47 protein-coding genes, 4 pseudogenes and 1 riboswitch (1 of these 52 running past the window's edge) are annotated in these 57,671 nt (G+C 38.2%); of the genes and pseudogenes, 41 read left to right on the top strand and 10 right to left on the bottom strand.

What is annotated here, in order from left to right:
• On the top strand, positions 1-276 hold the 3' portion of the coding sequence (locus tag AC1TO8_RS21045; protein ID WP_482057583.1) for a DUF2225 domain-containing protein. 435 nt of this gene lie to the left of the window's left edge; 276 of the gene's 711 nt are visible here — the last part of the coding sequence; the start codon falls outside the window, past its left edge; its stop codon occupies positions 274-276.
• 84 nt (positions 277-360) lie between these two features.
• Here AC1TO8_RS21045 and AC1TO8_RS21040 read toward each other — a convergent pair whose 3' ends face one another.
• Positions 361-591 carry a hypothetical protein gene (locus AC1TO8_RS21040; RefSeq protein ID WP_482057582.1) on the bottom strand — a complete coding sequence of 77 codons (231 nt, stop codon included), beginning with the start codon at positions 589-591 and terminating at the stop codon, positions 361-363.
• The gene (locus AC1TO8_RS21035) at positions 588-755 is read right to left on the bottom strand and encodes a YycC family protein (protein ID WP_482057581.1); all 168 of its coding nucleotides are present in this window, start codon (positions 753-755) and stop codon (positions 588-590) included. Before AC1TO8_RS21035 ends, AC1TO8_RS21040 begins: the two co-directional genes overlap by 4 nt.
• A 120-nt stretch (positions 756-875) precedes the next feature.
• On the opposite strand from AC1TO8_RS21035, the gene AC1TO8_RS21030 reads away from it, so the two are divergent.
• From AC1TO8_RS21030 to AC1TO8_RS21020, 3 genes are all read left to right on the top strand, one after another.
• Entirely contained in the window at positions 876-2,675 is a 1,800-nt protein-coding gene (locus AC1TO8_RS21030) for a M3 family oligoendopeptidase (protein ID WP_482057580.1), read from the top strand.
• 7 nt (positions 2,676-2,682) lie between these two features.
• Positions 2,683-2,820 carry a hypothetical protein gene (locus tag AC1TO8_RS21025; protein ID WP_482057579.1) on the top strand — a complete coding sequence of 46 codons (138 nt, stop codon included), beginning with the start codon at positions 2,683-2,685 and terminating at the stop codon, positions 2,818-2,820.
• 115 nt (positions 2,821-2,935) lie between these two features.
• Positions 2,936-3,343 carry an O-methyltransferase gene (locus tag AC1TO8_RS21020; RefSeq protein WP_482057578.1) on the top strand — a complete coding sequence of 136 codons (408 nt, stop codon included), beginning with the start codon at positions 2,936-2,938 and terminating at the stop codon, positions 3,341-3,343.
• Between the two features lie 101 nt (positions 3,344-3,444).
• On the opposite strand, the gene acnA is transcribed toward AC1TO8_RS21020, so the two are convergent.
• Positions 3,445-6,159 (bottom strand): aconitate hydratase AcnA, encoded by a 2,715-nt coding sequence (acnA, locus tag AC1TO8_RS21015; RefSeq protein ID WP_482057577.1) that lies wholly within the window; start codon positions 6,157-6,159, stop codon positions 3,445-3,447.
• A 259-nt stretch (positions 6,160-6,418) separates the two neighbouring features.
• Here acnA and AC1TO8_RS21010 point away from each other — a divergent pair, with 259 nt between their 5' ends.
• The 14 genes from AC1TO8_RS21010 (at position 6,419) to AC1TO8_RS20945 (ending at position 22,219) form a co-directional block, all read left to right on the top strand.
• Complete coding sequence (locus AC1TO8_RS21010; protein WP_482057576.1) at positions 6,419-7,432, top strand: amidase domain-containing protein; 1,014 nt, start codon at positions 6,419-6,421, stop codon at positions 7,430-7,432.
• Positions 7,433-7,483: 51 nt separating this feature from the next.
• Complete coding sequence (locus AC1TO8_RS21005) at positions 7,484-8,578, top strand: D-alanine--D-alanine ligase (protein ID WP_482057575.1); 1,095 nt, start codon at positions 7,484-7,486, stop codon at positions 8,576-8,578.
• A gap of 39 nt (positions 8,579-8,617) precedes the next feature.
• On the top strand, positions 8,618-8,938 hold the full coding sequence (locus tag AC1TO8_RS21000) for a hypothetical protein (protein WP_438349173.1): 321 nt from the start codon (positions 8,618-8,620) through the stop codon (positions 8,936-8,938).
• Complete coding sequence (uvsE, locus tag AC1TO8_RS20995) at positions 8,935-9,936, top strand: UV DNA damage repair endonuclease UvsE (protein WP_482057574.1); 1,002 nt, start codon at positions 8,935-8,937, stop codon at positions 9,934-9,936. The genes AC1TO8_RS21000 and uvsE overlap by 4 nt, the downstream gene beginning before the upstream one ends.
• Before the next feature lie 159 nt (positions 9,937-10,095).
• Positions 10,096-10,974 carry an inositol monophosphatase family protein gene (locus AC1TO8_RS20990; RefSeq protein WP_482057573.1) on the top strand — a complete coding sequence of 293 codons (879 nt, stop codon included), beginning with the start codon at positions 10,096-10,098 and terminating at the stop codon, positions 10,972-10,974.
• Positions 10,975-11,140: 166 nt separating this feature from the next.
• A complete protein-coding gene (locus tag AC1TO8_RS20985) occupies positions 11,141-12,403 on the top strand; it encodes a stalk domain-containing protein (RefSeq protein ID WP_482057572.1) in 1,263 nt (420 codons plus the stop codon).
• Positions 12,404-12,878: 475 nt separating this feature from the next.
• Positions 12,879-14,636 (top strand): sensor histidine kinase, encoded by a 1,758-nt coding sequence (locus AC1TO8_RS20980; protein ID WP_482057571.1) that lies wholly within the window; start codon positions 12,879-12,881, stop codon positions 14,634-14,636.
• Positions 14,637-16,196: a response regulator transcription factor gene (locus AC1TO8_RS20975; RefSeq protein WP_482057570.1), complete on the top strand. Its 1,560-nt coding sequence runs from the start codon at positions 14,637-14,639 to the stop codon at positions 16,194-16,196.
• Between the two features lie 184 nt (positions 16,197-16,380).
• Positions 16,381-17,685: an ABC transporter substrate-binding protein gene (locus AC1TO8_RS20970; protein ID WP_482057608.1), complete on the top strand. Its 1,305-nt coding sequence runs from the start codon at positions 16,381-16,383 to the stop codon at positions 17,683-17,685.
• A 156-nt stretch (positions 17,686-17,841) separates the two neighbouring features.
• Entirely contained in the window at positions 17,842-18,729 is an 888-nt protein-coding gene (locus AC1TO8_RS20965) for a carbohydrate ABC transporter permease (RefSeq protein ID WP_482057607.1), read from the top strand.
• Positions 18,730-18,734: 5 nt separating this feature from the next.
• Positions 18,735-19,571, top strand: a complete 837-nt coding sequence (locus AC1TO8_RS20960) for a carbohydrate ABC transporter permease (protein ID WP_482057569.1) — start codon at positions 18,735-18,737, stop codon at positions 19,569-19,571.
• Positions 19,572-19,592: 21 nt separating this feature from the next.
• Positions 19,593-20,729: a rhamnogalacturonan acetylesterase gene (locus AC1TO8_RS20955; protein ID WP_482057568.1), complete on the top strand. Its 1,137-nt coding sequence runs from the start codon at positions 19,593-19,595 to the stop codon at positions 20,727-20,729.
• A gap of 44 nt (positions 20,730-20,773) precedes the next feature.
• Positions 20,774-21,808 carry a glycoside hydrolase family 88/105 protein gene (locus AC1TO8_RS20950; protein ID WP_482057567.1) on the top strand — a complete coding sequence of 345 codons (1,035 nt, stop codon included), beginning with the start codon at positions 20,774-20,776 and terminating at the stop codon, positions 21,806-21,808.
• A gap of 15 nt (positions 21,809-21,823) precedes the next feature.
• Complete coding sequence (locus AC1TO8_RS20945) at positions 21,824-22,219, top strand: sensory rhodopsin transducer (protein ID WP_482057566.1); 396 nt, start codon at positions 21,824-21,826, stop codon at positions 22,217-22,219.
• Positions 22,220-22,620: 401 nt separating this feature from the next.
• Here the strand turns inward: AC1TO8_RS20945 and AC1TO8_RS20940 are convergent, their stop codons facing one another.
• Complete coding sequence (locus tag AC1TO8_RS20940; RefSeq protein WP_482057606.1) at positions 22,621-23,925, bottom strand: glutamate-1-semialdehyde 2,1-aminomutase; 1,305 nt, start codon at positions 23,923-23,925, stop codon at positions 22,621-22,623.
• Between the two features lie 18 nt (positions 23,926-23,943).
• Positions 23,944-24,954 carry an LCP family protein gene (locus AC1TO8_RS20935; RefSeq protein WP_482057565.1) on the bottom strand — a complete coding sequence of 337 codons (1,011 nt, stop codon included), beginning with the start codon at positions 24,952-24,954 and terminating at the stop codon, positions 23,944-23,946.
• 148 nt (positions 24,955-25,102) lie between these two features.
• On the opposite strand from AC1TO8_RS20935, the gene bcp reads away from it, so the two are divergent.
• Positions 25,103-25,573, top strand: a complete 471-nt coding sequence (bcp, locus tag AC1TO8_RS20930; protein WP_482057564.1) for a thioredoxin-dependent thiol peroxidase — start codon at positions 25,103-25,105, stop codon at positions 25,571-25,573.
• Between the two features lie 123 nt (positions 25,574-25,696).
• Here the strand turns inward: bcp and clpP are convergent, their stop codons facing one another.
• The 3 genes from clpP to AC1TO8_RS20915 form a co-directional block, all read right to left on the bottom strand.
• Positions 25,697-26,281: an ATP-dependent Clp endopeptidase proteolytic subunit ClpP gene (gene clpP, locus AC1TO8_RS20925; protein ID WP_482057563.1), complete on the bottom strand. Its 585-nt coding sequence runs from the start codon at positions 26,279-26,281 to the stop codon at positions 25,697-25,699.
• A 156-nt stretch (positions 26,282-26,437) separates the two neighbouring features.
• Positions 26,438-27,127, bottom strand: coding sequence for a sigma-70 family RNA polymerase sigma factor (locus AC1TO8_RS20920; RefSeq protein WP_482057562.1), 690 nt, complete (start codon positions 27,125-27,127; stop codon positions 26,438-26,440).
• Between the two features lie 141 nt (positions 27,128-27,268).
• Positions 27,269-27,916, bottom strand: a complete 648-nt coding sequence (locus tag AC1TO8_RS20915) for a DedA family protein (protein WP_482057561.1) — start codon at positions 27,914-27,916, stop codon at positions 27,269-27,271.
• 117 nt (positions 27,917-28,033) lie between these two features.
• On the opposite strand from AC1TO8_RS20915, the gene AC1TO8_RS20910 reads away from it, so the two are divergent.
• The 14 genes and pseudogenes from AC1TO8_RS20910 to AC1TO8_RS20845 all read left to right on the top strand — a co-directional run bounded on the left by AC1TO8_RS20910 (position 28,034) and on the right by AC1TO8_RS20845 (position 46,595).
• Positions 28,034-29,407 (top strand): polysaccharide deacetylase, encoded by a 1,374-nt coding sequence (locus tag AC1TO8_RS20910; RefSeq protein WP_482057560.1) that lies wholly within the window; start codon positions 28,034-28,036, stop codon positions 29,405-29,407.
• A gap of 150 nt (positions 29,408-29,557) precedes the next feature.
• Entirely contained in the window at positions 29,558-30,490 is a 933-nt protein-coding gene (locus tag AC1TO8_RS20905; RefSeq protein ID WP_482057605.1) for an AAA family ATPase, read from the top strand.
• Entirely contained in the window at positions 30,487-31,785 is a 1,299-nt protein-coding gene (locus tag AC1TO8_RS20900) for a DUF58 domain-containing protein (protein ID WP_482057559.1), read from the top strand. The genes AC1TO8_RS20905 and AC1TO8_RS20900 overlap by 4 nt, the downstream gene beginning before the upstream one ends.
• The gene (locus AC1TO8_RS20895) at positions 31,745-34,045 is read left to right on the top strand and encodes a transglutaminase TgpA family protein (protein ID WP_482057558.1); all 2,301 of its coding nucleotides are present in this window, start codon (positions 31,745-31,747) and stop codon (positions 34,043-34,045) included. The genes AC1TO8_RS20900 and AC1TO8_RS20895 overlap by 41 nt, the downstream gene beginning before the upstream one ends.
• A gap of 73 nt (positions 34,046-34,118) precedes the next feature.
• Complete coding sequence (guaA, locus tag AC1TO8_RS20890) at positions 34,119-35,657, top strand: glutamine-hydrolyzing GMP synthase (RefSeq protein ID WP_482057557.1); 1,539 nt, start codon at positions 34,119-34,121, stop codon at positions 35,655-35,657.
• A 159-nt stretch (positions 35,658-35,816) separates the two neighbouring features.
• Positions 35,817-36,770: a tyrosine-type recombinase/integrase gene (locus AC1TO8_RS20885; protein WP_482057556.1), complete on the top strand. Its 954-nt coding sequence runs from the start codon at positions 35,817-35,819 to the stop codon at positions 36,768-36,770.
• 435 nt (positions 36,771-37,205) lie between these two features.
• Positions 37,206-37,301, top strand: a pseudogene (locus tag AC1TO8_RS20880) (excalibur calcium-binding domain-containing protein); the annotation flags it as partial.
• 534 nt (positions 37,302-37,835) lie between these two features.
• A complete protein-coding gene (locus AC1TO8_RS20875) occupies positions 37,836-39,023 on the top strand; it encodes a GmrSD restriction endonuclease domain-containing protein (protein WP_482057555.1) in 1,188 nt (395 codons plus the stop codon).
• A gap of 181 nt (positions 39,024-39,204) precedes the next feature.
• Positions 39,205-39,360, top strand: a pseudogene (locus AC1TO8_RS20870) (TCP-1/cpn60 chaperonin family protein); the annotation flags it as partial.
• Between the two features lie 231 nt (positions 39,361-39,591).
• Complete coding sequence (locus AC1TO8_RS20865; protein ID WP_482057554.1) at positions 39,592-39,948, top strand: hypothetical protein; 357 nt, start codon at positions 39,592-39,594, stop codon at positions 39,946-39,948.
• A 621-nt stretch (positions 39,949-40,569) separates the two neighbouring features.
• Entirely contained in the window at positions 40,570-41,142 is a 573-nt protein-coding gene (locus tag AC1TO8_RS20860) for a hypothetical protein (protein ID WP_482057553.1), read from the top strand.
• 32 nt (positions 41,143-41,174) lie between these two features.
• A complete protein-coding gene (locus AC1TO8_RS20855) occupies positions 41,175-41,603 on the top strand; it encodes a hypothetical protein (protein ID WP_482057552.1) in 429 nt (142 codons plus the stop codon).
• Positions 41,604-42,036: 433 nt separating this feature from the next.
• Positions 42,037-45,075: a hypothetical protein gene (locus tag AC1TO8_RS20850; RefSeq protein WP_482057551.1), complete on the top strand. Its 3,039-nt coding sequence runs from the start codon at positions 42,037-42,039 to the stop codon at positions 45,073-45,075.
• Between the two features lie 767 nt (positions 45,076-45,842).
• Complete coding sequence (locus AC1TO8_RS20845; protein ID WP_482057550.1) at positions 45,843-46,595, top strand: hypothetical protein; 753 nt, start codon at positions 45,843-45,845, stop codon at positions 46,593-46,595.
• 414 nt (positions 46,596-47,009) lie between these two features.
• Here AC1TO8_RS20845 and AC1TO8_RS20840 read toward each other — a convergent pair whose 3' ends face one another.
• Positions 47,010-47,768, bottom strand: a complete 759-nt coding sequence (locus AC1TO8_RS20840) for a hypothetical protein (RefSeq protein WP_482057549.1) — start codon at positions 47,766-47,768, stop codon at positions 47,010-47,012.
• 615 nt (positions 47,769-48,383) lie between these two features.
• Between AC1TO8_RS20840 and AC1TO8_RS20835 the strand changes: the two genes are divergently transcribed.
• The 5 genes and pseudogenes from AC1TO8_RS20835 (at position 48,384) to AC1TO8_RS20815 (ending at position 52,501) form a co-directional block, all read left to right on the top strand.
• Complete coding sequence (locus tag AC1TO8_RS20835) at positions 48,384-49,001, top strand: recombinase family protein (protein WP_482057548.1); 618 nt, start codon at positions 48,384-48,386, stop codon at positions 48,999-49,001.
• A gap of 386 nt (positions 49,002-49,387) precedes the next feature.
• Positions 49,388-49,954 (top strand): hypothetical protein, encoded by a 567-nt coding sequence (locus tag AC1TO8_RS20830; protein WP_482057547.1) that lies wholly within the window; start codon positions 49,388-49,390, stop codon positions 49,952-49,954.
• 380 nt (positions 49,955-50,334) lie between these two features.
• The gene (locus AC1TO8_RS20825) at positions 50,335-52,056 is read left to right on the top strand and encodes an RNA-directed DNA polymerase (RefSeq protein WP_482057546.1); all 1,722 of its coding nucleotides are present in this window, start codon (positions 50,335-50,337) and stop codon (positions 52,054-52,056) included.
• Between the two features lie 18 nt (positions 52,057-52,074).
• Positions 52,075-52,191, top strand: a pseudogene (locus tag AC1TO8_RS20820) (sporulation initiation factor Spo0A C-terminal domain-containing protein); the annotation flags it as partial.
• A 58-nt stretch (positions 52,192-52,249) separates the two neighbouring features.
• Entirely contained in the window at positions 52,250-52,501 is a 252-nt protein-coding gene (locus AC1TO8_RS20815) for an excalibur calcium-binding domain-containing protein (protein WP_482057545.1), read from the top strand.
• Between the two features lie 414 nt (positions 52,502-52,915).
• Here AC1TO8_RS20815 and AC1TO8_RS20810 read toward each other — a convergent pair whose 3' ends face one another.
• Positions 52,916-53,287, bottom strand: coding sequence for a hypothetical protein (locus AC1TO8_RS20810; RefSeq protein ID WP_482057544.1), 372 nt, complete (start codon positions 53,285-53,287; stop codon positions 52,916-52,918).
• Positions 53,288-54,018: 731 nt separating this feature from the next.
• On the opposite strand from AC1TO8_RS20810, the gene AC1TO8_RS20805 reads away from it, so the two are divergent.
• The 3 genes and pseudogenes from AC1TO8_RS20805 to AC1TO8_RS20795 all read left to right on the top strand — a co-directional run bounded on the left by AC1TO8_RS20805 (position 54,019) and on the right by AC1TO8_RS20795 (position 57,169).
• Positions 54,019-54,744 (top strand): HNH endonuclease, encoded by a 726-nt coding sequence (locus AC1TO8_RS20805; RefSeq protein WP_482057543.1) that lies wholly within the window; start codon positions 54,019-54,021, stop codon positions 54,742-54,744.
• Between the two features lie 499 nt (positions 54,745-55,243).
• Positions 55,244-55,363 (top strand): annotated as a pseudogene (locus tag AC1TO8_RS20800) (GMP synthase (glutamine-hydrolyzing)); the annotation flags it as partial.
• A gap of 184 nt (positions 55,364-55,547) precedes the next feature.
• Positions 55,548-55,646: riboswitch (purine riboswitch) on the top strand.
• A gap of 152 nt (positions 55,647-55,798) precedes the next feature.
• Positions 55,799-57,169 (top strand): NCS2 family permease, encoded by a 1,371-nt coding sequence (locus AC1TO8_RS20795; protein ID WP_482057542.1) that lies wholly within the window; start codon positions 55,799-55,801, stop codon positions 57,167-57,169.
• Positions 57,170-57,671 lie beyond the last annotated feature (502 nt).

Raw genomic sequence — 57,671 nt, 5'->3', positions numbered from 1 at the left:
CGATTTTTGAATTTCTGCTTAGATTCGTACATTCATGTGTATGAGAATGAAGGCATAGGAACGAATAATGCTCGTTTATTATATTTGATTGGAGAAATCAATCGAAGAGTAGGCAACTTTAATGAAGCTGTGAAGTGGTTCTCACGCGTTATTAATGATAAAAGGATAATGGATGCTGCCATGATTCGTGCTTCAAGAGAACAATGGACCGTCTTACGAGAGCAAATGATGGCCAAACAAATGGATTTGCCTGACCAGATGAAGGATTCGAAATAATGATATGCGCTTAGAGAATAACAGATGTCGCATATCAGTATGCCTACCTGTTGAACTCTAAGCGTGCTTTCATTTAATGTTGGGTTAGCGAATAGGTTGATCAGATAATAAGTAATCGGTATCAGTGTCAATGATATTGATCTTATTATTGCAACAGGGAAAGACAAGAAGTTTTTTCTTTCCCTCATGGATGACTTGAAGTTCCTTCGGTTTCATAGGAATGAGAATATTGTTTTCTGCACAAAAGGGACAAGTTTGTACATAAATATCACCCATAATAATGTCATAAGGCCAAGTGTTTTGGAATGGAATCACGATGGATCCTTTTCAACAGAAGGCTTGGGAGCTTCCTCTGTGCTAAGCTCAGCAATTTTTTGCATTAGAATATGTTGTGGCATATGCATAAGGTGTTCAATGGGAACACCTAATTTTTTCGATAGAGTGATGGCCGTTTCGGCTGATATTTGTAATGGTCTCATGTTACTATCCCTCCAATATAAATATGTTTTAGTACGATCGCATATTATAGTTATACCGTTTCCTGTAGTTCAATTCAAATGAAATATGAATATAGTAGAGTTTGAAAGGGGATTTACATTATGAAATCCAAGTTATCATTAACATGGAATCTAGAATCTGTTTTTCCAGGTGGGTCATCATCTAAAGAATTTAGCGATTTTTTAGGCAAATTAGACGAAGATGTAAAGCAGATTCAGACAACTATTATGGAAGCGTCTGCTCCTTCTGATATTGAAGGGACCAAAGCGTTCGACGGATTTATTGCAGCATATGCAAGTTGTATAGAGCGGGCTTCTGAAGCTAGTTCTTTCGTCTCTTGTTTGGGAGCTCAAGATCAACAAGATAAGAGGGCGGTGCAATTATCTGGTAAAGTGACGAATTTACAAGCACAGATTCAGAGTGTTAGCGCTGAGTTTGAACATTTGCTACGTAGTACAGAAGATGGAATCTGGAAGCAATGGATGGAGCGGGAGGAGGTTCGTGAACTTTCATTTGTTCTAAGTGAGAGTCGTGAACAGGCCCGGGAGAAGTTAAGTCCAGAACTTGAAAGCCTTGCGCTTGATTTGGCTGTGGATGGATATCATGGGTGGGGTGAATTCTATGATACGATTGTCAGTCATGTGCAAATTCCATTCGATGATAATGGCACAACAGTAATGTTGTCTGCAGGGCAAGCAGCCAACAAACTTCATGATTCGAGTCGAGATACCAGAGAGGCTATGTTCGACAAATGGGAAGAAACGTGGACGAATGCAGAGGACTACTGTGCAGATACATTGAATCACTTGGCAGGCTTCCGTCTTAAATTGTACGATCGTCGTGGCTGGGATGAAATACTTAAGGAACCACTGGCGATTAACCGTATGTCTCAACAAACATTAGATGCGATGTGGAACGTCATTATTGATAACAAGCCTGTGTTTGTAAAGTATTTGGAGCGCAAAGCACAAATTCTTGGTGTGGAGAAATTAAGTTGGGCAGATGTGGAAGCACCGATTGGCACAGTGTCAGGCAAAATTACTTATCAGGAAGCAGCAGAAGAAATCGTCAATCAGTTCCGTACGTTCAGTCCGAAATTGGCTGAATTCACAGAGATGGCTTTTGATAATGAGTGGATTGAAGCGGAAGATCGTCCTGGTAAACGCCCAGGAGGGTTCTGCACCTCACTTTCTGTAAGTAAAGAAACACGGATATTCATGACTTATGCTGGTACAGCTTCTAACGTATCCACGCTTGCTCACGAGCTTGGCCATGGGTATCATCAGCATGTTATGAATGAATTGCATGTATTGAATCAAAACTATGCGATGAATGTCGCAGAGACGGCATCTACATTTGCTGAGATGATTGTAGCAGATGCATTAGTCAAGGCTGCGGTAGATCCACAGGAGAAGCTTGCTTTGCTGGAAGAGAAGATTCAGAATAGTATCGCCTTTTTTATGAATATTCATTCCCGATTCTTATTCGAAACTCGTTTCTATGATCTTCGCAAGAAAGGCCTTGTCAGTGCTACAGAATTAAGTAAGCTTATGGAAGAGGCGCAGCAAGAAGCTTTCTGTGGAGCATTATCGTCTTATCATCCACATTTCTGGGCGGCAAAGCTCCATTTCTATATCACGGATGTTCCATTCTATAATTTTCCCTATACATTTGGGTACATGTTTAGTACAGGACTTTATGTTCGCGCACAACAGGAAGGTGCATCATTTGCCGAGAAATATGATCTTTTGTTACAGGACACGGGTATGATGACTGTGGAAGAATTGGCACTTAAGCATCTAGGCGTAGATTTGACGGGACCTGAATTCTGGCAAAGTGCTATTGATCTATGTGTCGCCGATGTGAATGAGTTTATGGAGATGACAGAACATTTGGTGTGAGTAGATAGTGAATAAATATAACGCAGAAAAGGATGCCCTCTTTGAAAAAGGATGGCGTCCTTTTCTACTTGATAGTGCACCTAATATTGCTGTCGAATTAGAACGACTTTTAGCTAAAATTATCGTAAAAAAATATCATAATTAATATTTTATAGGGATAAGTACCTAATTATGTTTAATTATGTTGATGGTATTTTGGTGACCATCTATAATAAGTCGTAAGCCCTATATCAAGGGCGTGAAAAGGGGAGGGTGGTTTAGTGATCAAGATTGATCAATTATCGTTAGCGCGGCAAATGGACATCGTATTTAAAGAATTAGAACATGAATTAGATGGATTAACTGCTGGCACTTTGTTTATGCAAATACGCAATAATGTGGTTGGTAAATTTGGAATTCGTCATAATCCAATCGCGGGACGCAATGGTGGGTTCTCATTATCTAATGAGGGACTTAATGCAACACAACAACTATCTTTTAGGAACATGGCAATAGAAAGTCTTAAGTATAAGCATCATTGGACGCACGGGGAGATTAGTTACGACTTCATGTTACGACAGGGGATTCTTATGGTAGATGCTCTTCTTGAATCCAATTACAACATGGCGAATCTAATGATCCGGTATTCGCGTCATACATATCGAGAAGCTTCATCGGACTTATTATAATTATATAGAAATATTTTATTTGTTAATGAATACTGATTGGTCAAAAAAGAACAGAGTCCCCTTAGTTACAAATGTAACTAAGGGGACTCTGTCAATTTTCATTATTGATCTTTAATCATTTGGCGTAATACAGTTTGTAGAATACCACCGTTATGGTAGTAATCAACGTCTACCATACTATCTAATCTCGCAATTACTGTGAAATTGAACGATGTACCATCTTCACGAGTCGCAGTGACGGTAAGCTCTTGACTAGGCTTGATATCATTGCTAACACCAACGATATCGAAGGTTTCACGGCCATTTAATCCAAGAGTAGTCCAGCTAGAACCGTCTTGGAATTGTAGAGGTAGCACACCCATACCTACAAGATTACTACGGTGAATACGCTCATAACTTTCGGCAATAACGGCTTTGACGCCAAGCAGAGTAGTTCCCTTAGCTGCCCAGTCACGCGAACTGCCTGTTCCATATTCTTTTCCAGCAATGACAATAAGATTCTGATTGTGATCTTGGTAGTCCATGGAAGCATCGTAGATAGACATAACTTCATCCGTCAATAGATTCGTCGTTACACCGCCTTCTGTTCCGGGAGCGACTTGGTTACGTATACGGATATTAGCAAAAGTTCCTCTCATCATAACTTCATGGTTACCACGACGGGAACCATAGGAGTTAAAGTCTTTGCGTTCCACATTATGCTCCTTCAAGTAAAGACCAGCAGGGCTAGAAGGTGAAATATTACCTGCTGGAGAGATATGATCCGTTGTAACCGAATCACCTAGAAGAGCTAGAACACGAGCAGAGCGAATATCTTTAATGTCTGTAAGTTCAGGCTCTAGATTCTCGAAGAAAGGAGGGTTCTGAATGTAAGTGGACTTATCGTCCCATTCATACAATTCACCTTCCGGTACAGCAATAGCATTCCAGCGTTCATTGGCTGTAAATACATTCGCATATTTGCGACGGAACATCTCAGGAGTAAGAGACATCTCGATGGCTTCTTTAATCTCAGCTGATGTTGGCCAAATATCTTTTAGATATACAGGTTGATTGTTCTGATCATAACCCAGTGGATCATTGTTCAGATCGATATTGACTGTACCTGCAAGGGCGTAAGCAACAACCAATGGAGGAGATGCTAAATAGTTAGCTTTCACTTGTGCGTGAACACGACCTTCAAAGTTACGGTTACCTGAGAGAACCGCAGCCACAGTTAAATCGTTATCTGTAATAGCTTGGCTTACTTCATCTGGAAGTGGGCCTGAATTACCGATACATGTAGCACATCCGTATCCAGCGAGGTAGAAACCAAGTGCTTCTAGTGATTCCAGTAGTCCGGCTTTCATCAAATATTCGGTAACGACAAGCGAACCTGGTGTCAAGCTGCTCTTCACATAACCTGGTTTCTTGAGACCCCGTTCTACTGCCTTCTTCGCTAGTAGTCCAGCACCTAGCATGACACTTGGATTGGAAGTGTTCGTACAGCTTGTAATTGCAGCAATAACGACTGCTCCCGTTCCAAGTTGACTAACAGAACCGTCAGTGTGTTGAACGCTTATGGTTTGATCAATTTTCTCTTCACTAAGACCATAGCCACCTTTATCAACAGGGGTTCGTATAATTTCATTGAAAGCTTCTTTCATATTGGTCAATTCGATACGGTCCTGTGGACGTTTCGGTCCAGCTAAGCTTGGTACAACAGAAGCCAAATCTAATTCAATGACATCTGAAAACACTGGATCAACAGTATCTTCGGTACGGAACATATCTTGTGCTTTATAATAAGCTTCTACGAGCTCAACCTGTTCATCAGAACGACCTGTATTTCTCAGGTAAGACAGCGTTTCTTTATCAACAGGGAAGTAGCCAATCGTTGCCCCATATTCTGGAGCCATGTTAGCAATCGTTGCACGGTCAGCAAGACTAAGATTGAGTAATCCAGGTCCGAAGAATTCAACGAACTTACCGACAACGCCACTTTTTCGCAAAATTTGTGTCACAGTGAGAGCTAAATCAGTCGCTGTAGCTCCTTCATTCAGACTACCTGTGAGCTTGAATCCAATAACTTCAGGCATGATGAAGTATAGTGGTTGTCCAAGCATACCTGCTTCAGCTTCAATCCCACCTACACCCCATCCTACAATACCGAGACCGTTGATCATTGTTGTATGTGAATCCGTTCCTACTAGGGAATCAGGATAAACAACCGTTTGACCATCAATGACTTTGGTTGCTGCTACAGAGGCAAGGTACTCAAGATTGACTTGATGTACGATTCCTGTTGCTGGTGGAACAGCTCGGAAATTGTTGAATGCCGTTTGAGCCCAACGTAAGAAACGGTAGCGCTCCTCATTACGTTCAAATTCAACTTCCATATTATATTCCAACGCATCTGCTGTCCCGAATGCATCTACCATAACGGAGTGATCAATTACGAGGTCCACAGGTACAAGTGGATTGATCTGCTTAGGATCACCGCCAGCGTTCTTCACGGTGTCTCGCATTGCGGCAAGATCTACTACGACAGGCACACCTGTGAAATCTTGAAGTACAATTCTTGCTGGAATAAATGGGATTTCATTGTTCTCGTTACCACCCTTATTCCAATCTGCAAGTAATTTAATATGATCTTCTGTAATTGCTCGCCCATCGAATTGGCGGATAGCAGCTTCTAGTAGTACTTTAATGGAATAAGGAAGTGTAGAAATGCTTCCTATACCCTGCTCTTCAAGAGATTGTAGACTGTAGTAACGGTAGTTCTTGCCACCGACTTCTAAATTACGAGCAGTAGAGAAGTGATCCTTTCCTGGCATACGTATTCCTCCTTAGTTATATAAATCTCATTTAACCGTTTCATCAGGTGAAACATAATTTCAAAATTTCAATGTTTTCTTAATTATAACGTTTACAATGAAGAGAGTAAAGGGATATCTGGATCTAATTCCAGCTTTGAATGGTAAATATGACTTGATTAAGGTACTTCATAAGAATTAATGGATAGTGTGAGGTCCACGTTCATATATTGTTATCAATAGGGCGTATATCATTCGGAATAAGGGGAGAATTGATCTTATGGGACAGGTATGGAAGCAGGCATTATACACTTATGTTAATCAATATAATCAAAGTCAGATTGATTGCAGAGCGGAGACGAGACAACAAGTTGTAACGGATGTTACTTATTTAATGGACAAATCTGAGCGAATGAAGAGACTGACGGATTGGTATGAAAAGCGTGAATCTCAACCATTGCGAAGTGAGACACGAGCAAAATTACTACGAATGATACGGGAAACAGGGCAAGAGGTGATCGCTGATATGCAACTTCATACACAAATTCTGTACATGAAGGGAGGAATGAATCATCGTGAAGATACGATACAAAGAGAGCGTCTAACACTGATCCGTGATGGGGAGCAATGGGTAATTGTATCGGTAGAGCAACTGATTATTGAACGTCACCCTGCATCATCAAAGACCATATTGTCGAATGGTGAGGAGATAAAAGATAGTGGGGGAACAGAGTCAGGAATCTACTTGAATTCAAATGTATGGGGGAACGGGGTTGGGAGTCGCCGTCCTACGAAGTATATGCGTGAAGAAGCTGTGGCCTACGCAGATCGTTGGTGGGATTCTGAGAATCCTGAGTTCATAACGTTTGACGTGAATTGTACGAACTATATCTCACAATGTCTCTTTGCAGGGGGGGCTCCAATCCATTATACTGGTAACAGAGCTTCAGGATGGTGGTACAAAGGATATGCCAGTGGTAAAGAGTGGTGGAGTTATAGTTGGGCAGTAGCCAATAGCCTAGAGTATTTGTTAAGTAGCAGTACTTCGGGCTTGAGAGCTGAAGTTGTTGATCGAGCGGAACAATTAATGCTGGGTGATGTAATCATTTATGATTGGGATGGTGATGGAACCTACCAACATAGCACGATTGTAACGGCCTTTGATGCAGGTGGAATGCCGCTGGTTAATGCGCATACAGTAAGCAGCCAACACCGTTATTGGGATTATAAAAATTCTTATGCGTGGCAAGAGAATACTAAATATAGGTTTTTGCATATTCCAGACGTATTTTAAGGTGAAAGATAAATACGAAATTCATTATATTAGGATAGAAAGAGGTTAGGCATGAGTAAATATATAGTAGGTCTTGTATACGGCGGTAAATCCGGAGAACATGAGGTATCATTACAAACAGCTTTCGCGGTGATGAATGCCTTTGATTATAATAAATATGACATTATTCCTTTCTATATCACGAAGCAAGGTGAATGGCGTAAAGGGGAGATTCGACACACTCCTTTTACAGAGATTGAAGATCTTAAGCTTGCGGTAAATTCAGAAGGAACACAGGTTGCGTTAAATGTATTGTTCAGCCGATTAACTGGTGATGAGTCTGCCCACAAGGTCGATCTTATGTTCCCACTTCTTCATGGGACCTTTGGTGAAGACGGTACAATTCAAGGGTTATTCGAAATGGCTAACATGCCTTATGTTGGTGCTGGAGTATTGGCATCTGCAGCAGGGATGGATAAGGTGATTATGAAAAAGTTGTTTGCTGAAGCAGGTTTACCACAATGTGGTTACCGTTATTTCACACGTAATCAATGGAAGCACGAGAGCTATGAACTGATTGTAGGCGTAGAAGATGACTTGGGATATCCATGTTTTGTCAAGCCCGCCAATCTAGGTTCCAGTGTAGGGATATCTAAAGCTAAAGATCGGGAAGAGTTGAAACAGGCGATAGAATTTGCCTTTCGTTATGATATCAAAGTAATTGTTGAGGAATTTGTAGATGCTAGAGAGATTGAAGTGAGTGTGCTTGGGAATGATGAACCTATGGCATCAGTTCCTGGTGAGATTGTATCCTCAAGTGAGTATTATGACTATGCTGCGAAGTATACCGATGGTCAATCCCAAATGCTGATTCCAGCACCTTTGGATTCCGAATTAGCAGATCGAATTACTGAAGCGGCTATTGTCGCATTTCAGGCGATTGAAGGAAATGGTATCAGCCGTGCAGATTTCTTCGTACGTAGATCGGATCAGGCTATTCTTATTAATGAAGTGAACACCATGCCTGGCTTCACACCATACAGTATGTATCCTTTATTATGGCGGGAAACAGGATTAAGTTATGCTGCGCTACTCGATCGTATGATTGAATTGGCATTAGAACGGTACGCCAGTAAACAGGCACTAGATTATAATAACGATTTGTAATCATGTCGTCCTAACTTGAATAGAAGAGGGGAATCACTAATGGGATTTCAGACGGAATTCAATTCAGTATGTAAATTCAAGAATGAACAGGAACTTTACGAATTAATGGAGTATGGGCGTGGTAAAATGGTGAAGAAAGGCTTCCGTGTTTTTCCAACGGGGCAAAAGGTTATAGCGTATACGCCCGATAATCTAGCGATTGCCATCGTTAAAATTGTTGGGTACATCGCTGAGATTAACTTTCAAGGGGAAGAAGTCACGGAAGTGGAGATGGAATTTATTCGTAAGCTGAACGATGAAGAATCTCGTATTCAGACGGATCTAGCATACGAGATGTTCTTTCGGGAACAACAAGAATGATTGTTCGCCTAGGATATGTAGCAATGTCTAAGGTGTTGCATAATGCATCTCCTTCCAAGACGATGACGATGACGAATTTTAATAAGCTAGCAGATCGAGAAGCGGCTCTTCAGAAGCTAGAACAAATTGCACAGATTAATTTGCATAATACACTTCGGCTTCTGAAACATAGTGTCGCTCATGATATTAAGGTATATCGATTTTCATCCAAGCTAATACCATTAGCAACACATTCAGATCTAAAAGATTGGGACCCTATGCCAGCGCTGAAAGATTCATTTGCTGAAGTAGGAGAGTATGTAAAGAGTCATGAGATGAGAGTGTCGTTTCATCCAGACCATTTCACTGTATTAAGCACGCCTCGTAAAGAGGTGTTAATTAACTCTGTACATGATCTGCATCATCATGTGAACATGTTGAATGCAATGGGACTTAATGCTACAGCTAAGAACAACATTCATATAGGCGGAGCATATGGGGACAAGCTTTCTGCGGCGGGTCGGTTTGAAGATCACTTCTTACAACTGAGTCGGGAAATTCAAGAGAGGTTAACCCTTGAGAACGACGATAAGACATTTAATGCTGTAGAGACTTTGGATGTATGCTTGAACTTAGGGCTACCCATGGTTATGGACATTCATCATCAATGGGTGAACAATGAAGGAGAGAAACCATGGGATTTATGGCCAGACATTCTTAAGACATGGCAGAGTGAATTGGCACAAACTGACGTACAAGTAGATAAACCACTGGCACCCAAGATTCATGTGTCCAGTCCTCGAAGTACGACGAATATTAGAAGCCATGCAGATGGTGTGGAAGTATCTGTGTTACTAGAATTTCTGCGGAACATTGCTAGGGATACGCCGTATCTCGATGTTATGATTGAAGCTAAAAGTAAAGATGTTGCGCTGTTTGAGCTTATGCAGGACTTGGAGCAGTTCACATCTGAAGGGGTATCTATTCTGGATGGAGCAAGTATTGAAATCCTTCCGTAAACATCATGAAAGTTAGGGATCAATGATAGTAGCCCTTGAAACATGAGGTAAAATAAGGTACTTTTAAATATGAATACAATGAGACTCGGAAAAAGACGAATCATATTATTATGATAGCGTTATTCGTCCGAATCTTTAAATAGAAAGTAGTTGAGTGCATTGAATCAAAAGGATAAAGTTCCTTATGTTGTGACAAGCAAGGGCCATACTGCTGTTGCTATTAATGCAGCGGCAAAAGCTGGAGAATGGATTAGGAGTAAACTTGGTACAGTGAAAGAATTAAATACCAAATATTCATCTCAAGATCTAGTGACGGAAGTAGATAAGGGTGCAGAACAAATGATTCGCAAACTTATTCTGACTCATTTCCCGGATCATGAGATTCTTGGTGAAGAGGGTGTAGAGCCTGGACCAGAAGCATCTACACAAGCATTACAGGGCTCACTGGATGCGAACTCGGATTATTTATGGATTATAGACCCTGTGGATGGTACTACGAATTATGTGCATGGTTTTCCATTCTTCGCTGTGTCCATTGCTCTTGCTTATAAAGGAGAGGTCATAGTAGGTGTTATTTACGATCCCTCAAAAGATGAGTTATTTGTTGCCGAAAAAGGTAAGGGTGCGTATGTTCATGGAAGCCCCACCAAGGTCTCTCAGGAAATGTCGCTAGGAACAAGTCTTCTTGCAACAGGATTTCCGCCGGATCAGAATTTCGCCTTTCCAGTAAATATGGCAGGTTTACAGCATATAGCTCCTCAAGCTCGTAGTATTCGGGCAGGGGGTTCAGCTGCCTTGCATATGGCGTATGTTGCGGCTGGAAGGCTTAGTGGATTCTGGGAAATTGGACTGAATTCATGGGATTTAGCTGCTGGAGTTCTGTTGGTGAAGGAATCAGGTGGGGAAGTCACGGATACGTTGGGACGTCCTTATGAATTGGGAGTTAGACATGTCGTAGCTAGTAACGGTTATATTCATAATGAACTGATTGAATCATTGAAACAGGCGAAAGCGACAGGACTGACTGTGAAAAGTTAGCAGATGCGTGATTAAGAAACATTCGTTAGAACGGCGTAAAGAGTAAATTCCCTTCAAAAATAAGGGGGTTTACTCTTTTTTATGTATACATGTAATGGTAATATAAACATACCGAGTCCTAAATGATCATCATTGGGTAGCGAGTAATAAAAGAGGGGTTGAAGATTTGCTACAAGTATGGAAAAAGAGGATTTCAGCAGTAAGCGTTAGCTTGATGCTGTCTGTTGTGCTAATGAGCAGTGTTAGTATGTCAACGTCAGTACAGGCACAAAAGGTTGATCCGGAAACGTATCGCATTGTTGCACTTGGTGATTCCCTGACCGCTGGATATGAGCCTGGTATGGATCTCAGTAGTATACCTTATGGGTTCGTAGATAGGCTACATGAACAGGGATTGTTCCATGGTCGGACGCAGACGTTAAACTATGGAATTTTGGGATTAAAAGGAACAGGGTTAGAGAATTACGTAGAAGCAGCAAAGTTGGGTAAGGTGATTACGTCAGATGCGATTCAACCTGGACTTGTTGATCCAAGAGCTGAGCAGTTGGGTGCTTCAGCAGTTCAATTGAAATCTGATCTTGAATCAGCAGATCTCATCACCATTACGATTGGCGGGAATGATCTTGCGATCATTATTACGGAAGCATCAACCTTGGGAAGCGATGAGCTTACTTTAAGAATAGAGCAATTATTAACTTCTTATAAGTCGACGATGACGACGGTGATTGCTGATTTGCATGAATTGAACAAGGATGCACTTATCGTAATAGCTGATCAATATCAGCCTATTCCTAAAGTCGCTAATCAGGCAATGTATCCAAAGTTAATTGAAGCTGCGCAGTTATTTACAGATGTTGTAGAGAAACTTGCTGCGGATTCACAGAGTAAAGGTATCCAAGTGAAAGTTGCTCATATAGCTAAAGAATTTGAGGGTCGTGAGGGGACGATGACCCATATCATGAAGAATCGGGATATTCACCCTAATCAACCGGGATATGCTGCTATAGCTCAAGTGTTCGCAGGAGAAATTTGGGGTGAGCATCGTAAGCCAACGACAATCGATAAAGACTTACCTATGACGATTGTTGTGAAGGGGCAGGAACTGAAGACTCCTTATCAGCCAGTTCTACGTAGTAACCAGAACTTCGTCGCGATCAAGGATATCGTCGATGCTGTCGGCGCAACCTCGGTATGGGATAGTGCATCTTCGAGTGCTACCATTACATATGGTGATCGAACCGTTGTTATTACAATAGGCTCATCAAGTGTTATTGTGGATGGAGAAGCCGTAGCTGTAGATTCACCAGCGTTTCTTAACAAGGTTGGGAACGAGGGTAAGACTTATGTTCCTTTGGCCGTATTGGCAACAGGACTTGGGTTTGATGTACAGTATATCTCCTCGTTAAGAACGGCTTTTATTAATCTTTAAGACAATTCCGTTACCTTCGCTACATCGAACTTGATTCCTTGTTTTCTGTAAGTATGGATTTTGGTTTAAAGGCATCTTTTGCACAATCTAGTCGTGTGAAAGATGCCCTTTTTCGAAATATAAGAAAGTATAAGTTTCACTTGAATCAATTTCATAATCGCCGATGCAGCTAAATCGGGTTGCGTGATTATGAAATTGATTCTTGATACTCTAATCCTTATATTTCCGCTGAAACGGGTGCCGTCCTTGAAAAAGGACGGCGAAGCCGTTTCTACTTGTATAATAAAAGTATCTAATTCAGGAAGGGGTCTACGACAAATCCCACCCTCCTTTTCTCTAAGTCTATACATAGCATTTACGATTTTAGTGTTGTGCCTAAAGATAATATGTTACGTCAAATGGATGGCCTCGTAGCGGGCTGCTGCACGAGTGTTTGTCAAGCACTGTATATAGAAGGGCGGAGGGAACCATTCTAATGCGAAAATATAAGAGCGCTTTCAACAATGTGGGAATTCATTATAAGGTGATAGGTCTTATATCATTGTTAATGTTAGTAAGTTTTGCGGTCTACATAACGGTTCTAAAAAGTGTATTCAGTATATACGATGAACAAATTTACGAGAAATCATCACAAGTATTGACGATGTCCTCTATCGGAATTGAGAGTCAGCTTAAGGAAATGGAGGAGCTGTCTTTTAAAGTGGTATCGGATGAACAAATACAAAGTTATCTAACGAAGCTTCAGAGTAATAGTTCTGCTTATGAGAAGCTAGTATTACATAAAAAGATTACAGATCGAATCATTGCCTTCGCGGGATCGGAGAAGTACGTATATTCCATGATGGTTATAGATAAAGAGAGGAACGTCATGGTTGCTGGTAATCGTGAGGGCATTCCAGACTCTCTTCAGAATGAGCTTGTTTCGTTGGCTGAAGAATACGATGGGTCGAACGCCTGGATGATGGGGGGAAGAGGGTTCTCATTACTGGCAGTTCGAGAAATTAAATCATTCACGAATGCGACATTCACGTTGGAGAACCTTGGTACACTTGTCTTTCGAGTACGAATTGATCGTATTGTAGACGACCAAGTTCAGGATGCGGGGAATGAAGGGCAATTAATTATTGCGGATGGGAAGGATATCCTCTATCCTGAAGAATCCTTATTAACAGAATCAGAAATAATGATAGAGATGAATAATGATAAACCATATAGTATAGAATCTTATGAACAGGGTAGATATTTCACGGCGAAGTTCCGCTCATCGTATACAGATTGGACCTATTTTCATATCACCCCTTTTCACCACATGTTTGAGCGGATTACGTTCATCAAAACATTTGTAACCGTTATCTTTATCGTGATCTTCGTGGTAGCGATCCTTTTTGGTACGAAGCTCGCACTTAGTATTACTAGACCAATTGATCGTTTGATCAAAAAGATGAGGGTTATTGAGGAAGGCGATCTTGATAGTCTTGAAGAACTTGCTCTGGGGGCAATACCATCCTCACCGCAATCTGAGGTAGGATTACTCCATCGTACCTTCAAAATGATGATTCAACGTATTCGTGAATTGATTAACGAGAATTATACGAAGCAGCTTCTTATCCGTGAGACTGAATTGAAGGCACTTCAAGCGCAAATAAATCCACATTTCTTATACAATACTTTGGAATCTATCAATTGGTTAGCCAAAGTAAACAAACAAGATCAGATTTCTAAGATGGTAGAATCTCTAGGGTTTTTACTGCGGAATTCAATAAGCTTTAGTGAGCAATTGATTCCTCTTAGAAGTGAATTGGACATTGTCATGAGTTATGTGACCATTCAAAGAGAGCGGTTTGAAGAGCGCCTTGATTTTGGTGTGGAGATGGGATCGCATCTTGAGAATGCTCTTATTCCGAAGCTGACGCTTCAGCCACTTGTGGAGAATGCTATCCATTATGCCTTAGAGCCTAATATCGAACCTTGTCGTATTCGGATTATAGTGATGGAAAGAAACGGAGTCGTAACTATCTCTGTGCAAGATAATGGACCAGGAATGAAGCCTGAATTCATTAAGAGCCTATTAGAAGGCAAAATTCAGACCGCTGGAAATGGGATCGGTTTATCTAATATTGAGGAACGGATTAAATTGACCTTTGGAAATGAATGGGGGATCGATATCCAAAGTCAACCTAACATACAGACTTCCATACAAGTGAGAATTCCCTATGTAAAGGAGACAATATAGATGTATAAAATAATGTTAGTGGATGATGAGCGAATGATACTTGATGGGATATCACAAGTAGTAGATTGGAGAAGCTCTGGTACTGAGCTTATAGATACGGCTAGGAACGGTATTGAAGCTTATGAGAAAATTAGATTGAATCAGCCTGATATTGTGATTAGTGACATATGTATGCCAGGGCTTGATGGACTTGGTCTAGTGGAGAAAACGTGGTTGAACTTCCCAAGAATACAGTTTATTATGCTGTCTGGATACAAGGATTTCGATTATGCAAGACGTGCTATGCAGTATGGAGTGAAGCATTATTTACTCAAGCCTTGTAATGAGTTTCAGATTCTTGAAGCTATTCATGAGTTGCTTAAAGAACGTGAAGAGCAGAATGAACGAGATGACTTTGTGAATCGTATGAAGCAGGGTCTCAAAAAAGTACTACCACATGTTAAGGAACAGTTCTTGAAGGAGTTTATTACGAATAAAACATATGGAACTACCGATGTAGAGTATTATCAGGACTTATTCGAACTACCATTAAACAGTCAATCTGTGAGGATGATTCTATTTCAACTGGATGATACTCATGAATATGAGCATATATTTGCCTTGAAGAATATAGCAGAGGATATACTTAAAAGTGTCCTGCTCAGCACAACGATCGAGGGACATCTATTGATTCTGCTACCAGAAGTAGAACGTGTCGAGACACTCATTCAAGATATTGAAATGGTGCGAATTACTTTTCATAAATTTTACAAGCTGGATATCACGATTGCACTTAGTGAGGCAGATCGAATGGTGAATTCCCGTAAATTATTCCGTGAGATGCTTCAATGTATGAATCACCGATTCTATATTGGTGAAGGAAGCTTGATTATGATGCATGACTTGGCACTACAAGACCGTGATGTTGCACTTGACCTTAATTATATCGTTGATGAAGAGAAGTTCTGCCTGCTTATCAAATCGGGTAATTTGCAAGAAGTATCCCAAGAAGTAGAGAGATTATTTAGTAATTTAGATGAGATGAGATTAGAAATTGCCTTGACTCGTTCCTATGTTCTTCAACTCTATGCAGCTATGATACGAATTTGTCCGCTTGAAGAAACAAACTCCTTCACCAAGGGGTTGTCGGTGCTTACTGAAATAGAAACATTGGCTGGATTGAAGACATATGTATTTGAAGCAGCAAATCAATTGACTGCAGGATACTTTAACAATAATATGAATCGTCAGTCTTCAACGGTAGATAAGATGATCTCTATTATAGAGCATAATTACGGGGATGATGAATTATCTTTAAATGGCGTTGCCAATCAAATTTTATATATGAACCCTGATTATTTAGGAAAGATATTTAAAAAAGTCACAGGGAGTAACTTCTCTCTTTATGTGAATCATTATCGTATTCAACAGGCCTGTGAATATATTCGTTGTAGTGAAGATGTGCGGGTGTTCGAGCTTGCTGATACATTTGGATTTTCGGGAAATTCGCAGTATTTCAGCCAAGTATTCAAGAAATGTGTAGGTATGACTCCAACTGAATTTAAAAAGTCATGCGAATAGATTGTTGAGATAGCATACGAAATGGAAACTCTGTTTTTTTAACCAAGAGGTCTGATTTGTGTATTCAATTCCAAATGCTAATTTGGGAGAATAAATCTACAATAATGAAAGCGTTGCCAACTTGATGGAAGTGCAAATGATCATACTTGAAAAGGGGCGAAAAGAATTGAAGAAAAGAGCGACAATGTTGTTGACGGTGTTGATGCTTCTGTTTGTAACAGCATGTGGAAACGCAGCGAACACGAAAGAAACGCAAGCTACCACTACTGAGGGAGAAAGCAAAAGTACTGAAACCGCTAAGAAAAACGTAACTTTACGGATTGCTTGGTGGGGATCAGACACACGTCATGAGTATACACAGAAAGTCATTGATATGTACAAGGCTAAAAATCCACATGTCAAAATTGACTTTGAGTACGCGTCCTTCGATGATTATTGGAAAAAGCTAGCCCCTCAAGCAGCAGCTAATCAGCTACCAGATATTGTTCAGATGGATGTCTCATACATTAGCCAATATGCAAAGAATGGACGGTTAGAGGATCTCAGTCCTTACTTGAATAATCAGATTCAATTAGCAGATGTCAGTGAGAATGTTCTAAGTACAGGAATTATAGAAGGGAAGCAGTATGGTATTCCTACAGGTGTCAACGTGCTTGGATATCAATATGATCCAGCACTTCTGAAGAAGGCTGGGATTGATTCTATTCCAGCGGACTGGGACTGGGATAAATATGAAGAGTTAGGTCAGACGGCGGCTTCGAATAAACTGTACTTTGATAATGGTATGGCACCGGACATATTCTTTAACTACTATCTTCGTACGAAAGGCTTGACTCTATACAATCCAGAAGGTACAGCGCTTGGATATGAAGATGATGCATTGTTTGTAGATTATTTCGATCGCCTTGCTCGTATGGTGAAATCAGGTGCAGCACCTGATCCAGGGGTGGCCAATCAATCTAAGGGAATTGTAGAAGAATCGGACATTGTGAAAGAAAAGGGTATAGGAATTTGGCAATGGTCTAATCAATTCACTGGATTACAGACGGTCGTAAATCGCCCTATGGAATTAGCTCCAATGGTAGGCCCAGATATGAATAAAGGTCTTTACATGCAACCGAGTATGTACTGGGCGGTAACTTCTAACTCTAAAGTTAAAGAGGAAGCTGCAAAGTTTATTGATTATTGGATTAATGATGTGGAAGCCAATCAATTGATCAAGGGAGACCGTGGGGTTCCTATTTCGAGCAAAATTAAAGAATCATTGGCATCTCAACTGAGTGATCAGACGAAACAAGTCTTTGAATTCGTAGCAGCTATGGAACCCAATGCTTCGCCAATGAGTTCACCTCCTCCTGTAGGATCACCGGAAATCATTGCTATGTTGACGGATTACGCAGAAGAGATCAACTTTGGACAGAAGACAGCAGCAGAAGTTGCACCTAAATTTAGAGAAGCTGCAAATGCCATCCTAGCAAATAACAAGTAGAAGCAACAAGTAGAATTGAATATGATGTCTACTTGCCCGAACGATGCCTAGTGATTCGGAGGTGGAGGATATCCATCTCCGAATTCAATAGATAATGCATGGGGTGTGGAGTACATCAGATCAATAGGGAGGCCTGGTATTGTGCGGCGGAATGGTATGCTGAAATCGAATTTGACCGGATATGCTTTCATTAGTCCGTTTATAATAGGCTTTCTAGCCTTTACACTTATACCGATGTTTATTTCATTGTATTTATCCTTTACGAATTATAATTTATTCGCTTCGCCTAAATGGATTGGTTTTGATAATTACGAAAAGATGTTCTCTAATGATCCAAACTATTGGAATTCCGTAAAAGTCACATTAATCTACGTATTTCTAGGAGTCCCTCTCCGACTTATATTTGCTTTGTTTATTGCCATGATTCTAAATACAAAGTCTCGTATGGTTGGAGCGTATCGCACGATGTATTATCTACCTTCCATTATTGGAGGAAGTGTAGCGGTATCCATTATGTGGCGTAATATTTTTAGTAATGAAGGAATTGTGAATAGCCTGATAGGCTGGTTCGGACTAGATCCGGTACAGTGGTTCGGAAATCCTAACGCATCCTTAGTTATGCTGATTTCCCTATCTGTATGGCAATTTGGATCTTCTATGCTCATATTTCTCGCAGGGCTCAAAAATATTTCACCAGAAATGTACGAAGCGGCAGGTGTGGACGGTGCAAAACCGATACGCAAGTTTTTCAGTATTACACTACCTTTGTTAAGCCCTATTGTGTTATTTAATATGATTATGCAAACGATTAGTGCATTCATGACATTTGTACCCGCATACGTTATTTCTAAGGGTGAGGGTGGTCCAATGGGGGGGACGATGCTCTATTCTCTATACTTGTTCCGTCAAGCCTTTATGTTTAACAATATGGGGTATGCTTCAGCAATGGCTTGGATCATGCTCATTCTTATCGGAATCATGACAGGACTCCTGTTTATGACTTCTAAATTCTGGGTCTTTTACGAATCGGAAGGAGGCCGTTGAGCGATATGGCATGGAGAAGATTCAAATGGCCTATATATCATATTATAGTAGCAGTACTCGCAATTGTTATGCTCTATCCCGTTCTATGGATGTTATTCAGTTCGTTTAAAGAAAGCCGGGTTATATTCCTAACGGCGAATACTTTGTTTCCAGACACCTGGATTTGGAGTAATTATTCTGTAGGGTGGAAAGGAACATTATATCCTTTCAGTAAGTATATGATGAACACTTCGGTGATCGTTGTTATAGCGACGATTGGCGCAGTTATCTCATCTTCATTGATTGCATTTGGATTTGCGCGACTTAAATTTGTGGGGCAGAAGTTCTGGTTCGCACTCATGATGGTAACTTTGATGCTACCAAGTGATGTAGTACTTGTTCCACAATATATTATCTTTACGAAGTTAGGTTGGCTGAATACGATTCTACCACTTGTCGTTCCTTCCTTTTTCGGAATGCCCTTCTTTATATTTCTAATGGTCCAATTTATAAGAACAATTCCTGGCGAATTGGATGACGCGGCAGCTATTGACGGATGTGGGAAGTTTCGATTGTATTTGCAAATCATTATGCCACTACTTAAATCATCACTGGCTACAGCGGCTATATTCTCATTCTATTGGCGTTGGGAGGATTTGCTTGGTCCTGTACTTTATCTCAACTCTCCGGAGAAATATACCGTATCTATGGCACTTAAAATGTTTCTTGATAGTGAGTCTGCATCAAATTGGGGTGCGATGTTCGCGATGTCCATTGTTAGTCTAATCCCAGTTATCGTTGTATTCTTTGCTTTTCAGAAACAGATTGTGGAGGGTATGAGTAGCAGTGGCTTGAAGGGATGAGAAGGGAGATGTAGAGAACGGATGAGTAGCCTCAATCAAGAATGGACATTTGATTTCGGACTTGGCATACCAACAGAAGGGTATATCGGTGTATCACCTGATTCTCGATATGATGATGAAACTGGATATGGGTTTGAGGGTGATGGTCAAGTGTTTGGTCGGAATCGAATGGAACGACCGGAGGTGTCTTCAGGTAAGGAGCATCTACGACAGAGCTTTTGTATACCTATGGGGATGGACTTTGTGGTGAAGGTTCCTGATGGAATATATCGTGTTACGGTAGAGATTGGAGATGCGCTTGCAGATACGTTGACCATCATTAGGGCAGGTGAGAGTAAATCGGTACTGCCATATATATCGACCATTCGAGGGCAGTTCAAGGTGGCGATGTTCACCGTTGCTATTCATGATGGAAGATTAGTGCTTAGATTCTCAGGCGCAGCTCCACGTATCAATGTCGTGACAATCTCTCCAGCAGAAGAAACACTAACACTGTTTCTAGCTGGGGATTCGACAGTGACGGACCAACCATCAACGGGATATCCGTATGCAGGTTGGGGACAAATGCTTCCAGCACTATTCAAACATGATGTGCTCGTGGATAACCACGCGAAATCTGGGCGAAGTTCACGTAGCTTTATTGAGGAGGGGAGATTGGACGTTATTGTCGAGAAAATGAGAGCGGGGGATTTCTTCTTCATTCAATTCGGCCACAATGATGAGAAAAGTGACCCCAATCGAGGGACAGAAGCCTTTACGACATATAAGCAACATCTGAAAGTGTACATAGATGCTGCTAAGGAGAAGCAAGCTCGTCCTGTATTCATTACTCCTGTCCACAGGCGTTATTTTAATGATGACGGGGGACTTACGGACACGCATGGTGAATATATAACAGCGATGAAGGAACTGGCAGTTGAAGAGGATATACCGCTGATTGATTTGGCGGCAGAAAGTAAGATTATTTTTGAAGAAGCGGGAATAGAGGGAAGTAAACAATACTTCATGTGGACATATCCAGGTGAATATTTGAATCATCCCGGGGGTGTAGAGGATAACACACACTTCCAAGAATGGGGAGCGTTACGTCTAGCAGAACAGGTGGTAGATCAGATCTGTAAGTTAGATATTCAACCCCTGCGGATGTATTTACGCTAAACAGATGAGGGGAAGTTCAAAAAGTGAGAAAGAGGGGAAAGAACATGGCTACATTAATATTTGATGAACAGGAAATTGTTAAGGTGATAGATCGTGTAGTGGATCGAACATTTAATATGGACTTCCACTGGGACTGGCCTGGAGGTGTCGCATTCTACGGTATTTGTGAAGCCTATCAGGCAACAGGCAAGCTAGAATATTTAGAACGCTTAAAAAGTTGGGCGGATGAGAATATAGAAGATGGCTTACCGAAGTTATCAGTTAATGGGGTATCCGTCGGACATTCGATGCTAACTCTATATGAAGCGACTCAAGAGCAGAAATATCTAGACATTGCCATTGAAATGGCTGAGTTTCTAACGCATACAGCAGAACGATTCGGCGAAGGGATCTTCCAACATACAGTGAATTCAGTCCATGATGTATTCCCTGAACAGGCCTGGGTGGATACGATGTTCATGGCAGGCTATTACCTGCTTCGCATCGGATATTTAACAGGAAATAGGGCTTATATAGAAGATGGATTGAAGCAGTATCATGGACATGAGAAATATCTTCAGGACCCAGGCACGAACCTGTATTATCATGGATGGGATCATCTTGACCAGAATCATATGTCTGGTATGTACTGGGCAAGAGGGAATTCATGGGCAGCACTGACCATGTCCAAGGCCTTGAAGTTAGTCGAAGTAACGCATCCATCCTATATGATGATTGATGGTTCACTTCGGGATCAATTGAGTGCCCTTGTTCGATTACAGTCACCAGAAGGATTATGGCATACGATTCTGCAAGACGAGTCTTCTTATATTGAAGTTTCAGGCTCAGCGGGGATTGCTACAGCTATTCTAATGAGGGGGCGCTTGTATAACAAATACACGCAGAAGGCGATCGATGGCTTATTAGCACGGATTAAAGAAGATGGAACGGTCACCGAGGTGTCTGCAGGTACGGCAGTCATGAACGATATTCAAGGTTATCGTGAGGTGCCATATAATCGTATTCAGGGCTGGGGTCAAGGATTAACCTTAGCCTTTCTTGCTGAACTATTACGGACGAAGGACAATCTATACGGCTGAGAGCAGGGAGTGTTTATGATGAATCCATTAAGTGGATTACATACTGAAGGACATGGAAGTAAGCAATGGGTCATACCTGATGGGTACATACCAGAGATTAGTCAGGGGATATTACAGAGTCATGAGAGCATTTGTGTACTGAATTGCGGGAACGAAGTAGCGGAACTCCAGATTACGATTTATTTCGAGGATCGGGAACCGCTTGAGAATATTACTGAGATTGTTGAAGGGCGCCGGACTAAGCATATTAGGACAGCCTCATTACAGAGTGTAGGAGAGCATATCCCTGTAGGTGTGCCCTATGCCATTCTTGTGAAGAGTTCTATTCCTATTATCGTGCAGTACAGTCGGCTAGATTCAACGCAAGCCGAGCTAGCTCTCATGAGTGTGATGGCACATCCTATATTGTGAAATAAGAAAGACGCCTTTCGGCGTCTTAGGTGAGGGAGTTTATCCCTCCACTAGCATCATCAACAGTCATCTAATGCTAATATCACTAGCTATGGTCTCCACCGACACCAACAACTGCACAGAGTACACTTAAATCCTCACCATATCCTTATATGCTCATATTAGCTGCACAGAGTGCAGCTAATTATCGAGGATCCCCTGCTATTCACTGTTATCCACATTTTAACTGCAGCTTTTGCATCTATTTTTTTATTATCCTACTTTGCCTTCCGAATAAGTGTATCTTTTGCAACTACTCCACGGGCTTCTGCTTCCTAGCATAGGGGAAGTCCCTTTTCTAAGTGCAATTGATCCTCTCTGGGTATATTCCGATGCTTCCTGTCTCAAGCAGTGGCAACCAGTTACATGAGGCGAAAAGACTTCTCCGCTGCATCTATGGTCAGTTCGATATCTTCATCTGTATGGGCTGTTGTTAGGAACCATGCTTCGTATTTAGACGGAGCCAAATTGATGCCATGATTCAACATATGGCGAAAGAATGAGGCGAAGATTTCTCCATCTGTATCCTGAGCCTCCTCATAATTCGTAATGGGATGATTACAGAAATGAGTAGAGAAGGAACCACGAATTTGGTTAATAGTGAGTGGAATACCATGACGATCTGCCGAAGCCTGTAGACCATTAGTTAGCTTCACTGCGAGACGATTCATCTCTTCGTAGACGCCATCACCCTGTAGAACTTCTAAGCAAGCAATACCTGAAAGAATGGAAGCAGGGTTACCTGCCATCGTTCCGGCTTGATAAGCAGGCCCAAGTGGAGCGACCTGTTCCATGACATGTTTTCTACCGCCGTATGCACCAATCGGTAAACCACCACCAATGATTTTACCTAAAGCTGTAAGATCGGGTGCGATGGCCTCATGATTGTGTAAATCTGCGAAGGTCTGAGCTGATCCATAATGGAAGCGGAAAGCAGTGATGACTTCGTCATAGATCACGAGTGATCCATTATCATGAGTCATCTTGCAGAGTCCTTCTAGAAAACCATCGTGTGGCATAACCATTCCGAAGTTACCTACAATCGGCTCGACCATAACTGCGGCGACATCATCGCCCCAACGTTCGAGGGCAGCTTTAAGTCCATCTAAGTCGTTAAATGGCACAGTAATGACTTCCTGAGCGATGCTTGGTGGAATACCAGCACTGTCTGGAATACCTAGTGTGGAAGGTCCAGATCCTGCGGCTACAAGGACTAGGTCTGAATGACCGTGGTAACAGCCGGCAAATTTAATGATTTTGTTACGTTTCGTGTAAGCACGTGCTACACGAATCGTTGTCATAACCGCTTCTGTACCAGAATTAACGAACCGAACCTTATCCATAGAAGGGATAGCGTCTTTCAACATGAGTGCAAGCTGAATTTCCCATTCTGTAGGAGCGCCATACAGTACACCATTCTCTGCTGCTTTAGTTATGGCTGCGGTAATATGGGGATGAGCATGTCCAGTAATAATAGGTCCGTAAGCTGCAAGGTAATCAATATATTTATTGTCATCGACATCCCAGAAATGAGCTCCCTTAGCCCGTTTCATAAAGACAGGAGCCCCCCCTCCTACAGCTTTGAATGAGCGAGATGGGCTATTGACGCCACCTACAATATGCTGCAAAGCCTCGTTATATAAATGTTCGGATTGTGTACGTTTCATCATCTGCTAAACTTCCTTTCAATCAGTAATCGATCCAACTTGTTCTTCATCAGTTACAACTTCTACATCTGCAACAGGCGGAATTACAATGTCTTGTACATATTGCTGTAACTTCTCTAAACTTTTTACGGTAATAACAGACGCGCCACCAATTGTTTCTTCAAGGAGCATATTCATTGGAGGAATTTGTTCGCTGCCAGACATCTTGCTCTGATATCCGATGTTCGCTAGTTTCCACATATCATTGATATCCAGGTTTGTGTCAACAAATGGACTAACCTGCTCTAGAATGGATGGTAGTTTTATAATCGAAGTTGTACTTTTCATTTTATTAGCGATAGCCTTCAGGAAATCACGTTGTCGCCCTGTGCGAGTGAAGTCAGATAAGGCGTCGTGACGGAAACGGACATATTGTAACGCCATATCTCCATCGAGGTGCTGTTGCCCCTCTTTGAGATCGATATCATATTCGTGTTTATCGGCTTTACTGCTATATTTCATATTCTTTTCCACATAGAAATCAACACCGCCTATGGAATCGACCAGTTTAATAAATCCCTGAAAATCAGTATAAACATAGTATTGCACGGGAATACCCAGAAGATTGCTAACTGCTTTCATAGCTGTATTAGGACCATGCGTGATGGCCGAATTAATTCGGTCACTTCGGTGATCAGGAATATCGACATAAGTATCTCTCAAAATGGAAAAAAGATGAATTCTTTTCTGCACAGGGTCTAATGTTGCGACCATCATACTGTCTGATCGGGGGATCTCACCATCCGAAACACCTCGACCATCCACACCCATGATCAGAATACTAACGAGTTCCGTCCCTTCCCATTTGGGAGGTTCTGGTGTTGCGGCCTCGACTTGTTGCAATTGACTAAATGGAGAGACCTCTCCCTCTTTTTGCAATCCTTCTAGACCATTGTAGATAGATGTGAAATAATATACAGCATAACTGATCACTGCAATTATAAGTATAGCAAGAACCCACCAAATGGTTCTTTTCGTTTTCTTTGACATCAAGCTTCTTCCTTTCACAACTCTCGGTAATAAATGCAACTTTCGACAAGATCGGATTCAGTTCCACTATATTATAGTTATTATTGCGGATACAATCAATTTAAAAGAGTACAAGTAGAATAATGATAGATGAAGGGGAAGATGATATATGGAATTATTGGAAATAGGATGCGTAGTGCCAGAATTTACACTGATGGCTTCAAATGGAGAAACAGTGTCACTTAGTGACTTTCGCGGACGCCAGGTTGTGCTATATTTTTATCCGAAGAATATGACGCCTACTTGTACGCAGGAAGCTTGCGACTTTCGAGATGCTAATACTGCTATTGAAGAGCTAGATGCAGTCATTCTTGGAATCAGCCCAGATGACTTGAAGTCGCATCAGAAGTTTGTAGAGCGTCATCAACTTTCATTTCTTTTATTATCGGATACGGATCACGTTGTTAGCGAAAAATACGGTGTGTGGCAGCTTAAGAAAATGTTTGGGAAAGAGTATATGGGCATTGTACGCTCTACTTTTCTTATTAATGCAGAAGGAATACTTGTGAGGCAATGGCGTAAGGTTAAAGTAGCTGGACATACGGAAGAAATATTGACACTATTACAATCCGAACAATAATTAGTATTAAATGTATGATTGGAGATCGACTGACATGCCTGTATGGCAGCAGTGATCTGCTGTTATATGTAAAGAAATCCAGCATCTTAGGGAACTAAGATGCTGGATTTTTGATCATATATGTTACAAGGGGGAACACACCACTTCATCCACAATTCCATAGGATTTAGCTTCTTCAGCAGATAAGTAATAGTCTCGTTCCATATCCATTCTTATCTTTTCTAAGGATTGACCAGTCTTTTCAGCATATAAATAATTCAATTGATCCTTTATTTTTAGAATACGTCGTGCGGTTATTTCAATGTCTGTTGCTTGACCTTGTGCTCCGCCCAAAGGTTGATGAATCATAATTTCACTGTGCTGTAATGCAAGTCGTTTACCTTTATGTCCAGCTAAGAGCAGTAATGATGCAGCGGAAGCGGCAAGTCCTGTGCATATAGTTCTGACTTCAGGTTTGATAAATTGCATCGTATCATATACTGCGAAGGCAGCTGTAACGGAACCACCAGGACTGTTAATGTACAGAGAAATGTCTTTGTCAGGATCATCTGCTGCTAGAAAAAGAAGCTGTGCAACAATGCTGTTGGCCGTAGTGTCGTTAATCTCCGATCCTAGAAATACAATGCGATCTTTCAGTAGACGAGAATAAATATCATATGATCTCTCTCCGTGAGAGGTCTGCTCAACAACATAAGGTATAATACTCATTTTGGATCCTCCTAAAATTTTTGCGTAGCAAAAATACTTCGAAAGCATAAGCTTAGCTTTTTGAAGAAAAACTCTCTTCGTAAGCATGGGTGTTAAAGTTTTTTGAAGAAAAACTAACATCGTAAGCATAAGCCTAAATTTTTGCGTAGCAAAAATTTAGGCTGCCATTTGGATTGGCGATAATGATTGAAACTTTATGCAGACCGGTGAACGGGATTCTTTGTTTACACGTTTCTGTATGGTTGGTTCACTAATGGCAATAATCAGTTCTTCTAGAACGGTAGGACTCTCATATTTAACAGCTTGGAGCAGTCGATCTTTAAACCAATCTTGAGAAATGTTGAGCCAGTGGTGACTAAAGTCTCCGGGATGGTCTTGGGATTTCTGGCGAGCCCGATACAAGAGTGCTTTGACTGCTGTTTCCTTGATCTGTAGTCTAATTGCGATCTCAGACAATGAATACATGAAGCCTTCCTTCATAACGAACGCTAACAGTTGCTTGGGAGTTAACCTCTCCATTAGCTGTTCCAACCCTTCTTGAAGATCTTCAGAGCTCTGATCTTCATGGCCACATTCATCTATTGGCCCTAGCTGTAACTTAGACTTTTTGCGCAACTCGTCAATCCATGAATTTTGCGCAATGGTACGCAGTAGGGGCATGGTGATATTGGGTTCGCATTTAGACGCATAGAAGGATAATGTCTTAGCGAGGGTCTCTTGTGTTAAATCGTCAGCGTCCCAACGATTATTAGTGATGGAGAGACAGTGTATTTGCAATATTGTATATAGATCTTCACATTGTGTCTTTAGTTCAATTTGTGTTTCAATTTTTTTTTGGATTAACATGTTAATCACTCCTTCAAGGCCTATATGTATATAACGTATGAGAAGGGTGGAAAGATACGCCCTCGATTTATTTATAATAAAATAAAGTGAAAAGGAGCCTTACATATATACCGTGTAAGGCTCCTTTAGTATGTGCAAAGTTTATGATGAACGTTTAACTTTATTCTTGCTTTCTTTAACAAACACAGCGTTTCTCACTTTTTCACGGAAGCGATAGATGATCAACACTAGTACGATAATACCGAGTGCTAAGAAGATCCAAAGAGAATATAACTCTACTAAATGGAACACGACGGACCATTGTGGACCGAATATCTTACCGAGACCAAGAAAGAGAATGACCCAGAATAGTGCGCCGCTATAGGCATAAAAGGCAAACTTACGAAAGGGGAGAGCATTCAATCCAGAGAAATACCCAGTGAAATGTCGTACACCTGGAATAAAGTAGCCGATAAAGATCAGAGCATGTCCGTATTTGCTAAACCATATTCTCGTTTTTTCTAATTTGTGAGGAGATAGGAACAACCACTTCCCAAATTTATTTATAAAAGGTAGTCCCGCCTTTAGACCAATGAAATAAGTGATGGTTATACCGATAGTCGTACCCAGAAAGGATAGAATTAGAAGCCATCCGAAATGGAGCGTACCCAGATAGGAAAGATAACCTGCGTAGGCCATCGTTGTTTCCCCAGGAAAGGGAAGAGCGATGAATTCTAATAATAAGCCTATGAACAAAACTAGATAACCATGTTCCTCGAAAAGAAGATGAACCCAACGAAGTAATTCCAAAATACTCACTCCTATATAAATTGCTACGATATATAAATACTCTAGTCTTTTATTATAAACTCCGCCATATAATCTATCAGAATAGTTCATTTCATAGAAACGGTGGAGGTTGAATGTATGATTAAACGATGGTTAATACTTCACAAACACAAAATTCGTGTCACGCTCATGATGATATTAATGTCTGTGGTGGTCTTGTCAGTGCAGATGCAGCAAGATCATGTCCTACCAATTGATATAACGTTTGCAGATAATAAAAGTTCGTTAACCTCATTACCTAAGGTGCTATCAACAACATTACTAGATCATAATGATATAAATGAAGGTGTGTCCAGTACTCAAACGATAGAGCTACTGTCTTCAACAAAGAATAAGGCTGAAACGTCACTACCAGCGAAAACAGTGTATCTTACATTTGACGATGGACCAAGTAAACTTACAGGTAAAGTGCTTGATATTTTAGAAGAATCCAATATTAAGGCTACATTTTTTGTATTAGGTCAACAAGTCCATCGCTATCCTGAATTCATTACGAGAATAACGGAAGAAGGACATGCCTTAGGCAATCATACGTATAATCACAATTACGAAGAGCTATATAAGGGATTCTCTCCATTTTGGAACCAAATCAAACAAACCGAAGATGAGATTAGCCTCATAACAGGTTTCAGACCTTCCTTAGTAAGGGCACCTGGAGGAACAGCAGGACATTTTGATGATACCTATTTTACTCTATTGAAGCAAGGTGGTTATCAGGTTGTAGATTGGAATGTGGATAGTGGTGATTCGAAGCGAAGAGGTGTTCCAGCCCAAGAAATTATCAAGGGTGCGACGACAGACATTTCTAGTGATGAGATTATTGTATTGATGCATGATGGCAGTGGGCATGAAGAGACCGTGAAGGCACTTCCTGAAATTATTGCGTACTATCGAGATAAAGGATATAAATTTGATATTCTAACTCCGGAGCTTGAGCCGGTTCAATTTAAAGTGACTGAGCGTGCTCGCGCTCTTAAGCGTCAACAACCTAGTCAAGAGTGGACTGCAACCAATGTTGCGCCTAATTCAGCGCTTTTCACTAAAGGGAAACGGTTGGTGCTGGAGATAGATAGAATGGAGACGGATTTCAAATATGGGGAGTATCGGCTGACTGAAGGAAGAATGATGGTTCCGCTTCGAGCAACGATGGAGAAGTTAGGAGTTAAGGTGGAATGGGACAGCGAGAATAAAGTAGTTAGGATGAACAAGGGGACGGAATCCATTCAAATGAATGTGGTGACAGGTCATTTGATCAGCACTAATCGTATAATGAATCAGGTCGAAAGGACAATGAATGTACCTGTACAGTTAAGTGGAGATACTCTGTGGGTTCCACTTCGTGAATTACTTCAGGTTACAGGATATGCGCAGATCGCAGTTAGTACGAATAAAGTTGAATGGCGAGTAACAACAATAGACAACAAGAGAACAGCTCAACATCGTAATCTATGAAAATAATGCAATGAATGTCTACGATCCTTCTTTCATGGAAATAATAGTGATAGATTTCTTGGAAATCAATCCATGAGGTGAAGAGAGGTTATCATATTGTCTACTCCATTTATAAATCGCAAAGATATTGCGCCAGAGCTATTAAATAGAATGATCTCAAGAGTAAGTACGGTTATGGTAGGTAAAGAATCTGAGATCCGCCTTGTGCTGATATCGATGTTAAGTGGTGGGCATGTCCTTTTAGAAGATGTACCTGGTGTTGGTAAAACGATGTTAGTTCGAGCTATTGCCGCCTGCATGGGGGGATCTTTTGGACGTATTCAATTCACATATGACCTTATGCCTTCAGATATTACAGGTATTTCAGTATATCATCCTAAAAGTGGTCATTTCGAATTTAGACCAGGGCCCATCCTGTCTAATGTAGTGTTAGCGGATGAGATTAACCGTGCATCTCCACGGACACAATCGGCTCTACTAGAATCGATGGAGGAGAAAAAAGTGACCGTTGATGGTACTACTTATCCATTACCGCGACCATTCTTTTTAATGGCAACTCAGAATCCACTTCAATTTGAAGGGACATATCGGTTACCCGAAGCACAACTTGATCGCTTTCTTATGCGGCTTAGTCTAGGATATCCAAGCCCTGAGCAGGAGTTGGATCTATTATCACGGATGCAGATGAATCATCCGCTGGAGCGGGTGAAACCTGTCATTATGGTTGAAGAGATGGAAGCGATGCAGCGGGAAGTGAGAACTGTATTTGTAGATGATTCTATCAAACAATTGCTAGTATCTATAGCGGATGCTTCTCGTAGACATTCCAAACTGAAGCTTGGGATCAGTCCACGAGGAACGTTGGCTTGGATGTTAGCATCACAAGCTACAGCCTATATGAATGGAAGAATGTATGTAACGCCAGATGATATTAAAGAGACTGCCATTGCTGTGCTTGCCCATCGCATCATAGTTCATCCGCAGAGCCTAATGGGGGGCAATACGGGGGAAGAGATTGTATTGGAGCTACTATCTAGAATCAGTATGTCTGCGCATCGAAGCCGGCGTGGGAGCCAACTATGAAAGACAAGCTACGTGAATGGACGATTGTTGCTGCGTGGTCGGGAGCATTAGTAGCGTTATTTGTATGGTACGGAGGGGCATCGGTGTGGTTCTTGATCATGTTGAGCGCGACCTTTATATTGGTTGGCCTTGGCTTTCAACTGTTCGGTGCCCATCATATTGAGATACAACGACATATTAATCCGAGACGACCAACGGTAGGAACAGAAGTTGAAGTAGAGGTGAACATTCGATTTCGATCGATACTTCCTCTCCCATGGATGAGTGTCACTGATTATTTCACTGAAGGAAGTTATAGTAGTCTGTTATTTCCAGGTTGGCGCAGATCCTTTACCTATACGTATTATCTACACAATATTCCAAGAGGAATGTTCACTTTTCAAAGCTATCAGGTAGAATGGGGTGGGTTATTTCGTTATTTCAAGAACAGTCATATATTACATTATGAAGATAATATCGTTGTATTCCCTTCACCTACAGTCATTTCTTTGGAAGAAGGATGGACAAGCAAGGATGTCAGGGAAGGTGATCTTGAGGGATATCAGCAACGCCGACCGATGAGTCATTGGGGGCAAGAAGTTCGTGATTATACCGTGGGAGATCCACTGAGTAGAGTTCATTGGAAAAGTTCAGCTCGACTCGGAAGGTTGCAGATTCGGCTTCCTGAGGACGAAGTGGATCATGAGCTATGTATCATTCTAGATCAGTCACCAGAGAGTTATAGGATGACTGAATCTGGAAAAGAAGGTGGTGAGGATGTGGTGAGAGAGTCATTTGAATGGGCGATATCCGTCGCTACGGGTCTACTTCAGACTGCCAATGAAGAGCGTATTCCAGTCGAGTTGCTTAACGGAAGCAGGTTCCCTTCTACCCAGACCTCCTCATCCATCTCTCACCTAGCTACTCTTGCCGTTATAGATCTAGATGGAACAAGCAGAATATCTCATCTGATAGAGGAACAGGCGGCTCAGTTACGTCTTGGAACTAGACTTACTGTCGTTACTGGACGATTAGATCAGGAGCTTGCTCGGTCAGTAGCAAGAATTCAACATAAAGGACTGCAATTAGATATTTATTCTGTCCAATCTCCTACTTCGCTAGCAAATCTCAAGGAAACAGAAGCGGAACGAATAAGACAAGATATGCTTGCTAATTCACTCATCTGTCTTGGAGTTAGGTTGTTTAGGTTAAATGTTGCTTCTTCAGGGATGAAATATACTGTGGATGCTGTTTCAAGTAGGGGGGTGACAAGCCATGATAATTCCTATACAGAGCACAGACAACGTTATATATAATCCGATGGGGGTAGCTCCTCACAGAACGAATGACTCTCTTCAAAAGTCTCGAAAAGGGGATACACTTCTATATCGAATGTTGCTAACGATACCGCTTGCCGGTCTGTTTACGGAATGGTTATATCCTCTTCAATCCATTTATAATGGATCTTTAAGTGTTTCGTTAATAAGTGTATTGTATGGTCTCACAGCATGCATGTTACTTGTGGGGATGTTTCGTTGGAAGCTACTTATAAGTATTCCATTGCATCTAATGCTAACGATTGGGTCATGGGTATTTCTTATTAAAGAAGATAGTGGGCTTGAATCTTTCTTATCCTATGGGGCGGTTGTACAGCAGGATATAATGACCGTCATACAGAAATGGGACCTTTCGACAGTTAGTGCTGAGACCCGAACATTGATCCTTATTATAGGATGGGGTCTGCTAGTTGCGACGGTACAATCACTAGCTCTTGATCGATCAAGCATAGGGCTGTTTGCTTTGGCTACTGTAATCTATCTATTGTGTCTAGAAGCAGTGCTTGGATTAGATGTGTATGCAGATATTATCCGTTCTGCTTTCCTGCTTATGGTTGTTGTTGGGGGCCTATCCTTATCCAGACATCGTGAACAAGCATCACAAGTATATGCACTTCGTAATCGGCGTTATGTTGGCTGGTTTGTTTCTGTTTGTATAGTAACTGGAGTTGCCGTGGGTGTAGCTTGGTTGGGGGGGAGAATGATCACGGTTAGTCCTGCTCAGACAAAGGTTGTTCAATCTGTAGTGACGACATTAGAGGAATGGTCAGGCGCGGCGATGAATCAAATGAATTCAAAGTCAGCTGTGACAGGTTATGGTGCAGGGGAGGGTGATATGGGTGTACCTCTCAAACTTTCAAATGAAATTGTATTTACAGCAGAGTCACCCATCCCGTCTTATTGGAGAGGGGAATCCTTTGGATATTATGATGGACGCCGTTGGGCTGAGCCACAGGTGTACTTCTATGCGATTGATATGAAAGCACAATTGCGAAAAAGTGCCTCATCGGAAGAGGGAAAGACAGAACGCATCGTTCAGACCATAAGATTTAATCCATCCATGACAGGTGAAAGTCCTCTGTTTAGTGGAGGAATAATAGAGCGAATTCTAAATGTCACGACTATGAGCGGAGAAAGACCAGCGTATTTGTTACATGATGACATGTCGGGTACGATCAAATACTCAGCAGCCACCGGATCAAGTCCCGTAACGAGTTATCAGATGGAAGTCGTACCTTCAGTCATTAATGCCAATTCATTACGTAAAAGCACTGGTTCTGATCCCGAGCCAATATCTCAGCGTTATTTGCAATTGCCAGAACAATTACCTTTACGCATTAAAGAACTAGGTGAAGAAATAACCCTTAACACGGTCAATCGATATGATAGGGTACTCGCAGTTCAGTCTTTTTTGCAGAATAACTATAAGTATTCTCTAGATACTAACGTACCTCCGGCGAATCAGGATTTCGTTGATCATTTCTTGTTCCAGACGAAGATAGGATATTGTAATCACTTCTCCACATCGATGGTTATTCTTCTTCGGAGTCAAGGTATTCCATCACGACTAGTGAAAGGGTATGCGCCTGGGACGCTAGAGAGTGGCAGTCAAAGTACATATGTTGTTAAATCTCTGAATGCTCATTCATGGGTAGAGGTATATTTCCCTCAAATGGGATGGATACCATTCGATCCAACTCCGGGATTCTCTATTCAGGAAGGGAACTCAGAACCTCCGACAATAGCTAAGCATGATACCAAAGGTGATAGTATAAGGGAATCGGTAGTTGATTTCTATACGAACACCATTCATTTCGTAGGCAAGAAATTACTGAAGGCAGGAAAGATTATAGCTGAATCAAGGTATCAGATTCTAGGATTGATTTGTGCGACAATGTTAATAATAGCGTCTGTGTGGAGTGTTTGGAGGAGTCGTCGAACTCTATTTCTATGGCGTCTACGATTTATTACTCGAAGCACGTTTCCGCAGAAAGCACAGTTGTTGAAGGCAGCTTGGGTCGTATGGGACGAGGTCGGACGACGATTCGGACCTATCCCTATGGGGGTAACAGTAAGAGAGTATATCCATTCTCTTAAGGAAGAAGATTTGCAGGAAGAATTACTGCAGTTTGTTGAACAATGGGAAGGAATCGCTTATGATGAAACATTCCTTAATCGTGCACATAGTATCATCTTTTTACAACGATGCTCACAACTGGCTCAATCACTGTATAATTAACTGTTCTAACTTTCTTGACGGTATGATTTATCGTTGCGTATAATTAACATCAATGAATTGAGGGAGGCACATAATGAATAAACCAAATGAAATGATTGTAGTCCTAGATTTCGGGGGGCAATATAATCAGTTAATAGCACGCCGCATCCGTGACATGGGTGTATATAGTGAGTTGTTACCGTATAACACGCCAATAGAGAAGATTCGTGAACTTTCTCCGAAAGGAATCGTATTCTCTGGTGGACCTTCTAGTGTTTATGAAGAGAATGCACCACATGTAGATCCTGCTATTTATGATCTGAACTTGCCGATCTTTGGTATTTGCTACGGTATGCAGCTTATGGCGCATCAGTTGGATGGAAAAGTAGAACGTTCGTCTAAGCGGGAATATGGAAAAGCAGATTTACTATTTGAAAAAGAGACTAAGTTTCTAAAAGGTTTGGAACTGAAGCAGACGGTATGGATGAGTCATGGTGACCACGTTGTGGAACTTCCTGATGGCTTCCAATTGGATGCAGGTACTGAATCTGCACCTATAGCTGCAATGAGTAATGTTGAGAAGAGTTTATACGCAGTACAGTTCCATCCAGAAGTTCAACATACTGTACACGGTAATGAGATGATTCGTAACTTCTTATTTGAAGTATGTCAATGTGAAGGTAAATGGACAATGGAATCCTTTATCGAGGAAACGATTGCGGATATTCGCAGACAAGTTGGTAAAGAGAAAGTGCTATGCGCATTATCTGGTGGCGTCGATTCTTCCGTTGTTGCGATTCTATTGCATAAAGCAATTGGTGATCAATTAACTTGTATGTTCATCGATCATGGTCTACTTCGTAAAGGTGAAGCCGAAAGCGTAATGGAAACATTTGTGGGCAAATTCGATATGAAGGTTGTAAAAATCGATGCTCAAGAGCGCTTCTTAGGTAAACTGAAAGGCATAGATGATCCTGAGCAAAAACGTAAAATTATTGGTAATGAATTTATTTACGTATTCCAGGAGGAGTCAGATAAATTTGATGACTTCAAATATTTAGCTCAAGGTACTCTTTATACAGATATCGTAGAGAGTGGCACAGCTACTGCACAAACGATCAAATCACATCATAATGTCGGTGGATTACCTGATGATATTAAGTTTGAGCTGGTAGAACCATTAAGTGCATTGTTCAAGGATGAAGTACGTAAAGTCGGTAAAGAATGTGGATTGCCAGAAGAAATCGTATGGCGTCAACCATTCCCAGGTCCTGGTCTTGCGATTCGTGTCCTTGGAGAAGTAACAGATGAGAAATTGAAAATAGTTCGTGATTCCGATTGGATTCTGCGTGAGGAAATTGCTAAAGCGGGATTAGATCGTGAAATTTGGCAGTATTTTACGGCCCTTCCTAACATGAAGAGCGTAGGCGTCATGGGCGATGCTCGTACCTATTCCTATACTGTCGGCATTCGTGCGGTTACTTCAATCGACGGCATGACAGCGGATTGGGCTCGTATACCATGGGATATTCTTGAGAAAATCTCAGTACGTATCGTGAATGAAGTGGATAATGTTAACAGAATTGTGTATGACATTACATCTAAGCCACCAGCGACGATTGAGTGGGAGTAGAAAGTTAATACCGATGAGATTAATCGCCTTTAAACCCTTGATGCATAAGGGTTTGTGGCATTAGCATTGGTGATGTTCCACGTACACCTGCAACAATTGAGTGCAAAAAATTACTCTCTTTTATTTGCGTTATTTAGCGAATAGAAGGGGGTATTTTTTATGACCAAAATAAATGAACTAATCGAGGATTTTAGGCTAAACCAAGAGATACAAGGTAGGAAGAAGGAGTATATCAATATTTGTTTGTATCGATTGAATAGATGGGGGAAATTCACAGTTGAAGTATTAGGTGTAAATGAAGCTGAAGACGTTACTCCACTACATATCAAAAGATACATTCAAGAACGTCAACGTGTAGGAAGAGAAGTAAACAGAACAATTAATAATAATTTAGCGACTATGAAAGTATTTTATCAATATCTTGTTGATGAAGAATTTATTGATGAACAAGAAAATCCAATGAGAAGGATTAAAAATCTCAAGGAAGAGAAAACAATCATTGTCACATTTAATGACGATGAAGTATCACGTATAATAAATGATCTCAAAGAAGAAACGTATTCCAATGTTCGTGACAAGCTGATCCTTATCATGCTCTTTGACACTGGTATAAGGGTCTCTGAGCTATGTGACATTAAAATTAGTGATATAGCTAGGAGACATATTCTGATTCATGGGAAAGGTTCTAAACAGCGTTTGGTGTACATCAGCAATATCATGCGTAAGTACATGAGAAGATTCGAGGTATTAAAGCTGGAACGATTCAAAAAAAGACAGCAGGACGAAATTGAGGATTACTATTTCCTAGATCAATTAGCTGTAAGATTGTCCCGCTCCCGTATTAATAAGATTTTGAAAGAACATTGCAATAATGCTGGTGTGAGAAAAGAAGTCCGATGCTCTCCACATGATTGTCGTCATTACTTCGCACAGAAGCAGTTGAGAAATGGAATCGACATTTACAGTTTGAGTAGACTAATGGGGCATTTCGATACACAGATTACTTCGAAATATCTAAGGGGATTGGAGCAAGACGACATACTTGAGATAGGACGTGTCCATAGTCCATTAAAAGAGTTGAAGATAAAACAGAATATAAACAAGGATAATTAAACTTAATATTGATGGATACCAGTACGTTGGTAAATACTTTAGTCATGAAAATGATTGGTGTATACCATTCTTTATCATAAATAGGTGAAGGGGATTAATTGCATGCCCCTGAGAGACTCTATTTCGGGCTTTAAGCGTCTACATCTACTTGGCTTACACTTTATCTAATAGAGTGTAATAATGCGTAAGGGATAAGATTGAAGCCTTTAAAATGACAATATGAGTTAACAAACAACCTTTATCATGATGGTAGGGGTATTTTAATAATACATTTATTTTTTCGATGCTAGGAGTGTCTCAGAACAGTTAGATTTGTAAGTCCCTTCTAGAAGATGACAGCCGTTACTGATCCAATGCTTACACAGGCTCCAGCACCCACGCCTAAGGTAGTGAACAGTCCTAAGCAACTATCAGTGCCCCAATGCTAAATGTAAGGCTGTGAGAGGAACAGGGAAGGCTCCATTGCATGATGGGGATGTTGGTTATAGCACTAAGATAGACAGGGATCACGATGGAGTAGCATATGAGTAATATCAAAGAGGAGCGGGATTTTGAAGGAAATTGATGATAGATTCGAGGTGGATTATGTGGTGTTCGAGATTGATGTTCAAACACATGACGTTGATAAGTCTGTTGTAGATATATCAGTCTCTCAGTGGCTCTGAGACCTTGCCAGATGCAATGTACGCTTTACCACGGGTATCAGGGTGTATTTAGGCTAACCGCAAGGGTCGAGCCTTTAAGAGGGGGATAATAATCTATGGATTGAACGAAATTTCATAATAAAGCAAATTGTGACTTGACTACAAATACAAGAACCTGTTTATTTGGGGAGTAACAAGTTGGTACGAATTTATGAAAGATGAATTTAACGTTGAGTAACAAATGAAGTTATTTTCTTTAAATATATAATTATATTAGTAGCAGCTTTAATTTTTTATAATTATATATAAAAAAGTAATAGCAGCTACTTATACATTTGCATAATATCCAAAAATAAGTAGATGAATTATTTTTTTAAAAATGTTATCATAAAAAAAGTTTGAAAACGAGGAGTAGAGATATATGATTAAAATTGAACCCAAATTAATAGAAAATGCACATAATAATCCTACAAAGGAAACTGTTCGTAAAAGTATTGAGGATTTGTGTCAAGAAGTGGAACATGGAGATATTATTATGCCAGTGTTCCAACGCGATTTAGCATGGACGTTAAAGAAAAAAATTGATTTACTAAACTTCCAATTAAATGGATCAGCACCAGTGTCGGCTATATCTATGAATAAGATTGGGGAAAATAGTATTGATATGGCTCACGTTGAATTATTAAGTCGAAATCCTGTTAATGGAAATGACTTAATGCATAAATTAGGAGTAGTGGATGGGCAGCAACGTATTACCACTAACTTTGAGGTCTATAATAATTTTGATTCTATTGCTGATATTGTATTGAATATTTCAACAGGAGTTTTTAGAGATATAAAAGGCAAAGAACCTAAGAAAAATGAAATTCCAGCGGGGATTTTATATAATAAAAATCCACAAGTTTATTCGGATTATCTTGAACTCCATCCAGATTTAGCGCATTTTAAAGTATATTCAATATTAAACCAGATTCGCAATAAATTCTTTAACTATTTATATTCAGTGAACTATGCTAAAGATTTAACTGGGGAAGAACAAATTGAATGGTTCGATGTACTGAACCTAGCAGGAAGTCGAGTTCCTAAAACTCAAATGCAGTTGACTAAATTACAAGTGAAAGGTTTAGATTTCTATAAAGAATATACAACGCCTTTCCAAGACAAGTTAGAAGCAGCAGGGTATTCTTATTTATTTGTTCAAAAAAATACGGAAATATCTATTCCTCTAGCTACTTTAAATCCCTCAGTAGAATTAACTTTAAACAAAGAGCATACTGCTAATTATGCACCATTTGCCTCAGATGCAAAAAAAGAGATAATTGTAGATTTAAAGGTTGAACAGTTGCAGCAATGTATAGAAATGACTTTAAATGGATTGGATAAAGCTATTCTATTTATTGAAGAAAATGATTTAGAAGAGCCGGAAAGAATTGATTTTTTGACTTATCTGACAGGATATTTTGTTTATAAAACCTATCACTCTTCAGAAGATAATATAATAACGGAAAATCAAAAGCACCAAATCATAGAATGGTATGAACAGACAGATTTTATCAATAAATCTAATAAAGTTAGACGTGATTATTTTACAAATATACTTGCTATATAAAAAGTGTACACTAAAATATGAGTATAAAACTCAACAACAACGATTGACTAGAAACATTAAAAGTCTATGCTTTAAATCTCGTAATCACCTCTTGTAATTGCAAGCATAATTACAAAAAGTGGTTTTTTCTAAAAATTTACTATTAATAACTGTGCTATAAACTGTTCAAAAGCCCTTTGCCGGAATCGTTGACCCTGCCAAAGTAACTCGTTCTGCACTACAAAACACAGCATCCGTAGCGGCTATGTTCCTGACTACTGAAGCAGTTATCGCTGACAAGCCAGAACCAGATAAAGGCGCAATGCCTGATATGGGTGGAATGGGTGGCATGATGTAGGGTTTTGCCCTACATTTGAGAAATAGTTAAGGCTATTTGTCGCTCATTTTGAGAACTGGTCACGTAAAAAAACTATTTTCTAAAGTATAGACTACTTCCTAAAAACAGGAGGTAGTATTTTTTATGTTATTAAGCTTAACTACTGAGACAGAACAACGAGAAAAGCATATTAAGAAGCTTATGGATGATGTCTGGGAAGATTAATCAATCAATATGATTAGGAGTGCTGTTATGGATTTTAGTTCATCAATTGCTTACCGTAGATTTCTTAATGATTTCTATAATGAGTTCAACACTAAGTATTTCAACGATGTCATTGATTTCCTTGAGGTAGATGAAGATCATACTTTTGACCAATATTTAATAGAAGCCGAGGTTAAACTTGAGATCGAAGCGGAATTTCCTTATGTTTTGACTGCCATTACAAAAGAACTGGATTTGATGTTGTTGGATTCGATTGATATTGAAGATAAAAATGACACTCAAATCAAGGTGTATGAAGCTGTTGTTAAAATGATTAAAGTAAAACTGAGGGATTTCATTTTGGACTCTTCAGCGTACTATCATTTGGCAGCAAGAATTAACTAATAAGGAATATGTTTATATTGAGGACGGAATGGTTTCATCTATTCAGGAGCAGAGGATATATGTAGTAGATTTATTATAGAGCGATGACAAAAGAAAAAGTAATCCGCCCCACCCTAACCAAGTGAAGGATTACTTTTTTTTGAATAAAGAAGATTAGCCCAACGCATTGTGTACTTGTCCTCTTGTCCTATTATATTACTTTAATGTTTTAAAGATATCAACGAACAGATGTATAGTCGAATAAAGATAACGTCTTAAACTCACTATCAAAAAACTCAACACTAAGGTGTTTGTCCTTGAGGATGAAAGTAATATTGAGCATTTGCGGATTATCAGTTCACAATCAAATGAAGAGCATGAACACAAAAAAGAGGGCGAAGTATGCCCTATAAATTTATTGTAGACAAGTATATGTTAATAGCTTATGATTGTATGATATTAAGTTAATCGAATGTAGATATATATTTTAATTATACCACAAGAAAAAGGTAATGACAATACTTTTTTTCTTGAAAGAGGACTTGATTATATGATTAGTTTAAATGAGCTTGATGGAGAATTAATGTGAGGGGGTGTAAATATGAACTGCGACATTAAATTGTATGAGTTGGGAGTGAAATAATGGAATTTGTATTCGTATCAAATGATGGCATTGTCCTGCGAAATGATGAAGAGAAGGAATACCACCGTCTGTTGACAATAAAACAAAGAAGACTAACTTTTTACATCTATAATATGAAGGATATGAATAAAATAAGGTTTGGTAATATGACTGATGACCTCACCGATATTAAAAAATCTAAAGGTGGCATTTATTTTCTGTACAATAAGCTTGGGAGGATACTCAACATTGGACAAACCCAGGCTTTATATATAAGAATATACACAAAGTGGAATGGTAAAACAGGTGGTTCAATTGCTGATGAGTTTTTTTATAGGTTCTACACAAAAGTTAAAGTGTTTTACATTGAATCAGAGGTAGATAGAAAGCTTTGTGAAATATATTTCATTAACAAAATTCAACCATTATTAAATTATCATTATGCATACTATAATAATTGGATTTATAAGTATCTGACTAGTGAATTTGCTGAAGATAAAGAAAATATGTGGGTTAGGAGAAAAGATATAAATAGAAATAAGGAGAATAATGTTTTCTATGATGAAATATCTAAGATGTTAATGGGAGAATGATGATGCAAATAACAATTGAAGATAACTCCATAATGTATATTTACATGAAATCTCCAGAGTATCATCTACAGCATGGGGAGTGTATACCTGATGTGAAGTGTAATCTACTTTATGATAAGGACGACAACTTAATTGGGCTAAAGCTATTAAACAAGCGTGATATCACTCAAATTAGCTTAGATGGAATCCCACTTACAGAACAAATCAAGTTGCCCAATGTCGGCATTATAGATTTCCCTCTCCATAATGCTAAAATCTCTGAATCTGAATCTGATATTACTATATTGTTCGATACTGATTCAGTTATTCATCATATTAGAGAAGATGAATGTAACATTGATCTGTGTGTCGGAGGTATTTATGGTATAGAACCAATTCCATTCACTTATATAGGCGGCAAGGAAATTATAAAGCCGTTTATTATAAGAGACATACCATTAACACTGGCTAAGCGTGAGTAATGCTGTTAGAGATTGTTGAGGTTTCGTGAGGAAGGTATATCTTTTCAGGTGTGCGCATAAACAGTGTGTAAGTGAAACTAAAAGATTGTTCCACAGAATAGACAATTGGTCATTTATCGCAACATACGAGCGTATACCGACATATACGAAGTCTAAGTCACATGAAAGGGGCAGGGGTATTCAAACATGATTAGGGCTTTCTCTGTTTATAGATTATATCAAGGATTTTTTTTCATTCTTCTATAAAGTTATAAGCACCTGGATAATGTCTGGGTTTTCCTTATACGCTGATTCTTATAAAAACAGTTGAGCTATCAAATGCCGATAATATACTTTCAGAAAGGTTGTAATGGGCATAATAGCCCTTTTTTTTAAAAATATCATACTTACTCTTAAATATTTTACATGATAACAACAGGAGGGAAATTCAGATATGAAAACAAAGTCAGTTGATGTTTCATTGCTCGGCGAAGATATTATTGATTTTTTAACTTCAATACATAGTAACAGATCATTTGAGATTCGCTTTGTTCCAAATTCAAAGCATAATGGAATGGGTGCATCGAGTTTATTGCGTAGTGGGGAAGACATCTATAGAGCCAAACGGATTAAGGGAATAGGGATTGACTCAAAAGCAAAGTTATGTTCATTCAATGCTAAAGAATTTGGTCAAGCGATTATTGATGAATTTTTATCTGTTTCCCATTACGGATTAGGATGTAGTGTCCTTTTCTCGGTTAATTCACCAAACTTTGACGTTATGGAAACATGCGTTGTAAGGGATAAGCATATTAAAGATGGTGGTGCAATAAACGCTCAATTCATAGATATTGATGCTCCAAAGGACATACGTGTAGACAAGGAGCAGTTAAAATTATTCAAAGAGCGAATCACACAAAGGATATTATCGTTTCATATTCAGCCATCAGGAGTTATTGAAACCAAGAATGGCTATCACGTTTATTGGTTTGTGAATGATGGAAAGCCTGAATTGTTTAGACATGTACAAATGCAGTTAGTGCAAGAACTAGGTGGCGATAAGAACTGCATTAACGAATCTAGATTGCCTAGATTGCCCTTTTTTCAGCACGTAAAGAGTCTTGAAAATCCATTTGCTGTTACAATCAAAAAATGGCAACCAGAGGTTACCTACTCACAAATATATATTAAGGACAATTTAGCTGAACTAACAGATGATACATTAGAGAAGTTGATAAAGAAGACGGATTCAAATCAGCAATCGAATATGAGTTTACCACGTAAAGAAGCTGTGTTAGAACTTGTGTTGGGGAAAATTAATTCTAAAGGTGAAAGCGAAAATAAAATAATTTCCCAATGCTGTATGCCTGACCATAACGACAAAAAGCCTAGTGCATGGATTGATAAAAATTATATGTTCTACCATTGTCAGAGTTGTGGTACGCACTTACCGCTTGATGAGTTGGCATTAGAACTCAATTGGCATGATGTGACGTACGAAATTAATAGATATGATGTAGACCTTGATGAGGTACTAAGCAATATAAAGTCAATGGGGAAAAATGTTGGTGAACTAATACAAGTTGTTAACGATAACGAAAAGGCATTAATTGAGAGCATCACTGAAACTGTGATTGACGATTTTAGAATCTCATATAATCAAGATATCAACGAGAAACACGTGCAATACATAAATGACATCGTAACCCTATTGGTTAAAGCACCAGAACAGACAAAATCAACATTGATACCACTTGAAATGGGTGGTGGAAAGTCAACGATAATCAAGGTTTTTTTACAACAAATGCTTAAAAGTCAAAATGACTATGGTGCTGTTGTCGTTGTTGATCGCATTGAAGATGCTAAGAAACTTGCAGATGAGATAAATGATTACTTTAGTTCAGACAAATTTGCTTTGGCGATGTATGGATTCGATAAAGATGAATGTCTTCACAACGTTCGTGACCATCAAAACTACGATTTCTGTCCAATATTTACGAAGAACTATAATTACAGATGTGACCATAAAGCCGAATGTAGATACTTCCAGCAAAGCGAGATGCAGAAACATTTTCCAGTACTTATCGTTACAAAAAAACGAATTAATTTGGACTTCAGCAGACTTGAAAAATACAAGCTCTTTGGTGAAAATGGTGAGTTAAAACGAACATTGCTTATTTTTGATGAAAAACCATCAATTGTCACAATAAAGGAACTTAAGCAAATTCAGTTTGACAAATATAACAGCCTCATTCAAACGTCATTTGAGAAATCTGATTCATCTGAAGTACATGAAGAATTTTTCAAGGCAGTTGATGATATTGAATCTCTTTTTAATGATGTAGAACAACGTAAATTGTTTCTTCCATTGGATAAGGAGTTTCACTTCTCTGAGGAGTTTAGAAAATTGTATCGCAAGCATTTTTTCGACTATAGAAGTGATATATTTGAGTATCCTGAAATATTAGAGGGCATCATTAATAATGGTGGGCATAGGGAATCAACAAGGATGAGTAATCGGATATTCACAAGTATCTACCAAGACTACTCTAACGTTACTGGATTTAATACGTTTATTTTTGATGGTACAGCTGATTTAGATTTGGAGTATAACCATGCTAGGTACAATTTGATAGATTTTGATCCAATCCGTACTTATGAAGAACTAGAGATTTTTATTTGTAATACGATTAAAGCATCTAGGACAAGTTTGAACGATTCGGATAAGATTATAGCGTTTTGTGACGATGTAATCACGATTTGTGAACAGAATCATAATAGTAAGGTGTACATCCCTACATTTATGAGCAATGAGAAAGAAATTGAAGGGTATTTACAAGATTATATTGAAAAAGGACAAATCATAGTAGCCCATTACGGTGCAACAAAGGGAAGTAACAAATTCAAGGAATGTGATATAGTTGCGATATGTGGAATTTTGCATAAGAATGAAAATAACTATATTGCAAAGTCTAAAGCTATTTACGAACAATATGGCGATTCATTAGATGATATTAACTGTACAAAGTACGATAATGTCCGTAGGTTTAATGATAATCGTATTGAAACAGTTAAATTGCTTGATATGCTTGCAGAGTATTCACAAGAGATTAAGCGTAGTAGTCAGCGTAATAACTCCGAGAACGTGAAGGGGAAAATATATATATTCCATAATGATAAGTTACTTCTCGATAATATAGCATTGAAGTTTCCAAATTGTAGAATTAGTGAATGGTATCCGCAAAGAATGATAGAGAGTGCTATTGTAACTAAGAGTAATAATCCAAATCAAATGGCGTTAATTGATTATATTAATGAATGCGAGGAAGAAGGCAAACTAGAAATTTGGTTTGAGGAAATACGTGTTCAATTAGATATGTCGTCAAAAGGATTCTCAAAGCTGATTACAAGTCTAACTATCCAAAACTTCCTAAAATCTAGAGGGTATATAGAATATAAGGATGGTAAAAGAAAAAAGCTAGTTAAGGCTTAGTCTTCTTATAGTCACCCTCCCACTATAAATATATAGTAAGGGAGGGTGACTATTCTTATATGAGGAGATATATATATAGTTCGATGTGACTCCCCCTTTTTACCTGTTGATCTAGAATGGCTTGAAAGTAAAAATAGATATATTATGTTGAATATTAGTGCTTCGACAGCTCCATTTTAAAAACTATAAAAAACTGTGATATGCTTCAAATGACTCCTGCATAGCGGTTAATGTTATTTAAGCGATACTTAAAAAATATATAATAAAGGCTGTAAAATTAAACAATTTTAAAATTAGGATTGTTACTTACGGTTGTCAATGTAGTTAGAGATATAATTCCTTTCTGTCTAATTAGCACGATAGGATATTTGAGTAAGCAGTTTTTTTGAAGATTAGAAAATAGTCTATAGAAGCACTTATTAAATATCATAGTGAAATGCTACTATGTAACTAACAAAGATTCCGCTTCTATTATAGAAGCGGAATTTCCATTATCTGATGCTTATTATTATCTGATTTATCGAACTATATGAAAATCAATGAAGGTTTTAGTATCTCTCATGTCGAATTTTATCTATTTATACGTAGTTATCTTTGTAACAAAGATTGATTGTTTAAAATAAAGATTGATAATTTGTAACAAGATTTGAATGAAATATTCAAGTTTATGTGAAGTGTTAATCAAGTCGTTGGATTTGGAATCAAGTTTTTGTACCAGAAGCGTCGAAGAAAATGAAAAATAAAATACACAAAAATGGGGTGTTTTTATGGTATCAGTTACTCAGAGAATTTCTAAAGTTAAACAGCCAATAGGTGGGTACATTAAACCTAAAGATTTCAATGTTATCGAATTAAATGATGGTATTGATTTGTATGGAGAAGAAAATATACATAGTAGTTTGATTGGGCTAGCCGTTGATTATCTTACTCGGTTTACTATGGATACTTCTTTGGAAAAAGCTTTTGAAATTTCTCTTAGAGGTGCATGGAACGTTAAAAAGAGCGATTATGCAGAAGAATTATTAAACGGAATTAGTGGTCTTGATGATAATTCGATAGAAAATGCATGTAAAATGGTGGGGTTTGATGTAGCATATCGAGCAGGAGTGGTGGGGTATAAACCAGTAGAACTTATTAATCCTGATAAAGAAACTATTTCGAATATAAGAATTATGGTGAATAGAGGATTGAATTTTTTCAAACTCTATGGACCTACTGTAAAGGATGGTTTTACTTTTGAAGGTGGATATACGTCGTCTATTAATACTGGTGATGGCGATTTTTTGACAGAAAATACGTTATGGGATTTTAAAGTTTCAAAATCAGCACCGACTAACAAGCATACATTACAGTTACTCATATATTATTTAATGGGTATTCATTCTATTCATTCCGAGTTCGAACAAATTGAGAATTTAGGGATATTTAATCCTCGTTTAAATAAAGTCTATTTGTTACCTATAAGCACAATATCTAATGAGATTACAAATGAAGTTAATACTACTGTCATAGGATATTGATGAATTTCTCTTGAGAAGTTGTAGATTTGAAAAAAAGTTGCGATGTTTTGATGAAGTTAAATCAAATGATAGCTTGATTTTAACAAAAATCCTTTCGTATCAATGTTTGAGCAAAAGTTTTAATCAATCTTTTTTCTTAGAAGGATACTAGCAAACGCTTTACCCTAGATAAAATTGTGGTTTTATCTAAGCTGCTGTGGAATGTCATACGCTTGGTTCTACTCAGGTTTTCGTTACTATTGGATATAGTGAATTTATTTACATAGTGTTCATCATGATGGAGGATTGAATATGAAGTAGAATTTATCTCATTGAAAAGTCCAATGTATTAGATAAATGCTTGACTAAACCCACATAACGAATAGACACAAGGGATGTGTTCGAAGGTACAACATATCCCTTGTGTCTGCTTATTTACTCTGCGGTAAATTCTAATCCAACAGTAGTTTTGGCTTCCATCAATTTCAATATTCCACTCATAATGAAGGAGTCAGACATTGCAATTTCATCTTTAAATTTAGACATATGACTAGGCTTCTGATCATCCAGAAATTCAAGGACTGCATCAAACGCTTTACCTTTAGAATAATAAGCTGTGCTCATATCCGATGTAGTTACATTCAATATTTTTTTTACATCTTTAGGGAGACTTTCTGGGACATCTAAACTGGAAAACTCAGTCTGCAAATATTTACTAGCCTTTTTTGCATTTTCCGTTGCTTCATATGCAGTGAAAATATCGATAGTTCCATTGGACAATCCATCCATTGCTTGTTGGTACGCATCCATTATAGGAGACATTGTATCCTCTAAGGCATAAACTGACTTTTCAAATTCTAACACTGCTGTCTGATTATCCTTGTTAGTTTGATCTTCCACCGCCTTAGCATCTGTTTCTTCTTTAGCTTTTTCTTCATCTACCTTTGCTGTTTCTGGTTTGACTACGGCTACAGCCTTATCTTCTACTATAGGTACAGCTTCTTGTTTGGCTACTTGTGTAGTATCTGTTGTTGCTACTTCTGTAGTCTCTTCAGTTGGAATAACGATAATTAATACAACAATGAATGCCCACACAGCACCTGCAACTTTAGTAAACTTACCAAGCTTTTTCCATGAAACAAAAATCATGATGAAGGGAACAAACAACCAGCCTAAGATTTTTAAAATTTTCAATATAATCTCTCCCCCAAATAAAAAATAAAATTAAATTAATATATAAATTTATCATATAGTAGATAAATTATAATGTCGTTTTAAAAGATGTATTGTTTGTAAATAAATGTTATAATTTAGACGTTTTTATCTACTCTTAATTATTATTGAATCGCTGCCACTATTTTATCATCTACATTTACATATTTTCGACTAGGCCCATTGTTTAATGACATCATACGCTGTAGTTGATTTATTAATATCAAACCACTTGAGTAATTCTAGTAATTGTAATGGCTTCTCCATGATATTGTGAAGGATATGGGAATGTTAGTTGCCCTCAATAAAAGCTATAGGCGTAGTTACCGTTCCTAATAATGTTTGTTCAGTGTAATAAATAGTTCGTAGTGTCTCATATACATGTTTCATGAGTCAGAGCCTTACCTTAGGTTCTGGTTTATTCTATATGGCTAAAAGTATACTATTTGAATCATGTGTCAAAAATATTTAACCTTATGTTTTGGTATGTTTCAAAACATGTAAAATTAATTATGAAATGTTTCATTAAAATCATATATGTTTTGACATATATGTGGTATAATCTTCTTAAGACAAACAATGGAAGAGTGATATTGCATGAGTGACATTAGACATTTTGGTTATGTGAGAGTATCCAGTAAAGATCAGAACGAAGCTAGACAACTTGAAGCAATGAAGGACTTGGGAATACTGGATCGGGATATGTACATAGATAAACAGAGTGGTAAGGATACCAATAGAACTGGATACCAAACTATGAAGAATATCCTTAGAAAAGGAGATATCCTCTTCATTAAAGAGCTTGATCGGCTAGGACGCAATGCACAGGACATCAAACGAGAGTGGCAAGAGATAACACAGGAAATAGGCTCTCATATAGTCATACTTGATATGCCTATCCTTGACACTAGACAGTATCAGAATGGAATGGAAAGGCTTATCTCAAATATTGTACTTGAACTATTGTCTTACATGGCTGAAAGAGAGAGAGAGAAGATAAATGGAAGACAAGCAGAAGGAATTGCAACAGCGTTAAACAATGGTGTTAAGTTCGGGCGACCTAAGCAAGAAATTACGAAAGAGTTTACTGCTGTGTATGAAGTATGGAAAGAAGGGAAGATTACAGCGGTTGCTGCTATGAAAGAACTAGGGTTGAAACCCAATACCTTCTATCGAAGAGTCAGTGAATTTGAACATGAGAAGGCATCCATGTGATGCCTTTTTTTATCGACCTATGACCTTTGATCCAAAAGGATAAAAGGTAGATATTACTTTCCGTTGATTCAAAGCCTTAGTGAGAATATTTTAGCTGATATGGATATTGAGATGAAGTATAGCTCCAAGGAAGATAAACAGAAAGCAGTAGATAATATATTTAAGGACTAGCCACTCCAATATGAGTGGCATTTGTTTTATTAGAGATGGGGAGGGGGGGGGATGGTTTTCATCCAAACCATCATTTTAAGTTCAGAAAATGATGCGAGCGGTTTTAGTCTGCGACATTGTAAGGTGGAAGCGATACGATACGATACAGGTAGCGTTCCAACATATGGTATAATCCTCACCATGGAACTAAGTTGGAAAATAAGGAGAGTAACACTTTGAAAAGAGTAATTTATCTATCTACATTTGCATCTCTAATTTTATTAATTGGTTGTAATTCATCAAACATAACCACAATGCAGAGTATACCAATTGTAAGCACATCTACAGAAAGTAAGCCTAGTGAAAGTATAAACACAGAAAAAAAATCAGAAAATACTGAAGATGAATGGAATGTTTACTCTAATGCAAGGTATGGCTATTCTATTAGATACCCATCTGAATGGACAAGTGGTGAGGAAGCTGATAATGGGGATGGAAAGAGGCTTTATATTGGCAATCCTGATGTTGACATAACAGTATATGCCTCAAATTATATGGAGGGCGTTTCCGATCCATACCATAATGATGAGGGAAATGTTCAAGCGCAACTAACAAAATTGGATAATGGATATGAATCTGTACTTATAGTTGGAAAGTTAGATGGTAAAATCCTATATGATATGGTTTACATTTCAACAGAAGATGTTGAGTACCACTTTCATGCAATTGTTTCGGAGAAGTTTTTTGAGGGCAATGAACAAATCCTATTAAAAGTAGCAAAAAGTTTGAACACAACTGAGTGATGAAAGATTGATTTTAATGAACGCAGCATGAGGAAGAGATAGAAAAAACAAAGATTGAAGAAATTACAATGCTACGTAGTAATTTCCGCAGGCTGTCGATAGAAATAACTTAACAGTAAAAGTAATATTGAAGCAGGTATTGGGGGGGATGTTGTCGAATCTATACCAATAAGCTCGGATTTATATGTGGAATATGATTTTGAGGTATTCAATTCCAAATGAGGAAGATTAACTGATAGCAGTTGATCGTATATTTAAGGATTAGTCACTCCATTAGAGTGGCTTTATTGTTATGGATAGTGTGAAGAGGAAGCTTTGTAGTCTTTCGTATAAAGCCATCTAGAACTAAATAAAAATAAACATGAATATAGAGGTTATCTATGTCACGTATACGTATCAATTTAAAAAACTTAATATATCATTATAAGTATGGTAGTTACTTTTCAATGAGTCACCTTATAAAATATGGATACTTTGACTTTAAATATTCCGGGAATAATCGTGAAGAAGATTACATTTTATCTAACATGATATATAAAAGAGTCTTTAATACAAATGAATTAGAAGAAGCGTATGAAGATATAATAAAAAAGGTGAGTTTTAAGTCCAACGAAGATACAGCTCCAATTGAGTTGTCGATTTATAAAAATGAGAATGAGAGAAGAATTTATAAACTCCCAAATATATATTCATATATTTGTTTATGTAGACATCTAAATGTGAACAGAAATACATATATAGAAGTTTTAAGTAATAGTGACAACTCATTATCCAAAGATTTTTATGCATCATTTCTAAATGGGAAAATCAAACGTGAAGAGAATAGAATTGGAAAGAAACATATATTTAAAACGGACATTCAAAATTTCTATCCAAGTATATATACTCATTCAATTCCTTGGATTCTTGTGGGAAAGCCTGAAGCAAAACGTACAAAAAACAATAAGAATGAATACTATAACCAACTAGATTTACTAATCCAAAAATGTCAAAGGGGAGAAACACATGGATTGCCTACGGGTAGTTTTGCTTCTCGTTTAATTGCAGAAATTTACATGTGTAAGCTAGATGAACAAATGGGAGAACAGGGAGAATATTCATATGTCAGGTATGTTGATGATTTTGAACTTCCTTATAGTGATGAAAGTGAAAAGGAGGAATTTTATAAAGAATTAAATATAGCATTAAGCAGTTTGAATTTAAAAATAAAAGTAGAAAAAAATCAAATAGATACATTTCCATTTCAAGGCGATAATAATTCAGCTTTCTTTTTTGACTATTTTTTAAACACTGATAACAATATTAGCAACCAAACTAAACGAATATACAATTTTATTGATAATTGTATTTACAAAGAAAGAGATAGTTATAAAGGTGCGTTAAAGTTGATGTTTAAATCATTAAAGTCAAGTATTAGAGATGGTCAGCTATCGGAGGAAGCATTAACTATTCCTATGTTGAAGAAATTATTTAATTTCGTATTAATGAGACCTGATTTATCAGTTTATTACTTAGAATTTGTAGAAGTTTTGAAAACGGATGTTATAGAAAATATATTGTTAACTGGTATGAAAGAAATTGAACGCCAAATTCAAATTAATATAAACAGATATATTGACCATAATTTCAATCAAGAACTGTATTCATTGCTTAGCATATTTTATTTACTGAATATTATTACAGTTTGTTCAAGAGAGCAATTGTTAAATATTGTTGGTAATATGGATGACATGAGTTCTATACTAGCGTTCGAATTATTATTTCATGATGAAAGTGGTATTGATAAGGAGCTCTTTGAGATTATCGAAAAGAAGCTAGAAAATTCAATTTGCTGGGAAGATGAATATTGGCTATTTAAATATCATATTCTACTTCGAATAAATGAGGATAAAAAAAGTGGATTAAATAAGGAGTATAAAAATTATATATATCAGAAATATGATAATGGTGTTGAAAAATCAAAATTTTTCAATAATAACAACATGTCATTAATAAAATCTCCAATAAATTTAGCATTTCAAAACAAAAATAGTAGTCCAGATGTCACCACTTTTTTTAAAACTCTATTTGATAAAAATATTCACTTTCTAAATAGAGAATAATAGCATGCATAATGCTTCGGCAACATCGACTCCATTAGCCACCTGTTCGGCTACACAATCAATATAAGTAAATCTAAGCTGACCTATTCAGAATTTATCGCGATAGTGGCTGATAAGCTTAGAATGAAATACTAGGAAAGCTGAGAGAGATAGTCCATGGAAAGGAAGTGTTAGTATTAAAAAGGTATTCGTAATGTTTCTATCATTTGTGCTTATTTTTGGATTCACTTCAATTTCAACTGGCGTAGCAGAAGCAAAAGAAAAGGTAGTTACATATAAAAACTGTACGGAGTTGAATAAGGTGTACAAAGGTGGCGTGGCTCGTTCTTCCTCAGTCAAAAACAAAGGTGGAAAAACGAAATACAAGCCTTTTGTTTCTCAGGCACTTTATGATGCCAATAAAAAAAGTGATCGGGATAAAGACTTAATTGCTTGTGAACGTTAAGTGTTCGTTTCAGAATTGGATATTAATAAAGACCTTTCTAATGTAGAAAGGTCTCTTTTGTATAGTGAAATTATTCTCTATAAATGTTGAAATATGGTATGATCTTAATAAGTATTTAGAAAAAAAGCCCTAGAATTTCTACATAAAAACTAGAATGTTATTAGGAGAAATATAATGCAATATATGGTAATGGCGACTATTATCATCATTATCAAAAATATCCGTCGTATCCAGAGTGCATTGGATCGAAGGACTATGGGGGCAGAGGATGACGAATAGCTTCGTCTAACAATCTATAGAGGGCCTATAGACGAACTCGCCTATCCAACCATATGAGAGGTATATGTGAGTTCTTGGATTACTAGTTATACAATATTAATGCAAGATTTAATAATAAAATAATAGTTCACTTCATTATTTGATTGCTATTTCAAATAGCAAAGATAGCAGTTCAGGAATAAATAGAAGTCCGATACCCCATACCATAATGTTCAAGGCAAGATATAATAATTTCATAATAATATTTTCTCTGAAACCATCTTTTAAATAATGGATAGCAATAACAACTACTAGAAAGAGAATAACTATAAGTAAACTAAACATAGTAGCTAACACTAAACCATAGTAATTGTCCATATTAATATGTAAGAAAAAAGATAGTATTGATGGTGATAAGAAGATAGCAAAAATAAAGGTTATAATTTGAATAATATCACTGACAATCCCAAGTTTTTGTGAAGAATTACCAGAAGTGAAATTTGTATATAAATCTCGAATAAATCTCATAGAAGCCTCCTATATTATTTTCTGTGCTGAGTATAACATCTAATAATTTTGTATTAAAGAAAATAAAATCATTTATGAATGTATTCAAATTGAATTGCTTGTACGGTCTTAGTATTCCTAGCACTTTAGAGACTATCTTTATATAATAATATATAGTTGTTCGCTGACAGACACAAACCATAAAAATTCATTTTTTTTATATCGAGGAAGGCATTATCATCGTATAACAATGTTTTTCAGCATCGTCGCTGACGCTCCTTGGTCGAAAAGAGGATTTTCAGAGAAGTTGATTCAGGCGACACATCCAATCGGCTAAAGCTAAAGACCAAATTCATTTTGATGGTGTTCAATTTTATAAGCCTGAATTGCATGACATTGCAAAACAAGTTAAGTTAAAGCATTTAAATGATTGAGCCTACGGAACATGCTAGTTGAATAAAAGAGAAGTTTTAATGAAGAAGCCGCTCCATATTTTAAGGAGTTGTTTCTTTGTTTATATACTAATCTAAATCATCATCATCATCAACATGTTGTATAAATACAGCAGTTCCTTGCTAAGTCACATTTTTCATCATTGATGAAGCGGAAAATTCTATTTTTAGTTGTTTGTGGATCAACTCTATTATTAATTATCGATGAAAGACCGAATTAAAGAATATATTCACTTTTCTATTGAAAGTTACAACAAAATAAAGAATAGTATTCATATTAAATTCAAGGAGTAGATTACAATGTCGAATACTAATAATTATCCAATTCAATTACCAGAATTAAAGCCTAGCGGTAGAATTAGAGAATTTGAACTATATTCCGATATGTTGAAAGCAAATATGTTGTTTGAACATCTTGTAAACAGTAAAACAGATAGATGGCTAGATGAATATGTGTTAGAGATTCCAGTTGAGAATGTTACAGGTCATGAATTTATGAATATTCGTCATTACTTAGGTATGAGAAAAGGATATAGAGGGATTTTTGAAGGTTTACGTTTAGAGCAAGTGATTGAGATATTAAGTGAAAGTGGAGATGAATTTAAAGATGCAGTTCAGCTTTTAAGTTTACTAGATGATTCGCACTTAGAAAAGGTTATTAAGTCTGATATAGAGGCAGAGCAAATAGAAGATGGTTATGGAATTGAAGGTGATGTGAAGTATTACTATGGAAAGCGTTATGAGAGGGATTCTAAGAATAGGGAGTTATCTATTAAAAAGCATGGATTGAATTGCTTAGCATGCGGGTTCAATTTCGAAGAGGTTTATGGAGAACGTGGTAAAGAATTTATTGAAATACATCATATAAAACCATTAAGTACATTGGAGCAAGCGGTTGAAATTAATCCTGAAACAGATTTAGTGCCGTTATGTGCGAACTGCCATCGAATGGTACATAGACGGAAGGATACAGTATTGAGCATTGAAGAGTTGAAAAGAACAATAATTAGGAAATTAAAATTTTAAAAATTTAAAGATTAGAGTGATCGTTGCTAATTCTCTTAGGTCGGTCAATAATTTTGTGTATTCTTTTGATAGGCTTCTCTCCCGGGGGAGAAAAATACCAGAAATCATTGAAGCAATTAGTAAGTGATGTGAACTTAGAGTCAACTAACTTGGATTGAATATAGAATAGCTTGAAAGTGCTGTTGATTAAATAATTAAAAACGTGTTGTATATAATGAAAGGATATTTTTAATAAGTGTGAATGAATAACAAAGAACAAAAGATAGTATGATCTTGGTCTTTGTTTATAAGTCCAGTACTACGTATAAATTTCGTTGGTTCGTTTTTTTGTATTGATGAACTAATAAATGGTATGTTGAACAGTTGAAATTCTCCATTTCACCCGCTACAATTGATATACAAAGATAACGCAATAATTGAATAGTAATTTACTCTATTGAAGCGGGTAGTAGTGGTTCGATTTACGATGGATTAAGTCATAATAAATGCTCTTAGCCCTCGTATACCATGGGATATTCTTGAGAAAATCTCAGTACGTATCGTGAATGAAGTGGATAATGTGAATCGAATTGTGTATGACATTACATCGAAACCACCAGCTACGATTGAGTGGGAGTAGTTCTTGTAATTACAATAGTCCATGGAGCGTAAAGCGCCATTGGCTATTTTTTTTGAAGAAATACGCTCAACGTACTGTGATATTAGTCATTTCCGAACGATAATGTTAGTTGCTTGTAAGAACATTCGTTTTTATGGTTGACAAGAGGTGACTTTCTACCTAAAATAATGTTTGTGAGTTACGACAATACTAACTAAATACTTTTCGTATAATCTCGGGAATAGGCTCGGGAGTTTCTACCGGTCACCGTAATGATCTGGCTACGAGAAGAAGAAATGGATAATGCTTTTCAGATTACACACTCCTTTATTAGATCGGGAGCGATTGAATCGTACCATTCCGTTACTTCTTTCTATGTAAGCCCTGAGATATCATATCGCCTTCAGGGCCCTTTGTCGTTTCTAACTTAATTATATTTAGGGGGTAAATTAGATTATGGATCGTTTCTTTAAACTGAAAGAGAATAGAACGAGTGTCAGAACCGAGATTATTGCAGGTCTGACTACTTTTATGACAATGGCATATATCTTGTTCGTGAACCCAATGTTCTTGGGTCCAGATGGTGCGGGGATTTCTTATAATGGTGTATTTTTTGCCACAGCAGTGGGTGCAGGACTTGTCACGATAGCAATGGGACTGTTTGTTAATATTCCAATTGCCCTAGCTCCTGGTATGGGATTGAATGCATACTTCATGACCGTAGTCTTAAGTTCGAATGGTGCAATTACTTGGCAAGCAGCGCTTGGTGCAGTGTTTATTTCAGGTCTTGTATTTATTATATTGACCGTTACTAGGGTTAGACAAATGCTCTTAGTTGCTGTTCCGCAAAATATTAAAATGGCCATTACCGTGGGAATTGGTCTTTTCATTACTATTGTAGGTTTAAAACTTTCTAATCTTGTCATTGCGAATGTAAACCCTGGTACAGACATTAGTGAACCAGTACTTGGCGGAAGCTTTAATCTTGGAATGGGTAACTTAGTTACTCAACATGATGCACTACTGGCTCTGATTGGTCTTTTGATTATTGCCGTATTAATGGTACTTCGTGTTAAAGGGGCACTCCTTATTGGGATTGTTGCAACGACACTTATTGGAATTCCGATGGGAGTTACTAATCTCGAGGGATTAACTAATGCAAATTGGATCCCTTCCTTCAACGATCTTGCTGTTGGAAAATTAGATTTAAAAGGTGCATTTGGAATAGGGTTGTTTGAAATCATCTTTATCTTCACCTTTGTTGAACTATTTGACACTTTCGGTACGATGGTAGGGACTGCGACTCGTATTGGTTTGTTTAAAGACAAAGAAAAAGGTGAGAAAATTGTCGGTAAGGCGATGCTAGTTGATGCAGTCGGAGTCAGTGCCGGTGCTGTATTGGGTACAAGCAGTATTACAGCTTATGTAGAAAGTGCTTCTGGTGTAGAGGCTGGTGGACGTACTGGGTTGACGTCAGTTACAACTGGTGTTTTGTTCCTACTAGCTTTGTTCGTTGCACCACTTGCCCTCGTCGTTCCATCCGCAGCAACTGCACCAGCTCTTATTATTGTAGGTGTTCTAATGATGAGTCAGATTCGCAGTATAGATTGGGATGATTTCTTTCAAGCTTTCCCGGCTTTCTTAACTATTGTATTGATGCCTTTCACAGGAAGTATTGCTAACGGAATCTCAGCAGGTATTATTGCTTATGTGGTACTTGGACTATTCGTAAATATTGCTACCAAAACTAAAGTGAAGATTCACTGGTTAATGTGGGTATTGGCAGCGATTGTAATTTTCCGCTTCGTCTTCCTTGGTACAGAATAATATTCTTATTCATTTAACATGATGAGACTTAGATCTAAGTTGTAGAGATGTGAATTTCATACTATAAGAATGTAATAATAATGAGGGTCTTAATTCCATTAGGAATTAAGGCCCTCATTATTATTCATAAAGGATAAGGTTCTATCGCATTCAGGTACATAAAATTAATAGATAGGAATTGAATTATAATTTATTATTTTAAGGCTTGCTATTCCGTTGTAGTCGTGATATATTATTAGTCCGGCCAATTAAACAACGTTTAATTGAATCGGCAAGCAAATCATCGGATGAAACAAAAACGAAAATAAAGCTTGCATAAACGAACCGGACATGTTATGATATTGAAGTTGTCGCCGAGAGAGAATAGCGATAAACGAAAGAGGAATTGATCTTTGAAAACTGAACAACGAGTGAGTGGTTTTCACGAAAGTGAGAACAAAACAAATGAGAAATCATTTGGATTGAGAATGTAATATTCTCGTCAGTTTGTTTCAAAATGAGC

This window comes from Paenibacillus sp. Y859 (genome assembly GCF_056786405.1).
The sequence above is the reverse complement of the archived record's forward strand: the minus strand, read 5'-3'. Positions and strand labels throughout refer to the sequence as shown.

What these genes read in the sequence shown, in the direction of transcription:
- AC1TO8_RS20835 (WP_482057548.1), top strand. Translation starts at nt 48,384, where the DNA reads ATGAGTGACATTAGACATTTTGGTTATGTGAGAGTATCCAGTAAAGAT.
- AC1TO8_RS20810 (WP_482057544.1), bottom strand. Translation starts at nt 53,287, where the DNA reads ATGAGATTTATTCGAGATTTATATACAAATTTCACTTCTGGTAATTCT.
- AC1TO8_RS20935 (WP_482057565.1), bottom strand. Translation starts at nt 24,954, where the DNA reads ATGTCAAAGAAAACGAAAAGAACCATTTGGTGGGTTCTTGCTATACTT.
- guaA (WP_482057557.1), top strand. Translation starts at nt 34,119, where the DNA reads ATGAATAAACCAAATGAAATGATTGTAGTCCTAGATTTCGGGGGGCAA.
- uvsE (WP_482057574.1), top strand. Translation starts at nt 8,935, where the DNA reads ATGATTGTTCGCCTAGGATATGTAGCAATGTCTAAGGTGTTGCATAAT.
- AC1TO8_RS20795 (WP_482057542.1), top strand. Translation starts at nt 55,799, where the DNA reads ATGGATCGTTTCTTTAAACTGAAAGAGAATAGAACGAGTGTCAGAACC.
- AC1TO8_RS20920 (WP_482057562.1), bottom strand. Translation starts at nt 27,127, where the DNA reads ATGTTAATCCAAAAAAAAATTGAAACACAAATTGAACTAAAGACACAA.
- AC1TO8_RS20910 (WP_482057560.1), top strand. Translation starts at nt 28,034, where the DNA reads ATGATTAAACGATGGTTAATACTTCACAAACACAAAATTCGTGTCACG.
- AC1TO8_RS20860 (WP_482057553.1), top strand. Translation starts at nt 40,570, where the DNA reads ATGGAATTTGTATTCGTATCAAATGATGGCATTGTCCTGCGAAATGAT.
- AC1TO8_RS20825 (WP_482057546.1), top strand. Translation starts at nt 50,335, where the DNA reads ATGTCACGTATACGTATCAATTTAAAAAACTTAATATATCATTATAAG.
- AC1TO8_RS20945 (WP_482057566.1), top strand. Translation starts at nt 21,824, where the DNA reads ATGATGAATCCATTAAGTGGATTACATACTGAAGGACATGGAAGTAAG.
- AC1TO8_RS20955 (WP_482057568.1), top strand. Translation starts at nt 19,593, where the DNA reads ATGAGTAGCCTCAATCAAGAATGGACATTTGATTTCGGACTTGGCATA.
- AC1TO8_RS20960 (WP_482057569.1), top strand. Translation starts at nt 18,735, where the DNA reads ATGGCATGGAGAAGATTCAAATGGCCTATATATCATATTATAGTAGCA.
- AC1TO8_RS20975 (WP_482057570.1), top strand. Translation starts at nt 14,637, where the DNA reads ATGTATAAAATAATGTTAGTGGATGATGAGCGAATGATACTTGATGGG.
- AC1TO8_RS20900 (WP_482057559.1), top strand. Translation starts at nt 30,487, where the DNA reads ATGAAAGACAAGCTACGTGAATGGACGATTGTTGCTGCGTGGTCGGGA.
- AC1TO8_RS20845 (WP_482057550.1), top strand. Translation starts at nt 45,843, where the DNA reads ATGGTATCAGTTACTCAGAGAATTTCTAAAGTTAAACAGCCAATAGGT.
- AC1TO8_RS21035 (WP_482057581.1), bottom strand. Translation starts at nt 755, where the DNA reads ATGAGACCATTACAAATATCAGCCGAAACGGCCATCACTCTATCGAAA.
- clpP (WP_482057563.1), bottom strand. Translation starts at nt 26,281, where the DNA reads ATGAGTATTATACCTTATGTTGTTGAGCAGACCTCTCACGGAGAGAGA.
- AC1TO8_RS21000 (WP_438349173.1), top strand. Translation starts at nt 8,618, where the DNA reads ATGGGATTTCAGACGGAATTCAATTCAGTATGTAAATTCAAGAATGAA.
- acnA (WP_482057577.1), bottom strand. Translation starts at nt 6,159, where the DNA reads ATGCCAGGAAAGGATCACTTCTCTACTGCTCGTAATTTAGAAGTCGGT.
- bcp (WP_482057564.1), top strand. Translation starts at nt 25,103, where the DNA reads ATGGAATTATTGGAAATAGGATGCGTAGTGCCAGAATTTACACTGATG.
- AC1TO8_RS20865 (WP_482057554.1), top strand. Translation starts at nt 39,592, where the DNA reads ATGGATTTTAGTTCATCAATTGCTTACCGTAGATTTCTTAATGATTTC.
- AC1TO8_RS20895 (WP_482057558.1), top strand. Translation starts at nt 31,745, where the DNA reads ATGATAATTCCTATACAGAGCACAGACAACGTTATATATAATCCGATG.
- AC1TO8_RS20850 (WP_482057551.1), top strand. Translation starts at nt 42,037, where the DNA reads ATGAAAACAAAGTCAGTTGATGTTTCATTGCTCGGCGAAGATATTATT.
- AC1TO8_RS20805 (WP_482057543.1), top strand. Translation starts at nt 54,019, where the DNA reads ATGTCGAATACTAATAATTATCCAATTCAATTACCAGAATTAAAGCCT.
- AC1TO8_RS20815 (WP_482057545.1), top strand. Translation starts at nt 52,250, where the DNA reads ATGTTTCTATCATTTGTGCTTATTTTTGGATTCACTTCAATTTCAACT.
- AC1TO8_RS21010 (WP_482057576.1), top strand. Translation starts at nt 6,419, where the DNA reads ATGGGACAGGTATGGAAGCAGGCATTATACACTTATGTTAATCAATAT.
- AC1TO8_RS21005 (WP_482057575.1), top strand. Translation starts at nt 7,484, where the DNA reads ATGAGTAAATATATAGTAGGTCTTGTATACGGCGGTAAATCCGGAGAA.
- AC1TO8_RS20855 (WP_482057552.1), top strand. Translation starts at nt 41,175, where the DNA reads ATGTATATTTACATGAAATCTCCAGAGTATCATCTACAGCATGGGGAG.
- AC1TO8_RS20965 (WP_482057607.1), top strand. Translation starts at nt 17,842, where the DNA reads ATGCTGAAATCGAATTTGACCGGATATGCTTTCATTAGTCCGTTTATA.
- AC1TO8_RS20950 (WP_482057567.1), top strand. Translation starts at nt 20,774, where the DNA reads ATGGCTACATTAATATTTGATGAACAGGAAATTGTTAAGGTGATAGAT.
- AC1TO8_RS21030 (WP_482057580.1), top strand. Translation starts at nt 876, where the DNA reads ATGAAATCCAAGTTATCATTAACATGGAATCTAGAATCTGTTTTTCCA.
- AC1TO8_RS20970 (WP_482057608.1), top strand. Translation starts at nt 16,381, where the DNA reads ATGTTGTTGACGGTGTTGATGCTTCTGTTTGTAACAGCATGTGGAAAC.
- AC1TO8_RS20885 (WP_482057556.1), top strand. Translation starts at nt 35,817, where the DNA reads ATGACCAAAATAAATGAACTAATCGAGGATTTTAGGCTAAACCAAGAG.
- AC1TO8_RS20980 (WP_482057571.1), top strand. Translation starts at nt 12,879, where the DNA reads ATGCGAAAATATAAGAGCGCTTTCAACAATGTGGGAATTCATTATAAG.
- AC1TO8_RS20940 (WP_482057606.1), bottom strand. Translation starts at nt 23,925, where the DNA reads ATGAAACGTACACAATCCGAACATTTATATAACGAGGCTTTGCAGCAT.
- AC1TO8_RS20905 (WP_482057605.1), top strand. Translation starts at nt 29,558, where the DNA reads ATGATCTCAAGAGTAAGTACGGTTATGGTAGGTAAAGAATCTGAGATC.
- AC1TO8_RS20875 (WP_482057555.1), top strand. Translation starts at nt 37,836, where the DNA reads ATGATTAAAATTGAACCCAAATTAATAGAAAATGCACATAATAATCCT.